General features: G+C 37.3%; 56 protein-coding genes, 1 pseudogene, 1 riboswitch and 1 other annotated feature (2 of these 59 only partly in view). Of the genes and pseudogenes, 43 read left to right on the top strand and 14 right to left on the bottom strand.

Features of this window, described 5'->3' with window-relative positions:
- From RZ79_RS05860 to RZ79_RS05780, 17 genes are all read left to right on the top strand, one after another.
- A protein-coding gene (locus RZ79_RS05860; RefSeq protein WP_054450554.1) for an acetyl-CoA carboxylase biotin carboxylase subunit crosses the window boundary here: on the top strand, positions 1-228 show its 3' end. It extends 1,146 nt beyond the left edge of the window; 228 of the gene's 1,374 nt are visible here — the last part of the coding sequence; its start codon lies beyond the left edge, outside the window; it ends in the stop codon at positions 226-228.
- Complete coding sequence (locus RZ79_RS05855) at positions 218-1,036, top strand: acetyl-CoA carboxylase carboxyltransferase subunit beta (protein WP_191978977.1); 819 nt, start codon at positions 218-220, stop codon at positions 1,034-1,036. The genes RZ79_RS05860 and RZ79_RS05855 overlap by 11 nt, the downstream gene beginning before the upstream one ends.
- Positions 1,037-1,051: 15 nt before the next feature.
- The gene (accA, locus tag RZ79_RS05850; RefSeq protein ID WP_054450552.1) at positions 1,052-1,819 is read left to right on the top strand and encodes a carboxyltransferase subunit alpha; all 768 of its coding nucleotides are present in this window, start codon (positions 1,052-1,054) and stop codon (positions 1,817-1,819) included.
- Positions 1,820-1,861: 42 nt separating this feature from the next.
- The gene (gene fabI, locus RZ79_RS05845; protein ID WP_041153065.1) at positions 1,862-2,623 is read left to right on the top strand and encodes an enoyl-ACP reductase FabI; all 762 of its coding nucleotides are present in this window, start codon (positions 1,862-1,864) and stop codon (positions 2,621-2,623) included.
- Positions 2,616-3,206 carry a 4'-phosphopantetheinyl transferase family protein gene (locus RZ79_RS05840; RefSeq protein ID WP_054450550.1) on the top strand — a complete coding sequence of 197 codons (591 nt, stop codon included), beginning with the start codon at positions 2,616-2,618 and terminating at the stop codon, positions 3,204-3,206. The genes fabI and RZ79_RS05840 overlap by 8 nt, the downstream gene beginning before the upstream one ends.
- A gap of 369 nt (positions 3,207-3,575) precedes the next feature.
- Positions 3,576-4,019: a 3-hydroxyacyl-ACP dehydratase FabZ gene (gene fabZ / locus RZ79_RS05835; protein ID WP_034532426.1), complete on the top strand. Its 444-nt coding sequence runs from the start codon at positions 3,576-3,578 to the stop codon at positions 4,017-4,019.
- Between the two features lie 13 nt (positions 4,020-4,032).
- Positions 4,033-5,271: a beta-ketoacyl-ACP synthase II gene (fabF, locus tag RZ79_RS05830; protein WP_053792048.1), complete on the top strand. Its 1,239-nt coding sequence runs from the start codon at positions 4,033-4,035 to the stop codon at positions 5,269-5,271.
- 115 nt (positions 5,272-5,386) lie between these two features.
- Complete coding sequence (galE, locus tag RZ79_RS05825) at positions 5,387-6,376, top strand: UDP-glucose 4-epimerase GalE (RefSeq protein ID WP_054450547.1); 990 nt, start codon at positions 5,387-5,389, stop codon at positions 6,374-6,376.
- 102 nt (positions 6,377-6,478) lie between these two features.
- Complete coding sequence (locus RZ79_RS05820; RefSeq protein WP_054450545.1) at positions 6,479-7,387, top strand: aldo/keto reductase; 909 nt, start codon at positions 6,479-6,481, stop codon at positions 7,385-7,387.
- 100 nt (positions 7,388-7,487) lie between these two features.
- Positions 7,488-8,399, top strand: a complete 912-nt coding sequence (locus RZ79_RS05815) for a DMT family transporter (protein WP_054450542.1) — start codon at positions 7,488-7,490, stop codon at positions 8,397-8,399.
- Positions 8,400-8,501: 102 nt separating this feature from the next.
- On the top strand, positions 8,502-9,113 hold the full coding sequence (locus RZ79_RS05810; RefSeq protein WP_054450541.1) for a TetR/AcrR family transcriptional regulator: 612 nt from the start codon (positions 8,502-8,504) through the stop codon (positions 9,111-9,113).
- A gap of 14 nt (positions 9,114-9,127) precedes the next feature.
- A complete protein-coding gene (locus RZ79_RS05805; RefSeq protein WP_054450539.1) occupies positions 9,128-11,818 on the top strand; it encodes an MMPL family transporter in 2,691 nt (896 codons plus the stop codon).
- 142 nt (positions 11,819-11,960) lie between these two features.
- Positions 11,961-12,884, top strand: coding sequence for a YczE/YyaS/YitT family protein (locus RZ79_RS05800; protein ID WP_080997478.1), 924 nt, complete (start codon positions 11,961-11,963; stop codon positions 12,882-12,884).
- 301 nt (positions 12,885-13,185) lie between these two features.
- A complete protein-coding gene (locus RZ79_RS05795) occupies positions 13,186-14,577 on the top strand; it encodes an amino acid permease (protein WP_054450537.1) in 1,392 nt (463 codons plus the stop codon).
- A gap of 40 nt (positions 14,578-14,617) precedes the next feature.
- Positions 14,618-15,556, top strand: coding sequence for a DMT family transporter (locus RZ79_RS05790; RefSeq protein WP_080997477.1), 939 nt, complete (start codon positions 14,618-14,620; stop codon positions 15,554-15,556).
- Between the two features lie 152 nt (positions 15,557-15,708).
- Entirely contained in the window at positions 15,709-16,650 is a 942-nt protein-coding gene (locus RZ79_RS05785; protein ID WP_053795802.1) for a DMT family transporter, read from the top strand.
- A 101-nt stretch (positions 16,651-16,751) separates the two neighbouring features.
- Complete coding sequence (locus RZ79_RS05780) at positions 16,752-18,491, top strand: glycosyltransferase family protein (RefSeq protein ID WP_054450535.1); 1,740 nt, start codon at positions 16,752-16,754, stop codon at positions 18,489-18,491.
- Between the two features lie 14 nt (positions 18,492-18,505).
- On the opposite strand, the gene RZ79_RS05775 is transcribed toward RZ79_RS05780, so the two are convergent.
- On the bottom strand, positions 18,506-19,201 hold the full coding sequence (locus RZ79_RS05775; protein WP_282569714.1) for a DUF6198 family protein: 696 nt from the start codon (positions 19,199-19,201) through the stop codon (positions 18,506-18,508).
- Between the two features lie 79 nt (positions 19,202-19,280).
- Here RZ79_RS05775 and RZ79_RS05770 point away from each other — a divergent pair, with 79 nt between their 5' ends.
- On the top strand, positions 19,281-19,592 hold the full coding sequence (locus RZ79_RS05770; RefSeq protein WP_054450533.1) for a DUF7671 family protein: 312 nt from the start codon (positions 19,281-19,283) through the stop codon (positions 19,590-19,592).
- Positions 19,593-19,684: 92 nt separating this feature from the next.
- Here RZ79_RS05770 and RZ79_RS05765 read toward each other — a convergent pair whose 3' ends face one another.
- Positions 19,685-19,918 (bottom strand): P8 family protein, encoded by a 234-nt coding sequence (locus RZ79_RS05765; RefSeq protein ID WP_420313691.1) that lies wholly within the window; start codon positions 19,916-19,918, stop codon positions 19,685-19,687.
- 170 nt (positions 19,919-20,088) lie between these two features.
- On the opposite strand from RZ79_RS05765, the gene RZ79_RS05760 reads away from it, so the two are divergent.
- Positions 20,089-20,613 (top strand): TetR/AcrR family transcriptional regulator, encoded by a 525-nt coding sequence (locus RZ79_RS05760; protein WP_034530570.1) that lies wholly within the window; start codon positions 20,089-20,091, stop codon positions 20,611-20,613.
- A gap of 115 nt (positions 20,614-20,728) precedes the next feature.
- Here the strand turns inward: RZ79_RS05760 and RZ79_RS05755 are convergent, their stop codons facing one another.
- On the bottom strand, positions 20,729-20,926 hold the full coding sequence (locus RZ79_RS05755; protein ID WP_034530568.1) for a cold-shock protein: 198 nt from the start codon (positions 20,924-20,926) through the stop codon (positions 20,729-20,731).
- 411 nt (positions 20,927-21,337) lie between these two features.
- Between RZ79_RS05755 and RZ79_RS05750 the strand changes: the two genes are divergently transcribed.
- Positions 21,338-22,042 (top strand): NAD(P)H-dependent oxidoreductase, encoded by a 705-nt coding sequence (locus tag RZ79_RS05750; RefSeq protein WP_054450531.1) that lies wholly within the window; start codon positions 21,338-21,340, stop codon positions 22,040-22,042.
- Positions 22,042-22,221 carry a hypothetical protein gene (locus tag RZ79_RS05745; protein ID WP_053795794.1) on the top strand — a complete coding sequence of 60 codons (180 nt, stop codon included), beginning with the start codon at positions 22,042-22,044 and terminating at the stop codon, positions 22,219-22,221. The genes RZ79_RS05750 and RZ79_RS05745 overlap by 1 nt, the downstream gene beginning before the upstream one ends.
- 33 nt (positions 22,222-22,254) lie before the next feature.
- On the opposite strand, the gene thiD is transcribed toward RZ79_RS05745, so the two are convergent.
- A complete protein-coding gene (thiD, locus tag RZ79_RS05740; protein ID WP_054450529.1) occupies positions 22,255-23,055 on the bottom strand; it encodes a bifunctional hydroxymethylpyrimidine kinase/phosphomethylpyrimidine kinase in 801 nt (266 codons plus the stop codon).
- Between the two features lie 167 nt (positions 23,056-23,222).
- On the opposite strand from thiD, the gene RZ79_RS07325 reads away from it, so the two are divergent.
- From RZ79_RS07325 to RZ79_RS05720, 5 genes and pseudogenes are all read left to right on the top strand, one after another.
- On the top strand, positions 23,223-23,345 hold the full coding sequence (locus RZ79_RS07325; protein WP_263501376.1) for a hypothetical protein: 123 nt from the start codon (positions 23,223-23,225) through the stop codon (positions 23,343-23,345).
- A gap of 53 nt (positions 23,346-23,398) precedes the next feature.
- Positions 23,399-24,064: pseudogene (locus RZ79_RS07310) on the top strand (ribonuclease H family protein); the annotation flags it as partial.
- Positions 24,065-24,819: 755 nt separating this feature from the next.
- Positions 24,820-25,371 (top strand): sugar O-acetyltransferase, encoded by a 552-nt coding sequence (locus RZ79_RS05730; protein ID WP_054450528.1) that lies wholly within the window; start codon positions 24,820-24,822, stop codon positions 25,369-25,371.
- Positions 25,372-25,604: 233 nt separating this feature from the next.
- A complete protein-coding gene (locus RZ79_RS05725; RefSeq protein ID WP_054450525.1) occupies positions 25,605-27,194 on the top strand; it encodes a BCCT family transporter in 1,590 nt (529 codons plus the stop codon).
- A gap of 96 nt (positions 27,195-27,290) precedes the next feature.
- The gene (locus tag RZ79_RS05720) at positions 27,291-28,229 is read left to right on the top strand and encodes a phosphoglycerate dehydrogenase (protein WP_054450523.1); all 939 of its coding nucleotides are present in this window, start codon (positions 27,291-27,293) and stop codon (positions 28,227-28,229) included.
- A 54-nt stretch (positions 28,230-28,283) separates the two neighbouring features.
- Here the strand turns inward: RZ79_RS05720 and map are convergent, their stop codons facing one another.
- Positions 28,284-29,078 (bottom strand): type I methionyl aminopeptidase, encoded by a 795-nt coding sequence (map, locus tag RZ79_RS05715; RefSeq protein ID WP_054450520.1) that lies wholly within the window; start codon positions 29,076-29,078, stop codon positions 28,284-28,286.
- A 151-nt stretch (positions 29,079-29,229) separates the two neighbouring features.
- Here map and RZ79_RS05710 point away from each other — a divergent pair, with 151 nt between their 5' ends.
- Complete coding sequence (locus RZ79_RS05710; protein ID WP_054450518.1) at positions 29,230-30,105, top strand: alpha/beta hydrolase; 876 nt, start codon at positions 29,230-29,232, stop codon at positions 30,103-30,105.
- A 90-nt stretch (positions 30,106-30,195) separates the two neighbouring features.
- On the top strand, positions 30,196-31,596 hold the full coding sequence (locus tag RZ79_RS05705; protein ID WP_420313690.1) for an MFS transporter: 1,401 nt from the start codon (positions 30,196-30,198) through the stop codon (positions 31,594-31,596).
- Between the two features lie 42 nt (positions 31,597-31,638).
- Here the strand turns inward: RZ79_RS05705 and RZ79_RS05700 are convergent, their stop codons facing one another.
- The 4 genes from RZ79_RS05700 to RZ79_RS05685 all read right to left on the bottom strand — a co-directional run bounded on the left by RZ79_RS05700 (position 31,639) and on the right by RZ79_RS05685 (position 36,627).
- A complete protein-coding gene (locus RZ79_RS05700; protein ID WP_054450513.1) occupies positions 31,639-33,561 on the bottom strand; it encodes a M13 family metallopeptidase in 1,923 nt (640 codons plus the stop codon).
- 90 nt (positions 33,562-33,651) lie between these two features.
- Positions 33,652-34,560 (bottom strand): glycine betaine ABC transporter substrate-binding protein, encoded by a 909-nt coding sequence (locus RZ79_RS05695; RefSeq protein WP_053795785.1) that lies wholly within the window; start codon positions 34,558-34,560, stop codon positions 33,652-33,654.
- A gap of 14 nt (positions 34,561-34,574) precedes the next feature.
- A complete protein-coding gene (locus tag RZ79_RS05690) occupies positions 34,575-35,435 on the bottom strand; it encodes an ABC transporter permease (RefSeq protein WP_053795784.1) in 861 nt (286 codons plus the stop codon).
- Positions 35,428-36,627, bottom strand: a complete 1,200-nt coding sequence (locus RZ79_RS05685; RefSeq protein ID WP_053795783.1) for a quaternary amine ABC transporter ATP-binding protein — start codon at positions 36,625-36,627, stop codon at positions 35,428-35,430. The genes RZ79_RS05690 and RZ79_RS05685 overlap by 8 nt, the downstream gene beginning before the upstream one ends.
- Positions 36,628-36,922: 295 nt before the next feature.
- Between RZ79_RS05685 and RZ79_RS05680 the strand changes: the two genes are divergently transcribed.
- The 8 genes from RZ79_RS05680 to RZ79_RS05645 all read left to right on the top strand — a co-directional run bounded on the left by RZ79_RS05680 (position 36,923) and on the right by RZ79_RS05645 (position 45,555).
- Complete coding sequence (locus RZ79_RS05680) at positions 36,923-37,951, top strand: YibE/F family protein (protein ID WP_237756544.1); 1,029 nt, start codon at positions 36,923-36,925, stop codon at positions 37,949-37,951.
- Entirely contained in the window at positions 37,951-38,715 is a 765-nt protein-coding gene (locus RZ79_RS05675) for a YibE/F family protein (protein WP_054450510.1), read from the top strand. Before RZ79_RS05680 ends, RZ79_RS05675 begins: the two co-directional genes overlap by 1 nt.
- A 76-nt stretch (positions 38,716-38,791) precedes the next feature.
- Positions 38,792-40,720 (top strand): S9 family peptidase, encoded by a 1,929-nt coding sequence (locus RZ79_RS05670; protein WP_054450508.1) that lies wholly within the window; start codon positions 38,792-38,794, stop codon positions 40,718-40,720.
- Positions 40,721-40,813: 93 nt separating this feature from the next.
- The gene (locus tag RZ79_RS05665) at positions 40,814-41,305 is read left to right on the top strand and encodes a hypothetical protein (protein WP_054450507.1); all 492 of its coding nucleotides are present in this window, start codon (positions 40,814-40,816) and stop codon (positions 41,303-41,305) included.
- Between the two features lie 130 nt (positions 41,306-41,435).
- Positions 41,436-41,670, top strand: a binding site (T-box leader).
- Positions 41,671-41,751: 81 nt separating this feature from the next.
- Positions 41,752-42,576: a MetQ/NlpA family ABC transporter substrate-binding protein gene (locus RZ79_RS05660; RefSeq protein ID WP_054450506.1), complete on the top strand. Its 825-nt coding sequence runs from the start codon at positions 41,752-41,754 to the stop codon at positions 42,574-42,576.
- A gap of 34 nt (positions 42,577-42,610) precedes the next feature.
- Positions 42,611-43,681, top strand: coding sequence for a methionine ABC transporter ATP-binding protein (locus RZ79_RS05655; RefSeq protein ID WP_080997474.1), 1,071 nt, complete (start codon positions 42,611-42,613; stop codon positions 43,679-43,681).
- A gap of 3 nt (positions 43,682-43,684) precedes the next feature.
- Positions 43,685-44,377 (top strand): methionine ABC transporter permease, encoded by a 693-nt coding sequence (locus RZ79_RS05650; RefSeq protein WP_053795777.1) that lies wholly within the window; start codon positions 43,685-43,687, stop codon positions 44,375-44,377.
- 14 nt (positions 44,378-44,391) lie between these two features.
- Positions 44,392-45,555, top strand: coding sequence for an ArgE/DapE family deacylase (locus RZ79_RS05645; RefSeq protein ID WP_054450503.1), 1,164 nt, complete (start codon positions 44,392-44,394; stop codon positions 45,553-45,555).
- Positions 45,556-45,594: 39 nt separating this feature from the next.
- Here RZ79_RS05645 and RZ79_RS05640 read toward each other — a convergent pair whose 3' ends face one another.
- Together RZ79_RS05640 and RZ79_RS05635 are read right to left on the bottom strand one after the other, a co-directional pair.
- Positions 45,595-46,287 carry a VIT1/CCC1 transporter family protein gene (locus tag RZ79_RS05640; protein ID WP_054450502.1) on the bottom strand — a complete coding sequence of 231 codons (693 nt, stop codon included), beginning with the start codon at positions 46,285-46,287 and terminating at the stop codon, positions 45,595-45,597.
- 12 nt (positions 46,288-46,299) lie between these two features.
- On the bottom strand, positions 46,300-46,983 hold the full coding sequence (locus RZ79_RS05635) for a VIT1/CCC1 transporter family protein (RefSeq protein WP_053795774.1): 684 nt from the start codon (positions 46,981-46,983) through the stop codon (positions 46,300-46,302).
- Positions 46,984-47,296: 313 nt separating this feature from the next.
- On the opposite strand from RZ79_RS05635, the gene RZ79_RS05630 reads away from it, so the two are divergent.
- Positions 47,297-48,472, top strand: coding sequence for an aminotransferase class I/II-fold pyridoxal phosphate-dependent enzyme (locus RZ79_RS05630; protein ID WP_054450501.1), 1,176 nt, complete (start codon positions 47,297-47,299; stop codon positions 48,470-48,472).
- A 13-nt stretch (positions 48,473-48,485) separates the two neighbouring features.
- Positions 48,486-49,997, top strand: coding sequence for a phosphoenolpyruvate carboxylase (ppcA, locus tag RZ79_RS05625; protein ID WP_054450499.1), 1,512 nt, complete (start codon positions 48,486-48,488; stop codon positions 49,995-49,997).
- Positions 49,998-50,060: 63 nt separating this feature from the next.
- Here the strand turns inward: ppcA and RZ79_RS05620 are convergent, their stop codons facing one another.
- Positions 50,061-51,467: an MFS transporter gene (locus RZ79_RS05620; protein WP_054450497.1), complete on the bottom strand. Its 1,407-nt coding sequence runs from the start codon at positions 51,465-51,467 to the stop codon at positions 50,061-50,063.
- Between the two features lie 102 nt (positions 51,468-51,569).
- Here RZ79_RS05620 and RZ79_RS05615 point away from each other — a divergent pair, with 102 nt between their 5' ends.
- Together RZ79_RS05615 and RZ79_RS07180 are read left to right on the top strand one after the other, a co-directional pair.
- On the top strand, positions 51,570-52,160 hold the full coding sequence (locus RZ79_RS05615) for a hypothetical protein (protein ID WP_054450495.1): 591 nt from the start codon (positions 51,570-51,572) through the stop codon (positions 52,158-52,160).
- Positions 52,161-52,187: 27 nt separating this feature from the next.
- Complete coding sequence (locus RZ79_RS07180) at positions 52,188-52,487, top strand: CHY zinc finger protein (RefSeq protein ID WP_080768538.1); 300 nt, start codon at positions 52,188-52,190, stop codon at positions 52,485-52,487.
- Positions 52,488-52,514: 27 nt separating this feature from the next.
- On the opposite strand, the gene dapF is transcribed toward RZ79_RS07180, so the two are convergent.
- Both dapF and RZ79_RS05605 read right to left on the bottom strand, forming a co-directional pair.
- On the bottom strand, positions 52,515-53,486 hold the full coding sequence (gene dapF / locus RZ79_RS05610) for a diaminopimelate epimerase (RefSeq protein WP_054450493.1): 972 nt from the start codon (positions 53,484-53,486) through the stop codon (positions 52,515-52,517).
- 4 nt (positions 53,487-53,490) lie between these two features.
- A complete protein-coding gene (locus RZ79_RS05605; RefSeq protein ID WP_054450488.1) occupies positions 53,491-54,858 on the bottom strand; it encodes an aspartate kinase in 1,368 nt (455 codons plus the stop codon).
- Positions 54,859-55,037: 179 nt separating this feature from the next.
- Positions 55,038-55,222: riboswitch (Lysine riboswitch) on the top strand.
- A gap of 145 nt (positions 55,223-55,367) precedes the next feature.
- Between RZ79_RS05605 and lysA the strand changes: the two genes are divergently transcribed.
- The 3 genes in view from lysA to RZ79_RS05590 are tightly spaced (at most 5 nt apart) and all read left to right on the top strand, a layout consistent with a single transcriptional unit that may run on beyond the window.
- The gene (gene lysA, locus RZ79_RS05600) at positions 55,368-56,684 is read left to right on the top strand and encodes a diaminopimelate decarboxylase (protein WP_054450487.1); all 1,317 of its coding nucleotides are present in this window, start codon (positions 55,368-55,370) and stop codon (positions 56,682-56,684) included.
- A 5-nt stretch (positions 56,685-56,689) separates the two neighbouring features.
- Positions 56,690-57,394 carry a 2,3,4,5-tetrahydropyridine-2,6-dicarboxylate N-acetyltransferase gene (gene dapD, locus RZ79_RS05595; protein ID WP_054450486.1) on the top strand — a complete coding sequence of 235 codons (705 nt, stop codon included), beginning with the start codon at positions 56,690-56,692 and terminating at the stop codon, positions 57,392-57,394.
- Between the two features lie 4 nt (positions 57,395-57,398).
- A protein-coding gene (locus RZ79_RS05590; RefSeq protein WP_054450484.1) for an N-acetyldiaminopimelate deacetylase crosses the window boundary here: on the top strand, positions 57,399-57,671 show its 5' end (the start). The gene runs 873 nt beyond the window's last position; only the first 273 of its 1,146 coding nucleotides appear in the window; its start codon is at positions 57,399-57,401; its stop codon lies off the right edge, out of view.

The following is a 57,671-nucleotide window of genomic DNA, read 5'->3' as shown; positions in this document are numbered from 1 at the left end:
TTCTATGATTCAATGATTGCTAAAATCATTGTACATATGCCTGACAAGCCTCAGGCTGTCGTAAAAATGAGAAGAGTAATTAATGAATTTAAGGTTGATGGAGTAAAGACTAACCGTCAATTCCTAAATGATTTGTTACAAGACAAACATTTCAATGATTCAGATTTCAATAATCTATACATTGAAAAATCATTCTTGAAAGAGTGGTTGAAAAACGTTGAAGAATAATAAATCAGAAGAAACCAAAGATTTACAAACTCTAATGGACAAAGTTCCAGATCATTTGTTTATCAAATGTCCAGTTTGTGAAGAAAACTTTTACAACAAGAAGTTAGGGGAATACAAGCTATGTCCTAACTGTGGTTATGGTTTTCGACTTGGTGCACAAGAAAGAATCAACTTGACTGTGGATGAATTCACACCAATCGATTCAGAAATCAGCGCTCCAAAGCGTTTCCTAGGCGACGAAAAGTACGCTGGAAAGCTTGAAAAGTCAAAGAAGGCCACTGACCTAAATGAAAGTGTTCAAACCGGTTTTGCCAAGATTGGTGATACTGAATTTGCCCTAGGTGTAATGGATTCTCGTTTCATCATGGGTAGTTTAGGTACTGCCACTGGTGAAAAGCTTGCTAGATTATTCGAACAAGCAACCGAAAGGAACTTACCAGTAGTTGTCTTCTCATGCTCTGGTGGTGCCAGAATGCAAGAAGGAATCCACTCATTAATGCAAATGGCCAAGGTATCACAAGCGGTATCTGATCACGCCGAAAAGGGATTACTATACATTTCTGTATTAACTGATCCTACTACCGGTGGGGTTACTGCTAGTTATGCCATGGAAGGAGATATCAACATCTCTGAACCACACACATTAATCGGTTTTGCTGGTCGTCGAGTTATCGAAAAGACAATTCAACAACGTCCACCGAAGGATTTCCAACGTGCAGAAACTTTACTTAAGAATGGTTTCTTAGATGCCATTGTTAAAAGAGATCAAATGAAATCAGTATTAGCCAAGTTATTGGCTTGGAATTAGGGGGATATTAGTATTATGGTAAAAGCATATGATCGTGTTTTAGCGGCTAGAAGTGCTGATAAGATTAGTATCCAAGACCTAGTTGCTGGAATTACTGATGACTTTATGGAACTACACGGTGACCGTGCTTACAGCGATGATCCTGCAGTATATGCTGGTATCGGAACTATTGCTGGTCAATCAGTTACCATTACAAGTATTCAAAAGGGTAATGATACTGACGAAAATATCGAAAGACATTTTGGTTCAGCTGAACCTTCTGGATACAGAAAAGCTTTACGTTTGATGAAACAAGCGGAAAAGTTTAACCGTCCAATCATTAACTTGATTAATACACCTGGTGCATATCCTGGTATGGATGCTGAATACAAGGGTCAAGGTTACATGATTGCTCAATCAATCATGCAAGGACTTAAGTTAAAAGTGCCATATATCAGTGTTATCGTAGGTGAAGGTGGAAGCGGTGGAGCCTTAGCGCTTGCTGTCGGTGACACCGTTTGGGCCTTGGAAGATAGTATTTACTCAGTACTATCACCTGAAGGCTATGCCACAATCTTGTGGAAAGATTCAAGTAAGGCAGCAGAAGCTGCTGAGCAAATGCAACTTACACCAAAGGAACTATTAGACAATGAAATCATTGATAAGATTATTCCCGAAGTCAAAGATGCAAAATCAATGCAAAACTTCAAAGAAGCTTTAATTGAAAAAATTAATGAACTTAACAAATTACCTAAAGAAGAATTATTGGCCCAACGTCACGAACGTTACCGTAAATTCAACTAATGTAATTTAATTGATTTGTATATTTTAGGAGGCCAAATCATAATGTCAAACTTATTAGATGGAAAAACAATTGTTGTTATGGGTGTTGCTAACAAGCGTAGTATTGCCTGGGGTTGTGCTAAGTCACTAATGGATAACGGTGCTAAAGTTATCATTACTTACCAAAACGAAAGATTAAAGCGTCAATTAGACAAGCTTGTTCCAGAAGGAACTGAAATGATTGAATGTGACGTTGCTGAAGATGCAAACGTTGAAAAGACTTTCCAAGACATTCAAGCTAAATTTGGTAACATTGATGGTGTTATTCATGCTATTGCTTACGCTGACAAGGAAACTCTTGAAGGTGGCGTTATTGATGTTAAGAAAGATGGTTACAACTTAGCTCAAGACGTTTCAGCATACTCACTAATCTCAGTATCACGTTACGCAAGTCGTGTTATGAACCCACAAGGTAGTATTGCTACTCTTACTTACATGGGTTCAACTCGTGCAATCCCTTCATACAACATGATGGGTGTTGCTAAGGCTGCCCTAGAAGCTAATGTTAGATATCTAGCTTCAGACTTAGGTCCTAAGAAGATCCGTGTAAATGCTATTTCAGCTGGTGCCATCAAGACTCTAGCCGTTACTGGTATCAAGAACCACGGTGACCTATTGAAGGAATCAGAAGCAAGAACTGTTGATGGCGAAGCTGTTGACATCCACCAAGTTGGTGATGTTGCTACATTCTTAATGAGTAACCTATCATCAGGTGTTACTGGTGACTTGATTTACGCTGATAAGGGTGTTCATTTACTTGCTTAATAACACAGAAATTTTTATCGATTCTATTCAAAATCCAAAGTACCAAGAAATCTTCAAAAAGGCTGATGTTGATTTTACGAAGTATAACAAACGTCAAGCGATTGTTGGTAACTTGATGCTGGCAGATTACATGGGAATTAGTATTGATGAATTACTGCATGGCGACCTATTCTATTATGGTAATCATGGGAAACCATTTCTAAAATCAAATCAATTTCAATATAATATTTCAAACTCATATGATTTAGTAATCTTAGCGGTTTCTGATGAAGAGGTTGGAGTAGACATTGAGAAGTTGCGTCCATACACTTACAAACGAATTACTCGTGCATTTACTGATAATGAACTAAATTACTTAAGTAATCTAAACGAATCAGTAGAAGGGGATGAAACCCTTAAGTTATGGACAATCAAAGAAGCAGCATTAAAATTAGTCGGTACTGGTTTATCCGGTAAGGTTAAGAGTGTCGACATCGATGTTGATACCAAAAAATCTGCTAAACGATTAGATCGTAAAATTAAATTAACCGATATTGAGGTAGCTGATGGTTACGTTGGAACCCTTGCTACATATGAGGATTAATATCTGCCGTTAAATGATTTTCCGGGGTAATGGGATGTTCAAACATTAAACGAATCAAATCATGATAATTAGATGATTTCTAATGAAAAAAACGGCAAAATAGATATACATTCAACCATGTGTCACATAAGGATATATACGTAAAACACTGCTATGACAACGTTTTATTTATTTTAAGTAATAAAAAGAGTCTTGTACGTTGTAACTTAGTATGGCAATTGTTAAACTTATTTATGTTGATTAGTTCATCTAGATATCAAAACTAGATGAAGAAGTAATCAATAATCCTATTGGATTAGGATCATAAATTAGATTAATAAAAGACGTTTAATTGTTAAAATTTTGAATTATACATGAGGAGTGCTTATTGTGAGTGTTTTAAATACAACAGAAATTATGGATTTAATTCCAAACAGATACCCAATTCTATACATCGATAAGGTTGATGAATTAATTCCCGGTGAAAAGGTAGTTGCTACCAAGAACGTTACTATCAACGAAAACTATTTCCAAGGTCACTTCCCTGGAAACCCGGTTATGCCTGGTGTTTTAATCATCGAAACTATGGCTCAAACTGCTTCAATTCTTATTTTGAAGAGTGAACAATACAAGGATAAGACTGCTTACCTTGGTGAAATCAAGGGTGCTAAGTTTAGAAAGATGGTTAAACCTGGTGACGTTGTACGTTTCGAAGTTACTATGGGTAAACAAAAGAAGAACATGGGACAAGTTGACTGTACTGCTTACGTTGGCGACAAGAAAGCTTGTTCAGCTCAACTAACATTTATCGTTCCAGACGTAAAACGTAAATAAGGAGGATAACTCTATGGAAAAGCGTGTTGTAATTACAGGTATTGGTGCCGTTAGTCCTTTGGGTAACGACGCTAACACATTCTTAGACAATATTTTTGCTTCAAAGACAGGTATTGCTCCAATTTCAAAGTTTGATGCTTCAGAAACTGGTGTTACTTTAGCTGCTGAAGTTAAAGATTTTGATCCACTAAAACGTATCGATAAGAAGATCTCAAAACGTATGGATGACTTCTCACGTTACGCTCTATACTCAGCTTATGAAGCCATGGAACAAGCTGGCCTAAAAGAAGGCGAATTTGATCCAGATGAATTAGGTGTTATCTATGGTTCTGGTATTGGTGGTTTAACAACTATCCAAGAACAAGCAATCAAGATGTCAAAGAAGGGTCCGGGTCGTGTATCTCCATTCTTCGTTCCTAACTCAATCATTAACATGGCTGCTGGTAACATTTCAATTAACCTAAATGCTAGAAACACTTCTCAAGCAATCGTTACTGCTTGTTCATCAGGTACTAACGCTATTGGTGATGCTTTTGACTACATTCGTTTTGGTAAAGCTAAGATGATGATTACTGGTGGTTCAGAAGCTTCAGTTAACGAATTAGGTATTGCAGGTTTCGCTGCACTATCTGCTCTTTCAACTTCAGAAACTGTTGAAGGTGGTTCAATTCCATTCGATAAGGATAGAAATGGATTCGTTATGGGTGAAGGTGCCGGTACCTTAGTTCTTGAAGAACTAGAACATGCTAAGGCTCGTGGTGCTAACATCTTAGCCGAAGTTGTTGGTTATGGTACCAACTCAGATGCTTACCACTTAACTGCCCCAAGACCTGACGGTTCAGGTGCTGTTGATGCTATGAAGTTAGCTCTTAAGGATGCTAACGTTGATCCTAAGGACGTTGACTACGTTAACGCTCACGGAACAAGTACTCATGCTAATGATTCAGCTGAATCACAAGCTATTAAGAAAGTATTTGCTGACAATGACCACATCAAGGTAAGTAGTACAAAGGGTATGACTGGTCATGCTCTAGGTGCTGCAGGTTCACTAGAAGCTGTTATCATGGTTGGTGCATTACAACGTCAACAAATGCCAGTTAACTACGGTGTTAAGAACATCGATCCAGAAGTTGAAGTAGAACTAGTAAACGAAGACAACAAGAAGTCGCCAGTTAACTACGAAATTTCAAACTCATTTGGTTTTGGTGGTCACAACGCAGTTCTTGTATTCAAGAAGTACGAAAACGACTAATAAAATAATTAAAAGACGCGGTATGCTACCGCGTCTTTTTTTATGGAATTTATTGAATTTTTAATGTTTCTGATTGATAATGAAGATGTAAGCAATTTAAAAGGAGCATTCTTATATGGCAATTTTAGTACCAGGTGGGGCCGGTTACATTGGTTCTCACACCGTGGATCGTTTAATTGAAAAAGGTTACGATGCTGTTGTTGCAGATAACCTGGCAACCGGACACTTAGCTAGTGTCAACAAAAACGCAAAGTTCTACGAAGGAGACATCAGAGATGCGGACTTCCTAGACAAAATCTTCGAAAACGAAAAGATTGATGGAATTATCCATTTTGCCGCTAATTCTATCGTTCCAGAATCAATGGAAAAACCATTGAAGTACTTTGATAACAACACTGGTGGAATGATTACTCTATTAGAAGCAATGCAAAGACATAACGTTAATAACATTATCTTCTCTTCTACCGCTGCGACTTACGGAGAACCTGAAAGCATTCCCGTTAAGGAGACAGATTCTCAAGTACCTACCAATCCTTATGGTGAAAGTAAGTTAATGATGGAAAAGATGATGAAGTGGGCTGACGTTGCCTATGGCATCAAGTACACCGCTTTACGTTACTTCAACGTTGGTGGGGCTAAGATGGATGGATCAATTGGTGAAGACCATGGTCCAGAAACTCATTTAATCCCAATCATTTTACAAGTTGCTCAAGGTACTCGTGATAAACTACAAATCTTTGGTACTGACTACCCTACCAAGGATGGTACTAACGTCCGTGACTATGTCCATGTTGTCGATCTAGCAGATGCTCATATCCTAGCCCTAGACAGATTGATGAAGGGTGGAGACTCAGAAGCATTTAATCTAGGTTCATCAACTGGCTTTTCAAATAGAGAAATGCTAGAAACTGCTCGTAAGGTAACTGGTAAGGAAATTCCTGCCGAAGATGCACCAAGAAGATCCGGTGACCCAAGTACCTTAGTTGCTGACTCGACTAAGGCCCGTGAAATACTAGGATGGAAACCACAACATGACAACGTTGAAGATATCATCGCTAGTGCATGGACTTGGACTCAAAAGCACCCACACGGATACGAAGATTAATATTTAATTATATTTGATTATAATCATTTCTTTTTTCTTGAAAATCACATCTATGAGCTTTACCATTAAGTAGAAATTAAGAAATAGGAGGCTGAATTTTCTATGAACAGATTAGAAGGACTTGAAGAAACAACCACTCTAAACAATGGCGTTGAAATGCCACGTCTTGGTTTAGGTGTTTGGAAGACAGATAATACAAGTGCTAAAGAATCAGTTAAGGAATCAATCATCAAGGGTTACCATTTAATTGATACAGCAAAGCAATATGGTAACGAAACTGGTGTTGGTGAAGGAATTAAAGAAGGTTTAGCTGCAACCGGACAAAACCGTAAAGATTTATTTATTACAACTAAATTATTTAATGGTGATCAAGGTTATGAAAGTACAATCAATGCCTTAAATGGTACATTAAAACGTCTTGATTTAACTTACATCGACCTATACTTGATGCACTGGCCAGTTGATGGCAAGTACATTGATACTTGGAAAGCAATGGAAGAACTATACCGTCAAGGTAAAATCAGAGCTATCGGGATTTCAAACTTCGATAACGAAAGATTACAAAACCTACTAGACCACAGTGATATCGTTCCTGCCGTTAACCAAATGGAATTTAATCCGGTGAACCAAGAAAAAGAAATTCTTGAATTCAATAACCACGCTGGAATTCAACTAGAAGCATGGTCACCACTTGGTGGTGGGGAAGCCTTATCTAACGAAGCAATTAAGAAGATTGCTGACAAGTACAACAAGTCAGTTGCTCAAGTAATTCTTCGTTGGGATTGGCAAAAAGGTGTAGTAACTATTCCTAAGTCATCACATGAAGAAAGAATTATTCAAAATTCTGATATCTTTGATTTCAAGTTATCAGAAGATGATATGAAGGCCATTGAAGGTATCGACAAGCAAAAGCGTAGTTTATGGTACCCTGATTTTGAATGGCACACTACCGGTAAAATGACAGATACTGTAGATAAGTGGGATGATTCTCCTGCTAACTACAAAGACTAGTTAGATACTAACTATTTAGAAAAAAGCGTTGTCTTTAATGACAACGCTTTTTCTTTTGTCCTATAATGGTATTAAACAACTAGAGAAATGGAGAATTGGATTGGAAAATAAGACACAAGCTCAAAAGAGATTAATCGGTGGAATTCTTGCCGTGACTGGGGCGATTCTTTGGGGGATTCAAGGTCCTGTATCACAATTTTTATTCCAAGATAATAACCTATCACCTGAATGGTTAATGGGAATTAAGATGGGTATTTCAGGAATTGTGATTCTCTTATTCACTAACTTCGTTAAAAAAGAACCAGTAATGGATCTTTGGAGGAAACCAAAGAATTTGGGGGTATTTGCTGCCTATGCCGTATTTGGTCTAGCTGCTGTGCAATACTTATACCTAGTGACAGTTAACCTAAGTAACGCCGGAACAGCAACGGTGCTACAAAGCTTGGGAACGGTACTAATTGTTATCTTTACCGCCATCTTTTATCATCAGCTGCCTAATAAGTACGAAGCAACCGCCGTGTTGGTTGCCCTAATCGGAACATGGTTGTTAGTTACAAAAGGGCATTTAACCCAGCTAGCTATTTCAACTCCTGCATTAACTGCGGGACTATTGTTAGCTTTAGCTGGTGCAATTCAAACCATGCTGCCTGTAAACCTATTGAAGCGTTTTTCAACACTAGTAGTAGTCGGATGGGCAATGCTAGTCGGTGGTATTATCTTTACTTTTGTTCATCCTTTCTGGGTCGATGTTCCTAAACTGACTCTTGGAACAGTATTAGGAGTCGGATTCATCGTCTTCTTTGGAACAATGATGTCATTTATTTGTTTCATCAACAGTTTGAAATTTGTTTCACCTACAGTGGCAGGGATGCTTGATACGTTTGAACCACTATCAGCTACCATTGGTGCTGTTGTTTTCCTTAATACATCTTTTAACGGTGCAGAAGTTATTGGTGGGATTTTAGTTTTAAGTACAGTATTTATATTGGCTTTAGGAAATAAAAGCGAATAAAAATAAAAAAGATAATGAACAACGTGTTGACTTTCTCAGCACGTTGTTTTTATAATGTAATTGAATTATTAGATAAAGTGATTTTTGAGGGGAGACGTAGGTATGGTTAAACAAGATCGTAGAACCATCCAAACCAAGTCCCAAATTACTGAAGCCTTAATTGAGTTGATTCATACTAAGGGTTTCAATAATTTAAATGTTACTGATTTAACCAGAACAGCCGGAATTGGTCGCGGTACGTTTTACATTCATTATTTAGATAAGTTTGATTTATTGTCAAAGACAGAAACGCGTTTATTGAACGAGATTCAAGATATTTTAAACGCTATTGTTCCTGAAGAATTAAAAACATTTTCTGAGAATAGTGAAAATGCTCCATCAGAATTAGTAATCAAGACACTTGATTACTTTTACCAAAATTCTAAATTATTGTCCGCCTTACTATGCCCGGACGGTGATCCATATTTAATCGGAAAAATTAAGAAGATGTTTAAGGAAGTAATCATAAAATCATTTCATGCTGCACCTTCTGAAATCGAATTCCACCCAGGAATTCCCAAAGATTATGTGATGGAAATCATTTTGGATAGGTTGATGAGTATTGTTGTTTATTGGATGAGTAAAGACCATCCAGAGTCTCCTAGTGAAATTGCTGAAATCATTAAGACGACGCAAAGAACAGCGCCTCAAGATTTAATTAATATTAAAAAATAAGGGGGAGAATTCAAATGCCAAAGTTTATTAAGAAGTATACTGGTAGCTTGATTGCATGGCTAGTTGTAGTAATCCTAAGTGTAGTCTTCTTACCAAACATGTCTAACTTAGTTGCACAAAAAGGCCAAACTAAGATTCCAGCTACTTCACAAAGCCAAGTCGCTGAAACCATTCAAAAGCATTGGGGTCATGGTATTAGTAATACCATGGATACAGTTGTAGTTTTCAACAACGGTAATAGTAAAATCACTTCAAGTGACCAAAAGAAAATCAATGCTACGATTCAAAAATTAAAGGACAACAAGTCCGAATACGGTATCAAGGGTGTAACTGCACCATTTGATAACGACGCCACTAAGAAGCAATTAATTTCAAAGGATAAGACCACTGAAATTGTGCAATTAAACGTAACCAAAAAGCGTTCAATCCAAAGTGTTAACAACCAACTTAAGGATGCTGTTAAGACCTCTGGAGTGAAGACTTACGTTACAGGTGGAGATATCCTAAACGATGACTTTAGAGTTTCAACACAAGAAGGAATTCAAAAGACTGAAGTTATCGCCGCTGTCTTTATCCTAATCGTATTGATTATTGTATTTAGATCACCAATCGTGCCATTGGTATCACTATTGACTGTGGGTGTCTCATTCATCGTTTCATTGAGCATTGTTATGAACCTTGTTCAATACTTTGGTTTCCCACTTTCAAACTTCACTCGTGTATTCATGGTGGTTGTACTATTCGGTATTGGTACTGATTACAACATCTTGTTATACAACCAATTCAAGGAAGAATTGAGCAGGGGTAAGGATCAAATTCAAGCAACTATCGATGCTAGAAAAGTTGCCGGAAAGACCATCCTATACTCAGGTACATCAGTATTGATTGGTTTTGCAACCTTAGCACTAGCTAAGTTCTCAATTTACCAATCAGCCGTTGGTGTAGCTGTCGGTGTTGCCGTATTACTACTTGTATTGGTAACATTGAATCCATTCTTTATGTCAGTTCTAGGTAAGAATATCTTCTGGCCATCAAAGAACTTTGATGGTGAAGGTGAAAACAAGCTATGGAGCTTCTTATCAAACAAGTCAACCAAGTGGGCGATTCCAGCTATCGTCTTGGTACTAGTTGTAACTGTTCCATTCATGGCTGCTTACAAGAACAACCTAAACTACGACAACAGTGTGGAACTACAAAACAATGTTCCTGCTAAACAAGGACTATTGACTGTTCAAAAGCACTTCTCAAAGGGTACTGCTGAACCTTCAACTATTTACATTAAGTCCGATCACAAGCTAAATAACGAAAAAGACTTGAATGAAATTGATCGACTAACCCAACAATTGGGTAAACAATCTGGCGTAAAGACTGTGGCATCAGTCACTCAACCAAGTGGTATGCCAATTAATCAACTTTACGTAAACGACCAACTAGAAACACTAAATTCCAAGATGAAGACAGCTAAGAAGGGGATTAGCACCATCAAACAAGGTACTAAGAACTCATCATTTAACGCTACTCCATTGGAAGATATTGGTTCATCAGCAATGACAATTGGCCAATACCTAAAGAATATTCAAGCAATGAGTAGTCAAACTGGTAGCACCAATGGTCAAGCTGTATTGACTCAACTACAACAAAAGATGGCTTCAGTGGGTCAACCATTAAGCCAAGCACAACTACAAATTGTAGGTGCATTGTTACAACAAAGCGCAACTAAGCAACAAACACTAATGAGTGGTTTACAATCACAATTACAAGGCATTGCTTCAAACACCCAAGGTATCGGTGACAATGCCAAGGCGTTAGCCGCTCAATTGAAAGAAACTCAAGCTAAGCTAAAGAAGGCTGGAGTTGGTTTAGATAAAATCGAAAAGGGAATGGGCAGTGCTAATTCTTACCTAAGTTCTCTATCAAACTCACAAGCTTCTGATTCATTCAACATTCCAGAAAGCGTTCTAAAGAGTGATACATTTAAGCGTTCAGTTAACACTTACCTATCAGCAGATAAGAAGACCGCTAAGATTACTGTTGTTCTTGACAAGGACCCTAATTCTGAAAGTGCAATGAACCAAGTTGATAACTTACAAACTAAGGTATACAACAATATCTCAGGTACTTCATTAGATCACAGTGTGGTTGCAATTGGTGGTCAAACCGCAACTACTTCAGATACTCACCATATCGCTAGTTCCGACTTCTTGAGAACTGCAGTTATCATGGTTATCGGAATTATGATTGCATTAATGGTTATTACCAGATCAATTCTTCAACCATTCTACATCTTAGGTACTCTAATCATTGCTTACATTTCATCACTAAGCATCACTAAGCTAATTAGTTCTGCTGTACTAGGTGAAAAGTTCCTAACTTGGAACACACCATTCTTCACTTTCGTAATGCTAATCGCATTGGGTGTTGATTACAGTATCTTCTTGATGATGAAATATCGTGAATTCGGTAGCGTTGACGATACACCTGAAAAACAAATTCAACATGCCTGTGCCGTTATCGGTACGGTAGTTATCTCAGCAGCTATCATTTTAGGTGGTACTTTTGCGGCTCTAATGCCATCAGGAGTATTAACTCTAATTCAAGTTGCTATTGGGGTAATTGTTGGATTAATCATCCTAGTATTTATCATTCCAATGCTAATCTCAGCATTGATCAAATTGACTTATGGCCAATCTGACGATAAAGAATAGATGAAAATAATACGGATGAGAGACGATGGATTTGCCATTGTCTCTTTTTTTAGTATAAATTATTTCAGTTAGAAGCATAAAAGGGTTATAATGAAAGCGCAATCATAATTAATAAAAACAAACATAAGAAGGTATAAAAATTATGAAAAACGTTTCATACGATAACTCAAAAAACGTCATTAACAAACCGCTAGATTTATTTTTACGTGCAGTTATGTCCTTGATAGGAGTTACATTAATTGCTCTTGGAGCTGCTTTTATGCGCTCAGGACATGTCGGAATTGATCCATTTACTGCTATGAATGCCGGGATGGCTAACAAATTGGGGACTTCATTGGGGTCATTTCAATTATTTGCTAACTTAGCATTATTCGTTATTGTTTTAATTTTTGATCGAAAACAAATCGGATTAGGAACCATTTTTAACATGGTATTAGTAGGATATGAAATTGAATATTTCAGTACTTTTTACTCGATGATTTTTCCTGGTAAAATTAGCATTCCTATGATGGTCTTCGATGCAATTGTTGGTATTTTAGTTTTTACATTAGGTACTTCAATCTATATGGCAACTAAATTAGGTGTATCTCCTTATGATGCACTGGCACCAATCATTTCTGAAAAAACACATATTGAGTACAGAAAAGTGAGAAGTGCTCAAGATATTATCTTTATGCTTGTTGCCATTATTGTTTCAGGACCATTTGGAATCATGACCATCTTTACAGCATTCTTTGCTGGTTCATTGATTAGCTTCTGGAACAACACTGTTAGTCGTGAACTAATGACTCATATTGATCACTTTAGTCAAAGACCTAGTCTACATGATGCAGCTGGTGGATTAGTTAGTTTGGGAAAACGTGGTTACGATATCGTAAGCAGTGCTTACCAAGATACTTATATTATGCAAAAACAGATGTCTGGTTACACTAATACTGAGATTGAAGAATTAATTAAGAAGACTAACGATAATATGAGAAAAAATCAACAAGTCCAATTGATCCTTAATAAACGTTTGGAATCATTAAACGCCGAATTAAAGGAAAGAAAAGCTAATAATAAATAAAAAAACTTGCATTCTTCATACATTTTCGGTAAGATTATTACAAATAAATGAACGAATGAAAATTGGAGGTTCAATCATGGCTACTTGTTGTATTCTGACAATAAAACAAGATAATAATAATTTCTTCTTTAATCTGAACTAGCTGTTTAGTATAGTACGTAGAAGAGATTATTTCGCTATGAAAACTTCGGAAGCACTAGAAAAATGGCTGGTAAGCAGTTATTCTTTCTAGTGCTTTTTTACCGCACTAGTTAGGAAACTAGTGCGGTTTTTATTTATTCATGTAAAAAGGGGGATTTTTATGAATATTCTGTCTAAGGTGAATCGTAAGACATCATTGGCTAAGTTCATCGATAGGGATCAAAATTTACAAAGAACTATCGACACTAAAGATTTAATCATGATGGGAATCGGTGCTGTTATTGGTGCTGGAATTTTCGTAATACCAGGAACAGTTGCAGCAACAACCGCGGGGCCCGGAATTATTCTCTCATTCGTAATTGCGACAATCGTATGTTCACTTTGTGCAATGTGTTATGCTGAATTTTCATCAGCGTTACCGGTTGCAGGAAGTGCATACACATTCGGTAACGTTATCTTCGGAGAAATTACTGGATGGATTATCGGATGGGGTTTGATTCTTGAATACATGCTTTCAGTAGCAACTGTTGCATCAAGCTGGTCAGCTTATTTGCAATCATTACTGGCTAACTTCGGACTCCACATGCCAAAGGCACTATCAGCTAACTATGATCCGAATCACGGCACATATGTTAATTTGATAGCGATTCTAATAGTGTTATTGATTTCATGGATCTTAACCAGGGGTGTTAAATCATCCACACGTTTAAATGACATAATGGTGATAGTCAAAATTGCAATCATTATTGTCTTTGTAGTTGCCGGGGCATTTTTTGTTAAGCCAACTAATTGGAATCCATTTATGCCATTTGGTGTTAGTGGGGTTTTCAAGGGGGCTTCCTTAGTGTTCTTTGCTTACTTAGGTTTTGATGTTATTGCAGCCTCAGCAGGTGAAGTAAAGAACCCTAAAAAGACAATGCCAATCGGTATTATTGGTACATTAATCATTTGTACAATCTTGTACATATTAGTCTCAATTATTCTTACAGGAATTGTACCTTATTCAAAATTAAACGTTTCGGATCCAGTAACATTTGCACTACAAATGATTCACTTGGACAAACTTGGAATTTTAATTTCATTGGGTGCGTTAGCAGGTATGTTTACTATGATGGTAAACATGGTATTTAGTAGTTCACGTCTGATTTATTCCATTGGTCGTGATGGACTTTTACCTAAAAAATTGAGTAAAATAGACACAAAGAAAAATGTTCCAGTCCACAGTGTTATCTTCGTAACGATTGTGATAGCAGTGATGGGTGGTATCTTTTCGCTAGATAAATTAGCTAGTTTAGTTAATATTGGGACTTTGATTGCCTTTACGTTCATGTCAATTGGAATATTATATCTAAGAAAACGTAAAGATATAAAAAATGATGGATTCAAAGTTCCATTATATCCAGTCTTACCAATTGTATCAGCGGTAGCATGTATTTATTTATTAATTCAATTGCCACTTGATACATGGATTTTAGCAATTATTTGGTTTGCTAGCGGATTATGTATTTATTTCGGTTATGGGATTAAACATAGCCAATCAAACAAATCGTAATAACAATTTCGTTATTATGAATAAACGGGGAGTTTTAAAAATGGAAAAACAACATACAACGACTGAAAACGTCATGAAAGGTATTTTCTGGTCTGCGATGGCTTCTACCCTATGGGGTTTCTCAGGAGTTATCATGCAATTCGTCGCTAAAAACGAAGCAGTTCCTACACAATGGTTCATTTCAGTTCGTACATTATTTGCAGGTATTTTATTGTTAGCTATCGGTTCAATTCACGTTGGTAAACATGTTTTTGATGTTTGGAAGTCAAAAGAATCGATCATTAGATTATTCATCTATGCAATTTTTGGTTTAGCAGTTAACATGTCAACATTTTATGTAAGTATTCAAGAAGGTAATGCTGCTACAGCCACAATTCTACAATACTTAGCACCAATCTTTATTGTGCTATATGGATTGATCTTTATGAAGAAGAAACCTCTAAAGGCTGATGTAATTTCATTCTTGTTAGCTTTAGTAGGGGTATTCTTGATTATCACTAACGGTCACATTGGTGAACTATCTGTTCCATTGACTGCCGTTATTTTTGGTTTACTTTCAGCTGTTTCAGCTGCTGTATATTACTCAGTTCCAAAGCCACTAACAAAAGAAAATTCACCATTTGTTGTTCTAGGTTGGGGTACTTTGATTGCTGGTATTGGTTTTAACGCTTATCACCCATTCTGGTCAGATGCTCCTAAGATTACACCAGGTATTGTTTTAGGTATCGGTGGAGTTATCTTAGTAGGTACTATCTTTGCTTTCTCTGCTGTTCTATACAGTTTAAAGTTTGCTCCATCAGAAGTGTCAAGTATTGTTGATGCCGTTGAACCAGTTGTTACAATCATCCTAAGTATGATTGTATTCCACTTAATTCCAACACCAATTGAAGCACTTGGTGCAATCATTATTATCGTGTCAATTTACTTCTTACAAAGATCTCATCAAAAGAGAGATAAGAAGGATCCAGATATTAGATAGAACGTCTAAAAAAGACTATTTTTACGCATTATTTCGTATAAATAGTCTTTTTCTATTTTCAAGTTTTCTCACTTGTGATATCTTTTTATTATAGGTTTCAAGTAAGAAGAGTTTACATCTGTTGGAATTATAGCTTTATATGGGGTGAAAATATGGAAAACGAAACAGGCCTTTTAGAGACTAATGTCATGAAAGGTATCTTCTGGGCTTTTTTAGCTTCAGCACTTTGGGGTGTTTCTGGTACGATTTTGCAATTTGTATCTCAAACAGAACATTTGGAAGCTAACTGGTTCCTATCAACTAGAACCATGATTTCTGGAATTGTGTTGTTAGTTATTTCTGCAATTGTTTATAAAGGACACATTTTCAATGTCTTTAAGTCATGGAAATCATTTATTTGCATTGTTGCTTACGGTATATTTGGTCTAGGTGCTAACCTATACACTTTCTACATGAGTGTACAAACCGGTAACGCAAATGCTTCAACTATTTTGCAATATCTAGCACCACTATTTATTCTATTGGGATCAATTGTATTCCAACACAGAAAGCCATTACCAATTGATATTATGGTTTTCGTAATCGCTTTGGCGGGAGTTGTACTATCTCTAACTAAGGGTGATTTCTCGTCTCTTTCAATTACGCCTGAATCATTAATTTGGGGGATTTTATCTGGTGTAACTGCTGCACTTTACGTTGTGCTACCACGTCCTATCGTTGGTCAAAGCTCACCAATGGTAATTCTAGGTTGGGGAACGCTAATTGCGGGTATTATCTTTAACCTAAAACAACCAATCTGGATAAACATGCCACATTTAACTACTGGTATCGTTTTCGGAGTTGGTGGAATTATTCTATTTGGAACGATTCTTCCATTCATGCTATTGCTACATGCTTTGAATTTTGCACCATCAGAAGTTGTTAGTTTAGTTGATGCAACTCAACCAGTAGTTACATTTATCCTAAGTATTATTTTCTTCCAAATTTCAATTAGTTTTATTGAAATTGTGGGTGCAGTATTAGTTATTTTAGCAATTTTCATTTTACAAAAGTCACATCGTAAATTAACGATTGATAAACATAGCGAAGTTTAAAAATATTTATATTATACTAAGAAGCGGACTGATTTTAAGGTTCGCTTCTTTTTTATATGTTAATATTGAATTTGTAAATTATTTTTTAAGGAAGAATATCGATGAAAAAAGCGATTAAGTTTTGGCCATACATGACAATCTTTCTGGTTGCCGTGTTAATTATGTTGCCGCAAATCGTAACCGGATCATATATTTTAGGGGTTGACTCTATTTTTCATATGAATCGGTTCTATGATGCGGCAATGCAACTAAAAACTGGCCATTTGAGTTACTTCATATCCATTTACGGATACCAACAGTCAGGGAGGATTATTAATGCATTATATGGCCCATTAGCGGCTTATTTTAATGGATTAATTTTGTTGATTACTGGCAATTGGGTTAGATACCAGATTGTCACTTCGTTGTTAACGTTATGCGTCAGTGGAATGACAATGTATAACCTTGCAATTAGGACTAATATTAAGAAAATATACGCAGTCTTTGTCGGTATTGCTTACATGTCATCTTATTTGATTATGGGATGGGTTGTAGGAATGCAATTTACCGGATGGGGAGCTGCTTTATTACCTTGGCTATTAGTGGCTGGTTTTGACATGATTGATTACAAATCTATCAACGTATTAAAACTAGCAATTCCAATGTCAATTTTGTTGCAAACACACATGTTGAGCAGTCTAACTGGTGCATTGGCTCTAGTTCCAATGTTTATATATGGTGTGATTCATAGTAAAGAAAAACTGAAAATGTGGCGTAATGCTATGTTGTCAGTTTTATTAACATTATGTTTGACCGCCAATGTCTGGTATGGAATGATGCAAATTTCATTCACCAACCATGCATTAGGGGTGGCTCCACAACTGGATATGTACGAGGATTCGGTGGCATTGTTTGGCAAGAATGTCTTTGTATTGCCACCAATTTATTCAGTTGGTTTTATTATCGTGGCAATTTACTTTGTGTTTAACTTTAAAAAGATTAGCTCATCTAGAAAGATTATCTTTACTACCGGATTATTCTTCATGTGGATTTCATCAGTGTTATTTCCATGGGGACCACTAGATAAGAAGTTTCCAAGTATTTCTTACCTAATTCAAATGCCACGACGTTTTGTTGTGATTCCGTTTATTTTGTTATTAATTTGTGCCGGAATCATGATTAATGATACCTCTAAAAAGCAATGGGTCAATGCATTTAAGAACTACGCATTGCTGATATTAACTTTCTTTATTATTTATGATGCAGGTGGGTCAGTGAGAAATGGTGTGCACCATTTCTTCTCACCTGAAGTAGTCCAAAATGATTATAATCTTCATTATCAAACGACAGACACCAACGCCATCAGAGATAGTTTGTCATCTCATGATACAGGTGCTGTCCTTAAGATGTTAACGAAAGCAACGCCTGATTACCTACCGGTGCAATATAAGATGACGGCTTATAATTATTTTGATTATCATCCATATGGTAACTATGGTGATCAAATCATCAATTATAAGGGTGAAGTGACCAAGACGATTAAACGCAATGGTCATCTATTGTTAACCTGGGATAATGAATCAGATGATAACAAATCGATGCAATTACCAATCTTTAAGTATGATGATACTAAGCTGATTTTAAACGGTAAACACATTAGTAGTGTTAAGCAAACCGAAATCGGTAGTGTCATCGTCAATTCAAAGCCGGGTCATAACAAACTAGAAGTGTACTATCATGCGACGCCAATATTGCTAGCTTTACTATGGCTTACCGTATTTAGCTGGATGGGATTAATTGGCGGAATTATGATTTATCTAATTCTAAAATGGAAAAAGCATAAAAAAAGAAACGTTTCATAATGAAACGCTTCTTTTTATTTTTTTAAATGTTTCTGAATTTGGGTATTAATGTTTTCGTTATGCTTAAGGGATGGAAAAACATACTTATCTGCGGTTTGAATCAAGATACCATTAAATGCGATTGAGAACAGTGTCCCGATGCTTACTGAGTAGATGCGATGCAAGAAAATCGCACAGATTAAAATGATTGTAATAGGTGGAGCAAAATCTAACAATTGTGATTTAATTGCACTACCATTTAAATAATCAAAACGAAGGATGTTGGTTGTATCATCATTTGGATGCATGAAGATATTTGCACGTTGATATAGTGAGATGGCTGTACAGAAGCAACAGACACCGATTAATGCCATTGGCACCCTAATGTATAGTGATAGATTATTCCAACCAAGCGATTCAAAGTAGTTGGTAAATATTTGAATGAATGAACTGAAGAAAATGATAAAAATTAATTCTTCAACAAAACGTAAAATATCAATGCGTTTAATCAAAATTTGGTTGGTTAAAGCATTGATGATTCCAAAGGTGAAAATCATAATACCAACGTCGACACCAAACAATTGATGAATGTTCACACATGCGGCGGTCCAGATACCTGAACCACATCCTGATACAATTGTAAGTGCGTTTCCAAAAGCATTTAATAACAATCCAAAGATTAATGCTATAATTCTCGTTTTTAATTTATTAACAGATCGAATAACGATCATCTCCTAAAGTAAATTCAACTATTTAATGATATCACATATATTACGTCAGTTATGGTAAAGTATAAGAAAGGTGATTGATATGAAGGGTAAATATGAAGTAAATCGATATATTGGTGTTGTAGTTGATGAAGACCAATCGGGCCAATATATAATTAAAAAGGATGACAAATGTGATTTCAAGCTGCACGATTGGCGGACAGGGAAGCATACTAAGGGTAAATTCAAGTGTGTCGGTCAATTATTTCTGACAGAAAATAATATGTTAGTGGCAGTTGTCGATTATGAACCGGTTAAGTTCAAGGATCGTCATGAATTTACACCGTTGCAAAGATTTACAAATGAATTTCTAAGTGATGAACAATTAAATGAAGCTAAAAAAAGACTTGATTAGCATCAAGTCTTTTTTGTGGCGTTGTCATAACCAGTTGAGCTTATTAATAAGTAAGTTGAGCTTTGTTAAGCGTCGAAATTAATAGCAAATGCTTACTTTTTTAGAGTTTTTTCAGCGTTTGCTGCTACTTCATCATTAGACATGTCTAGGTAAGGATGCATCTTAGCTTCAGTAGCCATGGTGTCCTTGCCATCTTCTTCCATGTAGTGATTCCATAAAGCGTCACGAACAGGGGTTGTATCTTCTGACCAATCGAATTCCTTGTTCATTGGTGTGTCTAATACTCTTTCTCTATCGTTTACTTTTTGTTCAGCAGTCATTGCCATAATAAATTTCCTCCTTATTTTTAAAGCTCAATTACATTGTAATTCTTATATTTTTATTTGTTAAAAATTATGACTCGGGTTTTTATTTGAAGTAAAGAAAATTGACTTAACTTGCATTTAAACCCAATTTCGTATATATTCATAAATATACTGAAGTGAGGCAAAAGTTTATGAGAGATAAATTTGCAACAAAGAATAAAATTGTTAATGGAATGTTCGAACTACTTAAGACCACGCCATTTGATGAAATTAATGTGAAAGATATCTGTGCACAAGCTGATGTTTCACGAATGACGTATTATCGAAATTTTCATAATAAAAAAGATATCATTATTTACAGATTTGATAGCTCATTTACCACGTTTATACAGCGTTTAGCGTCAAGTCAGTCACATAATCTAACCGATATCGCCACCATCTTTTTTGAACTTGTTAAAGAAGATCAAGATATGATGGAAATGATTATGAAAAATGATTTATCCATGATCTTATTAGAACGACTAAAATACTATATTTCCGATTTAATTGATGAAAATGTTTTGGAAACTAGGGAAGAATCTTCCAAGATGTTAGTTTCATTGATTGCTGGAGGACTAACAGAAATTATTATTACTTGGACTGAGGATGGAATGAAGGAACCTATTCAATCATTGGTAATCTTCGTATCTAAGTACATGCATTTTAAGATTAATTAGCTTCTTATCAATAAAGATAGGGAGCTTTTTTATTTTGGATAATAAAAAAACACCCGAGAAAATCTCGGGTGTTTTTGATCTCTTTTTAAACTAAAAGTTAACTAAGAGGTTATCCTTATGCAGGAGTAACGTTAGCAGCTTGTGGTCCACGGTCGCCGTCTTCAACGTCCAATGTAACCTTTTCGCCTTCTTCTAGAGTCTTGAAACCTTCTTTGTTGATAGCTGAGAAGTGAACGAATACGTCACCGTCTTCAGTAGTGATAAAACCGTAACCTTTATCAGCGTTGAACCATTTAACAGTACCTTGTTTCATAATATGAAACCTCCTTGCACATATCGTGCGTTATAAAATCTTAATGTATCAAAAGCCTGAATCAAGGGGTCATTTCATAAAACTATAAAACAAGTAACCTTAACAATCGAAACTATGTAACACATTGGTAATAATATACCCGAAATATGGGGTGATGTCAACTAATATCAGAATAATAATTTTATTTATTTTTAATAATAGAAATCATGTCCAAACCATTGATATGAAAGAGTTTTTTGGGAATATAATTTGTTCGAATCTTAAAAAATGACGAAAAAAACTTAAAAAAACAATTTCAAAATATACGAACAATTATATTTCTTTAATGATTAATGTGCGTAAATTCGTTATAGTGTAAATTTAGGTCTAAATCATTTAAAATAGTGTTATTAAAGAAACGAGGGAACGAATATGAAAACTTTGGTGTTAGTATCACATCCTGAATATGATAATTCAATGACCGAAGCATTCTTAAAACAGTGTCAGTCTGATATTGAAAATGTGGATTGGGTCGTTTTAGATAAAGTTCAAACTAATTTTATTTTTGATAAAGAACAAGAACAACAAAGATTAGCACAATACGATCGTATTTTATTTCAATTTCCAATGTATTGGTACAGTGCACCAGCATTGATGAAGAAATATGAAGATGATGTCTTTACCAAGAACTTCATTGCTCACGAACAAGAGGGTGCATTGAAGGGAAAAGAAATGGGCATCATCACCACACTAGGTGATCCAATCAAGGACTACCAAGTTGGCGGTAGGGAAGGATTTAGTATCTCTGAATTATTGAAACCATATCAAGCAATCGCTCAACGTGGTCAAATGAAATTTTTGAAACCTTTTGTGATTTCACAGTTTGCGTACATGACCGATGCGCAAAAACAAAAGCTTTTAATTGATTACCGTAGTTATTTAACCAACGATAACTTCGATAGCTTTACCAGTTTACAAAAATGGTACATCTACCAACTAACCGCTTTAAAGGAATCCTTGGACGAGGATAAGCAATCCAGGATGGATATCTTAATTGATTATCTTCAATCCAACTACGATCAATTGGACGAATTAAAGTGGGAAATTGATTTAATCAAGAAGGAGGATGATGAATAATGGCTAGTCAAAACGAATGGTTGGAACAACAAATCGAAGAACTAAAAAAAGATGAAACTAGTTTTAAATTATTATCCTTTTTAGATGGCATTAAAGATATTAACAAAGAGCAGCAAAAAAGACTCCAACAGGCCCAAGACGAATTGGACGGTAGAATGTGGAGCCCGGATAAGTGGTAATAAAAAAAGACTCGCCTATGCGAGTCTTTTTCATTATTTTGCCCAGTGGTTAATTGGACCAAATTTGTGAGCAACTGAAATTTCATTCTTGATTGCTTTGTCGACATATTCGTCAGCAATTCTGATAGCATCGGCGATGGAAGTGCCTTTAGCAATTTCAGATGTAATGGCTGCTGATAGAGAATCACCAGTACCATTCTTATGTTCTGTATGATAGTAAGGTCCTTCAATCCAGAAGTCCTCTCCGGATTCTAATAGGACATAATCCTTAACGACGTCTGTTTCACCAGCGACGTGTTTTCCTTTAATAATAACGTTTTTAGCGCCTAAGTCACGAAGCTTTTTGGCGGCAACCTTGGTGTCTTCATCTGAGTTAATTTCCATATCAGCTAACTTTTGAGCTTCGTAGAAATTAGGTGTCAAGACTGTAGCTAAAGGAATTAATTCTTCCTTTAAAGTGTCGTATGCGGCTTGTTCAAGTAACATAGCACCATGTTTAGTCATGATTACAGGATCTACGACTAATGGTCCAAAATCGTATTTTTTGTAGTTTTCAACTACGGTACGAATAAGTTCGGCATCAGCTAACATTCCTGTTTTTGATGCTAAAATCTTAAAATCATCAGCTAAGTCTTTGAATTCTTGGTTGATGAATGAAACTGGCATAGAGACACTGTCATGAATACCAAATGAGTTACCTGCAACACACGCTGTAATTACGGAAGCTCCGTAAGTATGGTGCATAAAGAAAGTATGTAAATCGGCTTGCATTCCTGCACTTCCATCACTATCTGAACCCGCAATGGTTAAAACTTGGGGAAAATCATTTGTCATAAAATTGCCACCTCTTATTATTAAATTGAAGTTATTCTAACACAAACTTGTAAATTGTAAACAATATCGATATAATAATGAGTGAATAATTCTAATTTGCGTTAGGTACCGTCTTTATATTATAATGGTACTAATTAATTTATAGTTAACAGGAAGGGGTGTCTCTAGTGAGAATTTGTCATCCAAATGGTGTTCAAGGACGTCGTCCAATCAACAACAACAAGCGTAACAAGAAACAAAGAGAAGTTGCTGACTTACAAAAATTCTTGAAGTCAAAGCCTGCTAAATAATCTTTTGGACTCAGATTTTCTGGGTCTTTTTTTGTACATAAAAGGAGAAAAAGATGGCTAGTAAATTTTATGCAGTAAGAAAAGGAAAAAAGCCAGGTATCTATAGCACTTGGGACGAATGTAAGAACCAGGTTAACGGTTTTCCCGGCGCCGAATATAAAAGTTTTAAGACCAAATCAGAAGCTAATGCCTACATGGGATTAAGTCAACCTGCCAAAAATATAGCGCCTAAGATAACCAAGAGTGGATTAATTACACTATATAGTGACGGTGGTTCTAGAAACCACGGAAACAAGCTTGGGCAACACGTTAAGGATGATGACAAGGCCGCCTGGGCATATCTAATTATCAAAGACGGTAAGAAACATTATGCTTCTGATGGTGAATTCGGTGCTACAAACAATAAAATGGAAGTCTTAGGGCTAGTTAACGCCTTGCAGTATATCATAGACCAGGGATGGCAAAACGAGTCTATTAACGCTATATTGGACTCCAAGTACGTCTTAGATTCAATTACTAAGGGATGGCTAAACTCATGGCGTCGTCGTGGATGGAAGAAAAGCGATGGAACAATTATCAAAAACAAAAATGAATTCATGCAACTATCCGCACTACTAGGACAATTTAAGCACTTAAATTTTAAATGGACTAAGGGGCATGCTGATAACTCTGGAAACAATTTTGTTGATAAACTTTTGAACGATACAATGGATGGTATGAAATTAAATCAACCAAAGAATACAATTGTTCACTCGACATTTGAAGACGAAAAAAACAAAACAGAAGAACCGCAGAAAGTAGTTAAATTATTTGCACATGGTAAGCATATTAATGTCTCTGGTTTGAATCAATACGTCGATTCAAACGGTCCATCTGTCTGGGCTTATTGCATCGACTTTGATGACGAAATAACATCCAATAGCGGTGGAATGAAGGGCATCAATAATTCCAAGATGCAATTGTTATCAGTTATCAATGGCTTAAAAAAGTTAGTGGAAATGGATTTAAACTCAAAACGAGTCGAGGTGATTACACCTTCCTTGTACATTTCACAAACCATAAACGATGGCAAGCTAGCGTACGCCAAGACTCATGATTGGCAAAGTTTTAACGGTGAAGTCATTACCAATGTTGAAGAGATCAAACAATTGGCCGAGGTCTTAGAAGAGTTTAAAACCATCAAATTTGTGAATTCTAATTTTGATAATAATGATAAAGCAATTACTACTGTTCAACAGTTGTTAGACGATGAGATTAGAAAAATTAATCCTGACTTAGCAGAACAACTAAAACCTAAGCAAAAGGTGGCAGAACCAAAGCCCAAGCCAAAACAACCCGAAAAGGCCAAGGAATACATCGACAAGGATAAATCTGTATCTGACATCGAGAAGAGCCTTCGTGATTTAGGTTTTTTTGATAAATAATTTCATATGATACAATAATCATTGAATAAGTTATGAAAGCTGGCAAAAATATGAAAACAGAACGTGAAAAAATGACGGCAGGAGAACCCTATCAACAATACGACGAAGAGTTGCAACAAAGACGTAGTGTTGTTAGAAAAGAGTTAAGCGCCATTAATTCACTATCAAATAATAAAGAACAAAACCAACGACTAGCCAAGTTACTTGGCAATAGTGGTAAGAATCTATGGATTGAAACAGGAGTTCAATTCGACTATGGATACAACATCCATGTCGGAGACGACTTTTATGCTAACTACCACTTAACATTGTTGGACACATGCCCAATCACAATTGGAGATCATTGTTACTTTGGTCCAGACGTTGGATTGTATACACCGGTACATCCACTTGATCCAGACCAAAGAAAGGCCGATGTGGAAATGGGAAAATCAATTACCATCGGTGATAATTGCTGGCTAGGAGGACATGTGACTGTATTGCCCGGTGTTACATTGGGTGAAAATGTTGTCGTTGGTGCTGGATCAGTTGTTACCAAATCATTTGGCGACAATGTGGTCATTGTAGGTAATCCAGCTCGTGTTATTAAAACGGTCAAATAGGAATTAAAATATGCTTTTCAAACGCCCGTGCGGCCACATTTTACATAAATTGTTATTTGTGTATAATATAATTGAAATGCAAAAATAATTCGAATTTAATTTGTATAACCTTAGAAAAGCTGTGCAGATGGTCATTCGTTATATACGAATCACTTATTTGTGCAGCTTTTTGTGTTTAATCTCAGAGGAGGATTATTATTTTTAAAAGTAAAAATATCGACAAGCTCGTCTTTATTCCTACTGTCGTATTATTTTTAGGGGTTTCAGTATTTTTGATAATTGGTGGTTCTTCACTGCAAGGACTTCTAAACAGCGTATTGAACTGGGTAACCAGCAATATGGGTTGGGGGTACATGTGGATTTACATCATCAATTTCTTGTTTTTTGTATATTTGATGTTATCAAAGTATGGCAATATTCGTTTGGGGGAACCTACGGATAAGCCGGTGTACAAGAACTTCCAGTGGGGTTCAATGGTCTTTGCGACCGCCATCGATGCAAGTATCTTAATGCTTAGTATGGTTGACCCATTGAGATATGTTCAACATCCAGAAGGATCTGTAAAACCATACTCAGTGACTGCTTACAACTTAGCTCACATGTATGGTCAATATGATTGGGGTCCAATGGCTTGGTTGATGTTTGCGGCACCCACGATTGCTATTGGTTATATGATGTATAACAAGAAACGCAAAATACAATCTCTAAGTGATGCGATTACCATTTTAGATGGTGAAAAACTCTGGCAAAACATTGCCAGAAAAATCGTCAACCTATTAGTAGTATTTGGAATCATGGGAGGGGTAGGAGCCTCCGTAGGTTTGGAAATCCCAATCATTTCTAAAGTCCTAAGTTCTTTAACCGGAATTCCTGACAACCTAAATATGAAACTAGGATTATTCTTGGTATTATTCATTATCTTTGCACTCACCGTCTTTAAGGGACTAAATGGTGGAATTGATAAATTAAGTAATGCCCACATCTGGACCGCCATTATTTTTCTAGCAATTGTCTTGCTAGTTGGTCCAACTGTATACATTCTAAATTCAGAAACAAACAGTGTCGGATTATTGATTCAAAAATTCATTCCAATGAGTATGAATACCGTGCCAAACGGTCGTCCTGGAATTGCTCAACAAGAAACCATTTTCTATTGGGGCTGGTGGCTTTCATACATGCCATTTATGGGACTATTCATTGCTAAGATTTCCAAGGGGCGCACAATCAGACAAATCGTCATGGGGATGCTGACCTATGGTGCATTGGGATGCATGAGTTTTTATGCTGTCTTTGGTGGTTACTCACTATGGCTACAAAAGACAGGTACATTGAATTTAACACATATTTTAAATACGCAAGGTCAGGCCGCTGTTATTTCAGCTGTTCTTGGAACTTTACCAATGAAATATGTCATGTTTGCATTTTACTTTATTTCCTGTTTCATCTTCTTAGCAACGACAATTTCGTCGTCAGCATTCGTGCTTTCTTCATTTACCAGTTTGCCACTTGGTCCTGGTAAAGAACCTAGCCGTGTTAACAGAATGACTTGGGTAGTTGTATTTATCCTATTCTCATTCAGTTTAGTTGTCGTTGGGGGATTTGAGACAGTTCAAACGTTCTGTACCCTAGCAGGTTTCCCATTGATGTTCGTTTGCATCTTAATCATTATGTCAGTCTTCAAGATGATTAAAAATGATCCTACGGTAATTAGAAACCCTAGATGGACACCACGTCGTGGGAAGAAACCAGTTACTGTTGAACGAAAAAATGCCATTAAAGGTAAATTAATCTTATGGCCAAAAAATACAATTAATAAACATTAGAATAATTGAAAGCCACTATATGGATATAAAAGTCCATGTAGTGGTTTTTTTGTGATAGTATTTATATGTTATAAAAAATTAGGAGTTGAAGAGAAAATGGATAAAAAAGTAATTATTCCTAAAGAATTCGCTCATTATTTAGGTGAACCACTTAGGGATTATGGTTTTGAAGTAGTGGAATTAGAAGATCAATATGCAGAAACACTACTTCAACATAAAGATGCAGATGGCATGGTGCTTAATGCGACTCCATTGAGCAATGAAACTATCGACCAAATGCCCAATCTAAAGGTGATTGCGCGTTTTGGTGTGGGATACGATAATGTTGATTTAAACCACTGTAAAGAACGAGGAATTTACGTTACCAATACACCAGGTGGAAATGAAGTAGCAGTTGCTGAATGTGCCGTTACAGATATCTTAATTTTATCTAAGAATCTATACACAGTTTCTCAAAAAATGCATGAAGGTGATGATTCATACGCATTCCATCATCCATCACATGATATTAAGGGTAAAACAATTGGAATTGTTGGTTATGGAAACATTGGTCAACAAGCTGCCAAGATGCTTTCAGGTTTCGGAGTTAATACACTAATCTGGAACAGAAGTCCTAAGACTTCAGAATATGGTGAATTCGTTGAATGGGATGAATTATTCAAACGTTCTGATTTCGTCTCACTACATCTACCAGCAGTGAAGGGAACTATTGGTTCTGTTAATAAGGAAACATTCAAGATGATGAAGAATTCAGCATTTATCGTTAACTTCGCTAGAGGTGCAGTGATTAATGAACAAGACATGATCGAAGCCTTGAAGTCTGGTGAAATTGCCGGAGCAGGTCTAGACGTGTTCGAAAAAGAACCACTTCCAATGGACAGTGAACTAAGAAAGTTACCAAACGTCTTCATGACACCACATAATTCAGGATTCTCAGTAGAATCATTTACTAAGATTTCTAACATGGCAAGTAGTGAAGTAAACCACGTGTTAAACGGTGAAAAGCCTGAACACTGCGTTAACTGTTTGGACTAAATCAACCAAATAAAAAGGCCCCGTAAGAATTATCTTACGAGGCTTTTTTATTTATTATAGTTTGTATTTTTCGTCTATTTCATCGCCTTGTGAGGTTAAAATCTTTGGACCATCTTTAGTAATGGCAATGGTGTGTTCGTATTGAGCCGAGTTAGTACCATCTGATGATACGTAGTAAGTCCAGTCGTCCTTAGCATCGTATCTGTCAGTGATTTCCCAGGTTCCTAAGTTAACCATTGGTTCAATGGTAATGGTCATACCTTCCTTTAGACGTAGGCCCTTACCAGGTTCACCGTATGCAGGAACGTTTGGTTGTTCGTGCATAGTAGGTTGAATTCCATGACCGATTAGTTCACGAACGTCACCCATGTGGTTTTGGTTTTCGATGAAGTCTTGGCAAGCAAAACCAATGTCACCTAAACGGTTACCAACGACGGCTTGGTCGATTCCGCGGTATAAAGCTTCCTTACATACATCCATTAGCTTTTGGTCTTCTTCTGAAATATTTCCAACTGCATAAGTCCAGCAAGAATCACTTTCAAAACCATCCTTATTAACGGTCATATCAACCTTAACAATGTCACCATCTTTAAGCTTTAGACCCTTACGTGGAATTCCGTGAGCTACTTCGTCGTTAACTGAAACACAAGTAGCAAACTTGTAGCCTTCAAATCCTTTTTCTGATGCTTTGGCACCATGTTCTTTAATGTATTTGTCTGCAAATTCTTCGATTTCCCAAGTGTCTAGACCTGGTTTGATCATGTCACGTAAGCCAAGGTGAACGCCAGCTAAGACTTCACCCGATTTGGCCATCATTTCGATTTCGCGTGGTGATTTAAGTGTAATCAAAATAAATTCTCCTTTATTCGTTCATATTTAGTCTGTACCTATAATCTACTACAAATTACTAGATTTGGCTAATTAATGCACATAATTATGGATGTAAATTTCGTGATTTTCTAGTATGATAGAGAGTAGAAGAAAAGAGAGGGGAATCATCTTGAGTAAAACAGCTAAGACCAATATTATTTTGATTATTGTGACATTGATTGTTGCGTTTTTCGCAGTCTTCTTTGCGATTAGAAGTGACAACCTATTAATGTCTCGATCATCTAGAGGTGGTCAAAATACACCAACATTGTATGTCCACGGATTGGGTGGATCTAGAAGATCTACCAATCACTTGGCAACAATTGCATCACGTGATGGAGGTAACCGTTCATTAGTCATTCTAGTGGATAAGGAAGGAAAAATTGATTACAAAGGAAAACTTCAATTAAATACCAGAAAGCCAATTATTCAAGTTATTTTCCAAAAGAAGTTCACACCAGTTGATAAACAAGTTAGCTGGCTACACGAAATCCTATTGAGACTAAGAGATCACTATGGATTTAAGTACTACAATGCCGTTGGGCACTCTGCTGGAGCCGTTACCATCTTAGATACAGCTGCTAAGTACGATAAAGATGAAGATATGCCAAAACTACAGAAGTTTATTTCAATTGCCGGACCATATGATGGTGTTATCAAACTAAGTAGTATGGGGACAGATAATTATGTTGATTCACAAGGTAAACCAATGATTTACTCAGAATCAAATAAGTGGTTCCCATCATATCAAACACTATTAAATGACTGTAAGAACTTTCCTAAGGATGTTTCCGTATTGAATATTTATGGAAATGATAATTCAAAACAAGATTCAGATGGAGTTGTTTCAGTTTCTTCAGCTAAGTCATTGAAGTATTTGATTGGAAAACGTGTTAAGAACTATGAAGAGATTCCGGTCAATGGGGTAAATGGTCAACATAGTCGTTTGCACCATAACATTTTTGTTGATCACATCATTGCTAGGTTCTTGTTCGATGAAAATTAAGTAAAGCAAAATAGTTTACTTATGAAACCTAAATCGATAAAATAGAAAAAGTATTAATTTATAATCATTCTAAATTAGGAGATGAAGGTTTTGAAGAATTACGATTTAAGTGGTAAGCCCTACAATCGTTTTTTGTTCGTCATTGTCTTACTTTTAGGTAGTTTTACAATGTCAATGAGCCAATCATCAATTTCAACTGCTTATCCTACGTTAATGAGCTCATTTGGAATTGATGCTTCGACGGTTCAATGGTTAACTACTGGATTCATGCTAATCATGTGTGTCATGATGCCAGTTAGTCCATGGTTACTTAACAATGTTAAGTTTAAACAATTATTCTTATTAATTTTAGCAATTTTTGATATTGGAACTTTAATTGTGGTAATTGCACCTAACTTTCCAGTAATGATGTTAGGTCGTGCAATGGAAGCAATCGCTGTTGGTATTTTATTCCCATCATACCAATCAGTGTTGTTATACATTACACCGGAAGAAAAAAGGGGGACTACCATGGGATTTGCTGGTCTAATCATGGGTTCAGCACTTGCTTGTGGTCCAATTCTTTCGGCAATTGTTCTACACTTCTCAGCTTGGCGTGGATTATTCATCGTCTTTGCCGTTATCATTTCAGTTCTATTTGTAATTTCACTATTCGCCATTAAGAACGTAATGCCACAAAAGGAAAGTCACCTAGACTTCCCATCAGTCATCCTATCAGTCGGGTTGATTGGTATTCTATACGTGGTTAACATGATTGGTAAGACCAATATTGATTTAACAGAAGCCGTTATCATCTTAGTTGTAAGTATCTTAATGGTTGCGATGTTTGCAATTCGTCAATTCAAGATGGATCAACCACTACTACAATTGAGAGTATTGAAGGACTTTAACTACGACCTATCAGTTGGTTTAACTGGTGCTTCATACATTGCCTTGATTGTTGTGACAATCATTTTCCCTCTTTACTACCAAGACGTATTGGGAGTAAGCAAGACCGTTTCTGGTTTAGCATTAGCTCCTGGTGCCATTGTATTGAGTTTATTAAACCCATTAACTGGTAAGTTAGCAGATAAGATTGGTTTCAAATCAACCATGTTAACAGGGATGTTCATGATTCTAGCTGGATGGTTAGTATTGAGCATCACTGGTGCCACATTGGGTCTAGTTCCAATGATGGTAATTGCTGCAATCATTGAAGGTGGAAACGCCTTTGTGATGATGCCAGCCGTTACAATGGGTGCTAACTCATTACCAAAGGATTTAATTTCAGATGGTACTGCGGTTATCTCAACATTTAGACAAATTCTTGGATCAACTGGTGTCTTGGTTGCTACCTTGATTTTATCTAACGTGATGAACAACAACATTGCTAAGGGAATGAGCCATGCAATTGCCCAAATGGGTGGTTTCCATGTTGTATTTATAACTTTCTTTGTAATCGAACTATTCGGTTTAGCAATGGCATTAATGCTTAAGAACACTAAGAAATAAAACAAAAATAAAAAGGCCTGACGTTTGTCAGGTCTTTTTTTATTACCAAATATTTACTCGTTTATCTTCATCCAAGTACATTCCATCACCGGGTTTAACGTCGAAGGTCTTGTAGAAGTCTTCTAGGTTCTTCACTTGAACTTGTGCTCTTAGTTCAGTTGGAGCGTGCACATCGATTGATAGTAGTAATTGTTTGTATTGTTCAGTTGATTTTGTACGCCAGATAGTTGCCCAGTTGATGAAGAAGTCACGTAGGTTCACGTCTGATTCGCCCTTGGCAGCTTCTAGGGCACAGCTTAACCCACCGGCATCGGCGATGTTTTCTGAAACGGTCAACTTACCGTTAACCTTTTGACCGGCGAAATCTAAGCCATCGAATTCCTTAATCATGTTTTCGGCTAAGGCATCGAAGTGCTTGTGATCATCTTCGGTCCACCAGTTGTTTAGGTTACCGTATTGGTCGAATTGACAACCGTTGTTATCAAACGCATGAGAGATTTCATGGGCGATAACGGCACCGATACCACCGAAGTTTTGACTTGATGATTGTTCTAGGCTGTAGAATGGTGCTTGTAAAATAGCAGCAGGGAAAACAATCACGTTTTCAAGAGGTGAGTAGTAGGCGTTAACAGTGTTAGCGCTCATGTCCCAGATGCTCTTGTCTACTGGTTGGTTCCACTTACTGAACTTATCCTTAGTGATAATCTTGTCGATGTTTTCAACGTTGTTGTATAAATCACCGCCATCTTCCCTACCAACTACCTTGAATTGGTGGTAAAGTGGGTTGATTGCGTCAGGGTAACCAACGTGAATAGCTAGGGCGTTTAGCTTTGTGATAGCCATCTTCTTGGTGTCTTCACTCAACCAGTCATTTTGTGATAGACGCTTTTCGTAAACGTTAATCATCTTAACGACCATGTCGTGGACATCTTGTTTGGCTTTTTCACCGAAGTACTTACGACCGTAGTAGTCACCAACGACTTGGTCGAATAAACCGGATGCTAGGTAGTAAGCAGCTTTCTTAGGTTTAGTAGCTTCCTTCTTACCTGAAAGGGTACGTGAGAAGGTACCACCGATTTGACGGAATTTTTCTGATAGTAGACCAGCAGAACCCTTAACAACCTTCACAATCATCCAGTTCTTCATCTTGGCGAAGGTATCGTCATTGACGATTTCATTGAAGGCCTTGAAGTAGTCTGGTTCAGTCACGATGACTTGATCAGGGACTTGGCCTATTAGACCAGTTACGTAGTTATCCATATCGAACTTGTCGATTTGGCTAGCTAGGTCACTGTAGCTCATTGGGTTGTACATCTTGGTGAAATCGGCATTTTCTTCTGCTGATTTGATGTGTGGTGCAATTGTTCTATCAAAGTCTTCAGCGGCATCGACGATGTTTTTTGCTTGTTGTTCGTCGTAGCCAACCATGGTTAATAGTTTTTTCATCATGTCACGGAAAATAGGCATTAGTTTGGCACCAGCCGGGTTTTGTTTGTCATAGTAAGTCTTATCCGGTAGGAAGGTTGAAGCACCACTTGCATATAATGCGTTGTACTTGGCGTTCTTCATGTCTGCTTCAATGCCGAAACCAAAAGGTAGGGGTAAACCAGATAGAGTCCAATCAGCTAGTTGCTGGTTTAAATCTTCGAATGATTTAACGTCTTCGATTCTTTGAAGGGTGGCTTTAAGTGGTTTGGCACCATCTTGTTCACGCTTATCAAAGTCCATTGCTAAATCGTATAACTTCTTGAATTCTTGCATATCGTCATTTGATGGTTGCATTGATCCATCAAGTAGGGCGTCAAAGTCATTCATTAAAGTTTTATCGATATTATCGACTAGGTCCATGAAACCACCGGTTGAAGAGTGATCTGATGGAATGGTTGCATTCTTAACCCATTCACCGTTAACGGATTTATAGAAGTCGTCTTTGATTAGTGATTCGTTAATCTTGTCATTACTCATTTTGACACCTCATTTACGTTTATTTTTTTGCTATATCCTTAGTATATAAAAAAGCTATTCTAAAGTTAATAGAATAGCTTTTCTTTATTATTATTTGTTGATTAAATCTTCGATTGAATTGATGTTCTTCATGTACTTAGGAACAGCCAAACCAACTTTAGCACCATTCAAGTTTGGACCAACATCGTCGATTTTATCCTTGTATTGTTTCAAGTATAAACCGGCAGTGTTAGGTAACCAAGCTGATAGTGAAGCATCGGCAGCGTTAGTTGCGATTGATGCCCACATTGGTTGCATTTCTAGTGCTTGGATAGTTGTCTTGTAACCCATCTTGTTTAGAACTTCAGCCATCACATTAGTTGATGCGATTTCTGAATCCCAAGCAACGTAAGTTAACTTAACTGCTTTACCATTACCTTTAGCAGCACCCTTAGTCCATTCTTGATATAATTTAGGGTTCTTCTTGATAAAGTTGTCAGCAGCGACCTTAGGGTCAACACCAGCATTAGTTTGTAGCATTACGTCTGACATTTGAGATGGAGTCCAGTGGAATTGCTTTAGAATCTTGTAAGCACCAGGATTATCCTTGGCGAGACCCTTTCTAGCAATTGTGTGGATTTGTTCTGAAGAACCATAAACATTCTTAGGATCCTTTAGGAACTTAAGAGGGAACTTCTTGAACATCCAATGTGGTTGCCATCCGGTAACTACGATTGGTTGTTTGTACTTAATTGCTTTAGCTAATGTAGAAGTCATTGCAGCAGTTGAACTAGTTTGTAGTTGCCACTTGTTTTGTGCTAAAGGATATTCCTTTAACGCATTTTGTGTAGAAGCCATAATACCAGCCCCGGCATCAATACCAGTGATGGTGTAATTGATTTGAGGACCTAACTTCTTATGAGGATTGTATGGAGAAGTTAAACTACTACAAGCAGTTAGAACTGTTGCCATAAGAAACATGGTTAATGTTGCTAAAACATATCTAGTTTTCTTTCTCATTTAAATCCTCCTAATTAGTGTTTTTTGTTCTTGTTAAAAGCTTGAGTAACACGGTCTAGGATGATTGCTAGGATTACGATTGCAAAACCAGCAGTGAAACCAGAACCAGCGTTGTTTCTACCTACGGCGAAGTAAACTTCTGAACCAAGACCAACGGCACCAATCATTGAAGCGATAACTACCATTGATAGAGCAAGCATCATACCTTGGTTAACACCAGACATTAATGTGTTCTTAGCAATTGGTAATTCAACCTTGATTAGCTTTTGCCAACCAGTTGAACCGAATGAATCGGCAGCTTCAATTAAATCAGTTGGAACTTGTTCAATTCCTAGGTTAGTCATTCTAACTACTGGAGGTAGTGAGAAGATAACAGAAGCAATAACCCCGGGAACCATTCCGATACCGAATAAAGCAACGGCAGGAATTAGGTAAACGAATGCAGGCATTGTTTGCATGAAATCTAGAATTGGTTTAACGATTACCTTAACAGTGTGACTCTTTGCCATCCAGATACCCAAAGGAATACCGATAACAACGATAATTAAACTAGAAGTAAGAACTAGTGTTAATGTTTGAGTCATATCTCTCCAGTAACCTTGGTTGTAAATTAATACAAGACCAATAAGTTCAAAGACCATTAGTCCCCAGTGCTTGCTGTCATGTAATGCCCAGTAAGTAATACCTAGAACTAAGATGATGAATAGCCAAACGGGTAGTAAATCAAATACCCATTGGAATGAGTTAACGATTGCACCGATGAAATCAGTGATACCGTTGAAGAAACCAACGAATTGAGTTAACCAGTTAACGAAACTGTTAATCCAATCCGCAAATGGAATTGGTTGCATAGTTAAAGAAAATAAATTAGCCATTATTTTGCACCTCGTTTCCAGAAATTGCGCCTAATACGGAACTTCTAATGATAATTCCTAGTAGTCGATCATTGTCATCCAATACCGCGAATGGTACTGAAGTTTTGGAAATGTCGTTTAATAGTGACTTGATAGGTGTATCAGGTGTAGTTGTTGGAACGTCGGTTCTAAGGATTGATTCTAAGTCACGCTTGTCATCTTCGATTTGCTTGATAACATCCTTAGCATCAATTAATCCCTTGAAGTGGTGTTCTGAATCAACAACGTAAACACTTGAGTTGTGGTTGTCCTTCATTAATCTTAGCGCGGTTCTTGGACCGTCTTTTTCGATGTTGATAACATCTGGTCTAATCATAACGCGGCTAGCAGTAAGAATCTTAGTTCTGTCCACACCTTCGATGAATTTTTCAACATAATCATTCTTAGGGTGTTGTAAGATGTCTTCTGGTGAACCGATTTGAACAATTTCACCATCACGCATAATCATAATACGGTCACCAATACGTAGTGATTCGTTTAAGTCATGTGAGATGAAGATGATAGTCTTCTTTAGGTGTGATTGTAAATCTAGCAATTCGTCTTGCATTTCTTTTCTGTTAAGTGGATCTAATGCTGAGAATGCTTCATCCATCAATAGAATTTCTGGGTCATTAGCTAAACCACGAGCTAATCCAACACGTTGTTGTTGTCCACCAGATAATTCGTTAGGGTATCTATCATCGTATCCGTGTAAGCCAACTAGTTCTAGACATTCATGTGCTTTTTGATGTCTAGTTTCTTTATCGACTCCTTGGATTTCCAAACCGTAAGCGGTGTTTTCGATAATGGTTCTGTTAGGGAATAGAGCAAAGTTTTGGAATACCATACTCATTTTCTTACGTCTAAAATCACGTAATTCTTTCTTATCGAATTTAGTAATGCTTTCTCCGTCTAGTAGAATTTCACCATCAGTTGGTTCATATAAACGGTTTAACATTCTAATTAAAGTAGACTTACCACTTCCGGAAAGTCCCATGATAACAAAGATTTCATTTTCGTTAACGTCGAAGTTGGCATCGTGAACACCAACAACGCTGTTAGTTTTAGCTAAAATTTCATCTTTGGATTTTCCTTCGTTGATCATTTCTTTAGCACGACCAACATGACGACCGAAAATCTTGGTTAGATGTTTAACTTCAACTTTTTTGGTCATGATCTTCCTCCTTGAAATTGTAGTTTATTTAAAGCATAGGTACTATTATTACAAAGAAAAATGTTATGTGTCAAATAAGATACATGCGCAAAATGCCGATTTGCCGGTCTTAAACGGCATAAGCTTGCATGATGGAGCCATTTAAGATTTATTTAATTAAAGTGTGTTAAAATGACTAAAAATGGAAATTTTAGGTTCAAAATTTGATAATTAAGAAGGAATTATTTTGGGTAATTTATTGAAAAAATTCCCCATCAAAATGGTGGGGATTTTTGCATTAATTGGAGTGGCTTTAATGTTTTTTGTTAGTCATGATGACTTTCTATATACTCAACCAATTATGCAGATTCAAAAAGTAGAAGAACTTAGTAAGAATAAGGAGATTGATACTTTTCAAAATGTTGATCACAGTTATGTACAAAAACTTAGTGGAGTAATCACCAATGGAAAGCATAAGGGTGAACACATTACTTTAAACAATACATATACAGACTCAAAGGCGATGGATAAGAAGTATAAAGTCGGCCAAAAAGCCTTTGTGGTCTTACACGGACAAGGTGAAAGCACGATTAGAGATGCCAAGAGAGACACACCCGTGGTCTTTTTAATCTATTTAGCAATTGCCTTGATGTTTATCTTCCTCAAAATGGCTGGAATCACGGCCATTGGAAGTATTATTATTAATACAATCTTGTTCATGGTGGCATTATACTTTGACGGATTTAATAACGGATCTAACGTTTTATGGATTTTTTCGATTCTGGCAGTACTTTTTTCCGCGATTACGCTTTGGTTAGTAATTGGTTGGAATCGTCAAATGTTTGTGACACTTGCTTCGACTGTGGCATGTACTTTTCTTTCGATTATTATTAGCTTAATCGTTTTTAAATTTACACATGAAAAAGGAATTTTTTATGAATCGATGCAATATGTTACTCAGCCTCCACGACCATTGTTTTTAGCTGAAACCATCATCGGATCATTAGGTGCAGTTATGGATGAATCGACCGATATCATTTCCTCATTATTCGCGTTGAAAATGGAACGACCTGAGGTTTCAAGAAAACAACTTTTCTTGTCAGGTCGAAACATTGGTAAATCAATCATGGGTCCATTAATTAACGTCTTATTCTTCATTTTTATGGGAGAAACTTTGTCGATGACACTTCTATTCTTAAAAAACGGAAACAGTTGGGGATACTCATTTTCAATGAACATGTCATTGGGGATGGTGCAAAGTCTAATCAGTGGGATTGGAATTGTGCTTGCAGTTCCAGTTGCCAGTGGATTAACCAGTTTTTTTGCAGAAAAGAGGCGTAAATAATGAGTGCAATTATCGTTTTAGGCCTTGTCCTATTAGTATTGATGGTATTGGTAGGGGGTAAACAAGGTTTTCAATCATTTTTAAGTTTGGTGCTTAACTTTGGCTTCTTATTCTTTGCGATTGTCTTGATGGCATTTCATTTCCCACCAATCGTCGTAACCTTGATTGCCGGAGTGATCCTATTGGCCTTGACCATCTTCTTGAGTGGGACCAATGATGAGACTAGTCGTTTAGCGTTTATCGCTTCCGTATTGGTACTTTTAGCACTTGTTTTATTGATTGTGCCAGTAGAACATTGGGCACAGGTTCAAGGATTTGGCTTAGAAGATAGTGATGATCTAGAAGGTTTATCTTTACCTATCGGAATTAGTTTCATTGATATCGCCATTTCGACAGCCATTCTAAGTACGCTGGGTGCGATTGCCGAAGCAACCATGGCGATTGCGTCTGGGTTGGATGAAATCAAGGAACAACATCCGGATATCAAACCAAACCGTTTGTTCTTCGATGGGGTCTATGTCGGAAAACAAATTATCGGAACAACATTGAATACCTTATTCTTTGGACTATTCGGTGGCTCGTTATCCTTATTTGTCTGGTTCCACGGATTATCCTACTCATTGGGTGACATTTTAAACGACAAGGTCTTTGATGCCGAATTCATCATCATCTTGTTCTCGCTAATCGGTGTCATCATCACGATTCCAATTACATCGTTTGTCATTACCGAGCAATTTAAAAATCAAAAACAAACTAAGTCCTAACATTGTTAGGGCTTTTTTATTGCATTTATGACGATAAAACTTAATACTAGACTTAAATTGAAAAGAGGCGTTGTTAATGAATAAAAAAATAGAATCAAATGACTTATTTGAATTGAAATCCATTACACAATTAACTGCTATCAATGGAAATATTTTTGCGGTTTTAAATCGTGTCGATAAGCAAGAAAATACCTATTTTGCTGACATTGTCAGCATTAACAACAAGAACGAAGTAAAGAAATGGACCAATGGTGGCAAGAACGTAAACCCTGTGCAAGTGGGCGATTACCTAGTCTATCTACATAATGGTGACCTAATGCGAATGCCACTATCAGGTGGTATTGCTGAACAACTTACCAAGGATGCCAAGATATCCAAGTTAGTTAGTGGAAAAGACGGCCAAACCGTTTTCTATCAATCATCAGACAGTAAGGTGCCAACGAAATTTGAAACCACCAAGTTCCCTGAAACTAGAAGGGTTCATCGTTTTGACAACCGTCATGACGGCATCGGTTGGGTCGATGATCAAGCTATCGACACCATCTACCGCTACAACATTAAGATGAACCAAAGAAACGCTGTATACAGTTCTAAGTACGATTTGAGTTTGCAAGATGCGAACGCCAAGCAAAACCGCTTATTGGTAATCAAGCCAACTAATCCAACTTTGGAAACAGAATCAGACGAAACTAGAGCAGTCTATGATGTTGATTTGACCAAAGATACCGAAAAACAAGTTACAGCAAGTATTGCCAAGGGTGAGTTTAGCTACGCTAGTTATTCTCCTGATGGTCAAAAGGTTGCCGTAGTCGGAAACGACGCGAAGTATCCAAACGCAACCGTTAACGAGTTATATATTTACGATGAAGAAAACGACAAGTTAACTGATGTGACAACAGACTTCGAGGGGGAAGTGTTCGGATCAATTACCGCGGACTTCATTCAAAATGAGGGTAGTCATTTAGTTTGGATGTCAGACACTAACTTTGTCTTTAGTGGTGTGACTCACGGCCACAGTGTTGTCTTTGAATACAACGGTCACGACATCACAAAACTATTTGAAGGCCACTGTCATGTTGTTGATTTAACAGCCATTGATGGTGAGGTCTACTTCAGTCTTTCAACTCCAACCACGCCAAGTCAATTAGTACAACTAGTTGACCAACAATTAGATGTGAAGTTGGATCCTAACGCCAACTTCTCAGCGCAACACGACTACGCTGACGTAACACCTTTTGAAACACCATCCAAAGACAGTAAGACTACCATTGAGGGATGGGTATTGAAATACACCGGTATTTCTAATCATCTTCCAGTGATTCTATACGTCCATGGTGGGCCACAAGCTAACTACGGTGAAAGTTTCTTCCATGAATTCCAAGTTCTAGCTAGTCGCGGTTATGCCGTCGTCTACGTTAACCCACGTGGTTCTACCAGTTACGGTCAAGAATTTGAAACTGGCGTCATTGGTAGATATGGTAAAGAAGACTTCGCAGACGTCCAATCTGGTTTAGACGCTGCCTTAAGTCAATTTGCTGATTTAGATGAACAAAATACATTCATCGCAGGTGGATCATACGGTGGCTTTATGTCCAGTTGGGCAATCGGTCACACCGACCGTTTCAACGCAGCGATTGTGCAACGTCCGGTATCTGATTGGCACTCATTATATGGAACATCCGATATTGGGGTTCGTTTCATTAGAAAAGAACTTGGCAAGGATTTATACGATGAGGGCGGATTGGAATACTACTGGGACTGCTCGCCGTTGAAGTACGCGCATAATGTTAAGACACCTACTAGAATTCAACACGGTGAATTCGATATGCGCTGTCCAGTTAACCAAAGTGAAGCATTATTCACAGCAATTAAGCAAACCGGCACTCCTGTGGATTACATTCGTTATCCACAATCATTTCACGGATTCTCAAGAAACGGTTTACCCAACCTTCGAATCAAACGATTATCAGACATCTATGAATGGTTTGATAAATATTTAAGATAGTATTAAGAAAAGCTGTTATGGAAACATTCAGCTTTTTTTATTAAATGAAAAATGACATAATAAAGTCATTACATAAGGAAAGCAGGACTGATAATGGATACTGTTATTTATTTAATTTTATTTTTTGTTGTAATCGCACTATTACTATTCGGTGCCTATGAAACTCTACCAAAGATTCACAAGTTGAATAAGACGATTAACCAAAAGACACTTGATTCATTTGGCGGAGATAAGAAACAAATCGAAGCATTTAAGTCAGGTGAAAAGAAGTTAAACGTAGTTACCGGTCAATACGTAATCTTGGCAATCGTTGCTACTGCGTTTGTTCTAAGCATTATTTTTCCAGAAATGGCTAACAACTACTTAATCATCGTGTTATTTGTACTAGAAGCAATTTACATCTTCCTAGGATTAAAACTACCTAGCCTAGAAAAGAAACATGGTGAATTCACCGGGGATGTTCTAAAGAATCGTCTACAAGCAATTCGGCTTACATTTTTCGCATTCATTGGTTTCTTCGTGGCCGTAGATGTGTTGATTTTAATTATTGAGTTACTATTTTCTCAGAATGTAAGATTGCTATAAAATGCTGAAGGAGCCTTAATTAGGCTCCTTTTTATTTATTAAGAAAATGTTAAATTAGAAAATAATGATAAAAATATGTTGCAATATTAGAAAATGGGTGTAGTATATAAAACAACTTAACCGATACGAATAAAACAAGATGATCAGGAGAGTAGTTATCCAATGATTGCGCAGAGAGTTCACGTTTGCTGAAAGTGAATGAATCAGAAGATAATGAATATGGCCTGTAATTTGGCATCGCTGATAATTAAGCGATGATGGGGTGGCAACCATTATTAATTGCACGCGTTTATATAGACGTTATTGAGGGTGGGAGTGTAAGCTTCCGCTGAATTAGAATGGTACCACGGAACTCCGTTTCTAGATTTAATCTAGGAGCGGAGTTTTTTTGTTGGCTAAGTTAAAAATTCCGTTACATACATTTATATTTTTAGGAGGTTATTCTTATGAAGAAGAATTACAAGAAATTATTATTGGCTTTTACATTTTTATTGGTATTACCACTAACTCTTTTAGCAAGTTGTGGTAAGGATTCAGGACACACAGTCAAGATTGGTATCATGGGTGGAGACACACGTGTTTGGAAAGCTGTTCAACAACGTGTTAAAAAAGAAGGCGTTGATCTACAACTAGTTCAATTCACTGATTACTCACAACCAAACAATGCTTTAACTAACAAAGAAGTAGACATTAACGCATTCCAAAACTACGCATTCCAAGAAAATTGGAACACAGCTCACCACACTAAGATTGTAGCTATTGGTAAGACAATCTTCTCACCACTAACTCTATATTCAAAGAAAGTTTCAAGTCTAAAAGATTTAAAAGATGGTGCATCAGTTGCGATTGCTAACGACGTTACTAATGAAGCTCGTGGATTAAAGTTACTTGCTAGTGCCGGTCTAATCAAGCTAAAAAACACTGCATTACCAACTCCAAGTGACATTACTGAAAACAAGAAACACTTAAAGATTGTTCCTCTAGATGCTGCCCAAACTCCAAGAGCTTTATCTGACGAAGACGCTGCAGTTGTTAACGGTAACTTTGCATTGGATTCAAACTTAAGTTCAAAAGATATCTTATTTAAAGAACCAACTAACAAATCAGCAATCCCATATATCAACATCATCTCAGCAAACAAGAGTGAAGCAAACAACAAGTACTACAAGAAGGTTGTAAAGGCTTACCAAACCCAAGCTACTAAGGATCTTCTAAAGAAACTTTACAAGGGTGAAAATATCCCCGCATGGGACATCAACTTCAACAAGTAGGTTTTAGAAACAAAATAGAGGTAGAGGTGAAATTATGGCACAAATTAGTCTAGAGCACATCGATGTCACCTTTAAGCAAAAACACCAAGTTTCAAAGGCGGTACAAGACGTAACGCTACAAATTGAAAAGGGTGATGCTTACGGTATCGTTGGTTATTCAGGGGCTGGTAAGAGTACTTTAGTACGAGTAATTAACCACCTGCAAAAACCAAGTGCCGGTAAGGTGATTATCGACAACAAAGATATTGATAAATTCAGCCATGCGCAAATTCGTCAATTAAGAAAGAACATTGGATTTATTTTCCAACACTTTAACTTAATGAACGCTAGAACAATTGAAGACAACATTCTATACCCAATGGTTGGAACTAAGACTTCAAATGAAGAAAGAAAACAACGTGTTCAACGTTTGATCAATCTAGTTGGTTTAAACGGGAAGGAAAAGTTCTATCCAGCCCAATTATCTGGTGGTCAAAAACAAAGAGTGGCCATTGCCAGAGCTTTGGCAAACAATCCACAAATTCTAATTAGCGATGAAGCAACCAGTGCGTTGGACCCAAAGACCACGCAAGCCATTTTGCAATTACTAAAGAAGATTAACAAAGAACTAGGCGTTACGATTGTCTTAATTACCCATGAAATGGACGTAGTTAAGTCACTATGTAACAAGGTAGCTGTCATGGACACTGGTAAAGTGGTCGAAAAAGGAAGTATCTTAGAGGTCTTCAGTAACCCTAAGACACAATTAACAAAAGACTTTATCGACACCACTAACAACGTGAAAGAAGCAGTAGACACACTAAGTGCTCAAGAACATTTTGTTGAATTATCACGTAATCAACAACTATTCAGATTGCATTACATTGGTGCCTCTGCAGAAACACCAATCATTGTTGATTTGTACCAAAAATTTGGTGCAATCTCTAACATCGTTTATGGAAATATTGAATTCATTTCAAACGTGCCATTAGGTAACTTGATTATCGAAATCGATGCTGAAGAATCAACTATCAAAGAAATCAAAGAATACCTTGCCTCAAAGGATGTTCATTTAACCAACATCAATTTGGATCAAGAAAAAATTAGAAATAGTAAGGAGGGATAGCAGATGAGTTCATTTTTGACACATTACTTACCAAACGTGATGACAATGATTCCGGACTTTGAACAAGCCACAATCGAAACATTGTACATGACATTCGTAACAGCACTAATTGGTGGAATAATCGGTTTGTTTATCGGTGTTTTACTAGTCTTAACTGGACCTGAAGGAATTAGTGAGAACATTTCCTTCTATACAGTTCTAGATAAGATTGTGAACTTCTTCCGTGCGATTCCCTTCATTATTCTATTAGCTGTAATTGCGCCATTTACCAGAATTATTGTTGGAACTGCCATTGGGACTACTGCTTGTATTGTTCCATTGGTAATCGCTGTAATTCCTTTCTACGCTAGACAAGTGCAAAACGCACTACTAGACGTTGATAGTGGAATTGTGGAATCAGCCCAAGCTATGGGTTCATCAACATGGGGAATTGTATTTAGAGTATATCTAAAGGAAGGATTACCTAAGATTATCCGTTCATCCGTGGTAACATTAATTAGTCTAATCAGTTTAACTGCAATGGCTGGTACCGTTGCCGGTGGTGGACTTGGTAACTTAGCTGTCATGGTTGGTTACCAAAGATATGAAAACGACGTTACCTTTGTATCATTAATTCTAATTTTGATTTTGGTATTCGTCATTCAAATTATCGGTGATATCTTAGCCAGATTAACTGATCACGAAAACGCAAAATAAGAAGGTAGATACTAATGGGAAAAGAAGAACAATTACAGGTATTAAAGGACCTAGTTGCCTTTAATACGGTAGATGCCAACGAAAGAGACATCGCAGATTATTTAAGCCAGCTACTTAAGAAGCATGGCATAGAAAATGAAATTGTGGATCAATTTGATAATAGAAGTAATCTTGTTGCTCATATTGGTAGTTCTTCGGAAAAGGTTCTGGCCTTTGCTGGTCATGAGGATACAGTCCACGAAAATAATTTGGCAGATTGGACCCATGATCCATTTATTCCATTCGTTGAAGATGGCAAGATTTATGGTCGTGGTGTGACTGACATGAAGTCTGGTTTAGCAGCCCAAGTAATTGCTTTAATTGAGCTAAAAGAAGAACACGCTGAACTATCAGGACAACTGAGATTCTTAGCAACCATCTCTGAAGAATTAACTCAAGGTGGTGCCAACTTTCTTTCAAAGCGAGGGGATGTTGATGACGTTGATGCAATCGTGATTGGTGAACCAACCGGTCAAAGACAAAATAATCAGAACCATCATTCCATTGTTTATGCTCACAAGGGAGCCCTTATTTACACCGTAAAGAGCATTGGAAAGGCAGCGCACAGTTCTACTCCAGAATTGGGAATCGATGCGATTGATAACCTAATCAATTATCGCCAGGAAGAAAAGCAATACTTTGCTAAACAAACCAGCGTGGATGATATTTTGGGTAAAACCATCTACACACCCGATATCTTCGAAGGTGGTAAACAGGTTAACTCAATTCCTGATTTTGCTTATCAAAAGGTTATGGTTAGAACCATTCCACAATTAAATAACAATCAAATCATTGCTGATTTGCAAGAATTGATTGACTCATTTAACCAAAAAGATGGATATAATCTAGAACTAGAGATAAACTTTAGTGGGTATCCGGTCAAAAGCGATGCTGATTCATCACTTGTGAAAGCAACTCAGGATGCCAGTGACGCAATTCTGGGAACCAGGTTGGATTTGAAGGCCTTATCAATGGGGACGGATGCGTCTCAGTTTAAGGCCAGAAAAGAAGATGCAGATGTTATCATTCTAGGACCTGGTAATGACACTGCGCATCAAACGGATGAATACGTTGATTTAGAATCATTTTATTCATTCATACGTCTATATAAACAAATTGCAATTAATTATTTAAAGTAAATAAAAAAGCCTAAGCAAAAGTGCTTAGGCTTTTTTGTTTTAGAATTCGTTCATCAATTTCCCCATGGCGTAGTGAATGATCATGGTTAGAATTCCAATGATAATGTTTCTGATGACTGCTACTTTGACTTTACCATCACCCAGTTTGGCACTCAAAAAACCAGTTAAACCAACCGAGGCGATAACAGCTAGAATTGTGGCTGGCCAACGGTAGATGCCACTGGTTAGACTCATTGCAAGAAGTGGGAATAATCCACCTAGTGCGGCTGAGAATAGGGATGAGAACGCTGCTGACCACGGATTCATGTAGTGGTTTAATTCGATGTTGTACTTGATGCTAACCATTGTTTCCAATGGCTTCTTAGCAATCAATTCATCGGCGATTTCTTTGGATGTTTCTTCGGTAATTCCACGACTCATGTAAAATTCTTGAACAATCTTCTTTTCACCTGCTAGGTCGTTTTTTAATAGGTAACGTTCTTTTTCCACAGATGAGCTTTCGGCGTCACGTTGTGAACTAACGGATGCGTATTCACCGGATGCCATTGAGAAGGCACAGGCTAATAGATCAGATAGTCCGGCGATAAAGATTGTGAAGATGTTTGGTGTTGCCACGGCAACTGAGAACAAGACACCAACGACGGTAAGAATCCCATCGTTAGATCCCAATACCCCAGCTCTTAGGGTGTTTAGTCGTTCATCCATTGTGGTGGTTTGTTTTTTCTTTTCCATTGTTATTCCTCCCTAGGCTAGACTTCCGACTAGTAAACCAATTAGATAGGTTACTAGCATGGTTAACATTCCGGATGCGACGTTTCTTAATGTTGATTTCAAACGATTGGCGTTACTCAACATTGCTGCAGCATATCCCGTCAGCGATAGGGCGATTAGAACCGCAATAAATGTTGCGACTACCTTGATGTTAGCAGGGAAGAGGGAGATAGCGACTAGCGGTAGAATTGATCCGGTGGGAAATGAAATCATTGACGCGATGGCAGCCGCATATGGACTGGTGAATTGGTTGACATTGAAACCGTATTTTTCACGAACGGTTGTCACCAATGCGTCTTTATTCATCATTTCGGTAGTGGCTTTGGTAGCTAGTTCGTCGGAGATACCACTATTCATGTACTTTTTTTTGACGATGTTGAATTCATTATCATAGTTATCTTTTAGTGCTACTTTTTGCTTTTCTACGGCATTTTTTTGTGAGTCACTTTCAGAGTTAACCGATACATATTCACCCATAGCCATTGAAACAGTTCCGGCAATCATACCGGCAATTCCTGAAATGAAAATTGAGAAGGTGTTGCTAGTGGCACCGGCAACACCGATAACGATGCCGGCAACCGATAAGATTCCATCGTTAGAACCCATTACACCGGCACGAATAATATTAATACGTTGTGCTAAAGTTTGTTTTTTCATATCGAAGGCCCTTTCTAGTTTATAATAGTTATTAACTAGTAATGATTATAATTCACTTCTTTTATAAAGTAAACCTTTCATTTTTAAGGTACTACCGAACATTTAATTTTTCAATTGCTAAGAAAATTTTTATTCAAAATCCTGATATATCAATATCTTATACGATCTATAAAATTAGAAAATGATTAAAAATCATATTGTAATTTTAATGAAGATATATTATAGTATTTAACAATATGATGCTCATTGAAAATTGGACTGATTGATTAAAATAATCGATTGGTCCTTTTTTGCATATTTAGGAGGAATTGTAATGCCCAACTTATCATCATCACTTGTTGGTAAACATAACCAACGATTGAATGCATTAGCTCCATCAGGAATTAGAAGTTTTGATAAAAAAATTTCTTCTATTGATGGATTGATTAAATTGACAATTGGAGAACCAGATTTGGATACTCCTGAACACGTTAAACAAGCAGGAATCGATAGCATTAAGAATAATGATTCCCACTATGCTGATCAAACAGGTAAAAAAGAATTACGAGATGCTATCTCCAATCATTTATCAAATAAATACGATTTAAAATACGATGCTGACAGTGAAGTGATTGTGACAGTTGGTGCCACAGAAGCCCTATACTCAACATTTCAAACAATTATTAACAAGGGAGATAAGGTAATTGTTCCAACACCTACATTTGCTTTATACTTCCCAATTATCGAAATTCTAGGTGGGGAAGTCATTAAGGTCGATGTATCTGAAGACGACTTCATCTTAAAACCAGAAAAACTAAAGGCCATCCTAGACGAACATGGTGACTCAGTGAAAGCCTTACTATTGAACTATCCAAGTAATCCGACCGGAGTTGAATATTCAAAAGAAGACTTAGCCGGACTGGCAGAAGTAATTAAACAACATCCGATGTATGTTTTATCAGATGAAATCTATAGCGACTTAACATATGGAGTGAAACACTACTCAATTGCCAATATGTTACCTGAACAAACAATTTATCTAAGTGGTTTATCAAAATCACATGCGATGACAGGTTATCGAGTTGGCTACATCTGTGGACCAGCCGAATTTATTAAGAAGGTAGGAATGGTTCATGCGTTCGTAGTTACATCAGTTACAAATTCTGCCCAAGTTGCGGCGGCTGAAGCATTAATCAACGGTGAAAATGATCCTGTTGAAATGGCTAAAATTTACCAAGAAAGACGAGATATTCTATACAAGGGTTTGACCAAATTAGGTTTCTCAATGCCAGAACCAAAGGGAGCATTCTACATGTTCGCCAAAATTCCAGCACAATACGGTAAAGACGATGAAAACTTTGCACTAGAATTAGCTAAGAAGGCTAAGATTGGTGTTATTCCAGGTAGCGCATTTGGACCTGGAGGAGAAGGGTACATCAGATTTTCATATGCTTCATCTAAAGAAGTTATTTTAGAAGCGATAAAACGATTACAAATTTTTATGAAATAAAGGGGTAATTAACATGGACAGAAGAATTCCAAACATCATGGGGACTCAACACCCGGACAACGCAAACGTTCCGTTTTTTAAGAACGATAACGACAAGTTCGTGTCCGCATTCAATGAAATTAACGAAGCGTATCAAAATTATTCCACATTAGATGCAGATGAATATATGTGGGATTGGGAAGGAAAACATGCTGACTCTTCCGTAATTGATCGTTTATATTCTGAACATTACGATTACTTCAGTAAACATCCACTTGGAAACGACAAGTTCTTAACTTTCCGTTTACCAAACATCTGGGAAGAAACTGGTTATAGCTTAATGCAAGCTATGACTACTATCTTATTAGCTGAAGATTTTGCTCAAGACTTAGGTTTCAAAGATCGTCCATTGTTCGAAGCAATATTGCCAATGGCTAGAACCGCAGAACAATTGGTTAACATGGAAGAAAAATTCTCAAGTCTAGCTCACTTCAAATCAAAGGAATTTGAAAATGGTCACGAAAACAACGACCGTTTAAGAATGATTCCGTTATTTGAAAGTTTTGAAGCTCAATTCAACGCTCCGGAGATTCTGAAGAAGTATGTCGAAATCTATAAAGACAAATTTGGCGAAGACTTAAGATACCTACGTGTCTTTTTGGCTGGATCAGATTCAGCTCTATCAAATGGTTTCTTAAACAGTATCATTGGTAACAAGTTAGCCTTAACTAAGTTGGGCGAATTTGAAAACGAAACAGGTATCGATGTTTACCCAATTGCCGGTACTGGTAGTGCCATATTTAGAGGAGGATTATCTCCATTAATGGTTGATAGATATTTAGAAGAATTCCCTGGTTTAAAGACTGCTACTATTCAATCAGCATTTAGATATGATTTTGATTTAGAAACTGTTGTTAAACCAGCCGTAGCAAAATTATGTGATGGACTACAACATAATGCCTTTAGAATCATTAATGATGATGACCAAAAGACATTACTATCAGTTGCTGATAAGGCTGCTAAACAATACCATGAAACGCTAGATCCGCTAATTACTGACTTACAATCTGTTTTTGATTCATTCCCTAAGCGTCGTGATAGACACCAACACGTTGGTATTATTGGATACTCTAGAGATGTGGATGGATACAAGATGCCAAGAGCCATCACATTCACAGGTTCACTATATTCAGTTGGGGTTCCACCTGAAGTATTAGGAACTGGTCGTGTGTTAAACCAATTAACTGATGATGAAATCAGAGCGTTGAAGCAATATTATCCAAATATGAAGCATGACTTTGCACATGTCTTGAAGTACTACAGTGGTGATGCCCTTGATTCATTAATTGAAAAGAATGCTGCATGGAAGGGCGTTAAAGAAGATATCCAAGCCATCGAAGACGCATTCGACATTAAGGCGGGCCCTACTAACGAAGAAGAAAAAGAACACGCTAAGTTAGCAAACGATTTAGTTCGTATTGATGACCAAGAGGTTCGTGAAATCTTAATTGAAAAGATGGGACGTCTAAGACATTTCTTAGGTTAATTCCAAATAAAAAAGCTAGTGAGAACTTACTCACTAGCTTTTTTATTATGCGTATTTATTTTATTATGCGTATTTATTTTGATTGTGTTTTAATAGCCAGATTAACATGACAGTAACGATTAACATGATTACTGCTGCAACCCAGTAGGTGAAATGCATCCCATAAACAAATAGCGAATCGTTACCAAATGGGTAGGTGGTAATTTTTTGGCCATTCTTAAAGCTCATTGCTCCGTATAGGATGGATGTTGAGATTGATAGACCAAGGGTAAAACCGATGTTTCGACTTAATGCAAGGATTGAACCAGCGATGCCTTGTTGATCCTTGGCGGCGTTTTCCATTACCATTGGATTGTTTTGGAATAAACCGTTGGCAGTAGAAAAGACCACGAATCCTAATAACATCACCATTAGTGTCCAGCTTGGTTGCATGATGGCAAAGATAACTTCGGCAGCCACGAAAATAAGTGAGGCACGTAGTGACATAATCACAGCACCGTACTTATCACATAGCACACCACCCAAGTAGGCTGTAAAGACGTTTACCACCGGTAGGACACTCATTAATAGTCCGGTGTTAGATGGTGAGAACTTCAAGGTGTCTTGGATGTAGAAAGGAAGCAAGACGTTATTGAAGTAGATAATGATGTACATGAACATCAAGGCGATAATACTGATTGAAAAACCAGGGTTCTTAAATAGGCTCAATGCTAAAATTGGGTCGTCGACGCGACGTTCAACGACGATAAATGCGACTAGTAAAACTAGACTAGCGATAAAAGCCCAAATAACGCTGGTATTAGCGAAACCAATTTGTTGACCAGTAAATATACCTATAAAGAATAAACCGATTAAGACGGCCAAAATAATGAAACCTGGCCAATCGATATGAATGGTTTGGCGTTCTCTAGTTGATTTCTTTTGATAGACAAATCCACCAAAGACATAGGCGAAGACGCCGATTGGCACGTTGAATAGAAAAATCCAGTTCCAATTAGCAATGGAAAGAATAATTCCAGCAACGGCAGGACCGGCGATGTAACCGAGTTGACCGATGGTGGTGTTGATGCCTAGCGCACGACCACGAAGGTTAAACGGTACCGATTCGGTGATGATTCCAAGGTTGGTTGCCATGGTCATGGAAGCACCTAGCCCTTGAAGACAGCGGGCAATCAATAAGACGATTAAGTTTTCAGAAAGTCCACATATTAGTGAACTGATGGTAAAGATTAAAGTTCCAAGTTGAAATATTTTCGCCTTGCTGATTTGATCCCCTAGTTTACCGAATAGAATTAGGGACATACAGATTAGAATTAAGTAGGCCGAAGATATCCATTCTGCTTGGTTCATTGGAATATGTAAGTCTTGTGATATCTGCGGTAAAGCGGTATTTACGATGCTCATGTCAACGGTTCCTAGAAAGGAAACTAATGCCACTGACAGGATGATGAAAAACTGTTTGCGATTCATTTGTACACTTCCTTTAATTGATAGTATTAATTGTATCAGATGAGCGACAAAAGAAAAATTATGGAGTATAGTATCGTAAATGATAAAAAAGAAGGTGTCGCCATGGACATAGTCACAAACAATGAATATATCGGAGATAGCCGCTTAGCTGAATGGTACTTCAAATCCAGGGATGGATATGAGTTAGACAGCTTTTCATTAGGTTATTTTTTAAAAGACTTAGGTGATTTTGTTGTTGTGAAGACCATCGATTTAAACGGTGCGTTGGACACAGTGACAGCATTTTTGAAAAGTGACATTTTAGAGATAAGGTATGAAACGGCATATACTGACATGCTGAATTCCTATATTGAACAGAATATGGAAAGTGATTTATACGATCCTTATCATTTAATGAACCAGTGGGATACATTTAACGCCAATACAATCCAGCAGGTCTTATTGAACTGCTTTGAAGCCGAGAAGGTGATTAGTGTTTGTGTGTTAGAGGGCGAATACGTCGAGCATGGCAAGATTGTCCTATTAACCGACAATGTCATGACACTCAATGAATCCGAGTACCTCGCTGATTTAAACGAACACGAAAACAGCAACACGACAATTAGGATTAATAAGACCACCGAGATTAATTTCTTGAGTAAGAACAATCATTTATACGAGCAGTATTTGTTGAAAAAAACCAGAATCAAATAATAAATAAAAAGAAATCGAGATGATTCGATGATTTACGGAATTCAATTAGATAGTGATAGTCGCTGTATTCACTACCATCAACCCCATGACATTGCAGCCATGGAGTGTGGACAGTGTCACCAATACTTTGCGTGTTATCAATGTCATAATTTAGTGGTTGATCACGACTTTGTACCAATTAGTACCAAGGACACTAAGCCGGTCATGTGTGGACGTTGTAAACACAAACTAAGTTTTCAACAATACCAGGATAAGGTATGCCCATATTGTTTCGCGCAATTCAATCCGAAGTGCGAACTTCATGAACATTTATATTTTAAAGATTAAAAAAGACTAGCATCAGCTAGTCTTTTTTTATTGCTTAATGGTATCGATAAATGCTAGGTAATCAGCTTCTTCACCGGATTCTACTAAGTTGTTTTGAATTGGTTGAGATAATAAATCGACTTCGTCTGCTTCAATGTAACCAGCGAATGTCGCATTTCCCATTAGTTGAATCCAACGATTGTCGGGTTCTGTGTAGACTCTAGTTTGGACCTTACCTCCGGGATTGAAGACGTCGATTGGTTCGTTGACGTCGACTGATTCAGGGTAGTTCATCGCAAACGCCATTGAAGTTGCAGACATTCCGGTTCCACAGGCGTTGGTGAAACCAACACCACGTTCGAAAGTTCTCACAAAGATCTTGTTCTTACCTAAAATCTTGGCGAAGTTTACGTTGACTCCGTCTGGATAGTAGTCGTTTGGTTGATTTAAATAAGTTCCTAAATTGAATAGGGGCTCTTCTAAATCGTTATCATCTTCGACAAAACTAATTAGGTGTGGATTAGGAACAGCCATTGAAGTGAACTTTAGATGGTCACTAAATTCTGGAATTTCTTCGTTAATAATTTGGTCAAAATCTAAATTGGTATAGGGTAAATCTGCGGGTGCAAATTTAACTGGGGCGATTTGAACTCCAACCCATGAAACGCCCTTTGCAATGTCGTCAAAGACGTGGACGTTTAAATCTGCTTGCATGGTTTGCACCTTGAAATCAGTTTGGTTGAACTTTTCGGCTAGGTAACGACCGACACAACGAAGTCCGTTACCGCACATTGAAGCAACGCTTCCGTCTGAATTAAAGACCTTCATTTGACCGATGCATTCGGCGTGGTCTGAGTGATCGACGACTAACAAACCATCTGAGTATGGTAACACGTCGCTTTGTGCTAGCTTTTGGGCTAGATGACTTAATTGAGTGTCATCCAATGAATCCTTTAGTTCATCGACATCCAATAAGAAGAAATGGTTCTCTGAACCGTGTACATAATGTAACTTTGACATAATATTAATCCTCCTTGAAGAATTGATTGTAGATGCTTACAACAGCCTCATCTGTGTATTCTTGGTCGATTCCAATCATAATCGCAATCTTGGAAGCACCTTGGTTAATCATGTTAATTGGAATTTTCTTTTCGGCTAATGGCCTGATGATTTGGCTGATTGAACCAACTGATACGGCCATGTTTTCACCAACGACCATGATTAATGCATAGTTGTGAATCCATTCTAGTTTGTCGGGATGGATTGCTTTGGAAATTTCCTTGCATAGGGCATGAATTGTGTCATCGGAAGCTTGTTTTCTATCAAAGATGATGGTTAAGTCATCAATACCTGATGGCATGTGTTCATATGAAATGCCGTACTTCTTGAAAATTGAAAGGATGGTTAAAGTACCACCAATTTGCTTGTTCAATAAGTATGAGTGAAGGTATAAAGCTGAGAAACGATCATCGGCAGAAATCCCGGTGATGACGTGTGAATGATTTACCTCGTCTTCTGGAACAATCAGAGTTCCTTTGTCATTTGGACGGTTAGTGTTCTTAACGTTAATGGTTACGTGACCCTTGATGGCTGGGATGATTGCTTCATCGTTAAAGACTGAAAAACCGGCGTATGCCAATTCACGCATTTCACGATAACTCATCTTAGTAATTGGGTATGGGTTATCCACTAGGTGGGGGTTAATCGCATAGATGGAACTAACGTCGGTGAAGTTTTCGTATACATCAATATGTAAACCGGTAGCGACAATTGAACCAGTGATGTCTGAACCACCACGAGCGAATGTAGCGATGTTTCCTTCCTTTGTGTATCCAAAGAAACCAGGGAAAACTAATTTTTCATCGTCAGAATATTCGAAGTTTCCTAAATTGGTATAGGTCTCATCAAGGAGGTTAGCTGCGTTTGGATTAACGTCGTCTAAAACGATTCCAGCTTCTTTAGGATCGACGAAACGAGCCTTTATTCCACGACTGTTTAATACCGCTGCCATCAACTTGGCGTTCATTCTTTCACCGTTGGCCTTGAATGAAGCCATTAGGTATTCGTCGTTTTTGTAATTGTTCTTTGCTAGTTTTGTGAATGTGTCCTTGATGCCGGAAAATTCACCTTCATCAACTTCGTAAGCGTTCGCAATTTCAGCGTAACGGCTAATGATCTCATCTAGGGTAGCTTGATAGTCATCATTGTTGATTACTTGGGTTGCGTATTGAATTAATAGATCTGTGATTTTGACATCATCATCAAAGCGTTTTCCAGGAGCTGAAACGACAACGACTTTACGTTGCTCATCTTCTGAAATGATATTTATAACCTTGGCGTATTGTTCACTATTGGCTAGTGAACTTCCACCAAATTTTACTAACTTGGACATGTAAATCAACTCGCAATCTTAAATTATTGATTTGTATTTTAACATTAAAAAACAATTAGACAAGTTATCATTTTTGAAAGATAAACGAATTTTAAGTCGCTTATATGGTAATAAAAAACTTTAAAAAAATTATTTAAAAAAACTCCTTGACGTAATCTAACTATTAGAATATAGTTAAAAGTAATCGAAGAGGTCGCAAGCGAGATTAGTAGATAAAGTCAGTCACTGCAATGACTATGAGCTTTATTGAAAGGTGAACTTGCCGAAGTTAATGGTTTTTTGCAGAAATCATTTTCTGGGACGTGTGTGAAGAATGCACGGACTGTCACAAGAAAATATGTCTTGTGGAGCGCTTTCGACAATTGAATCCTAAAATTAGAAATTGATTAATAAAAATTTTAAAGGTTCTTTTGGATAGTGTGCCCACTCATCCAAAAGAACCTTTTTTGTTTTCAATCTGTCGAGTTTAAAACGACCTAAAGATCATTCGATTAGAAAGGCTGTTTATTATGACAAATCAAATTACAGATAATGACATTAATGCAGATGGACATTTGCAGATAGATGGTTGCGATGCGGTTGAACTTGCTCATCAATTTGGAACACCATTGATGGTTTATAACGTTTCAGCTATTCGCAATCAATTTCATCAGTTCAATAAGATTTTTGAACAAAATGATATTGAATACGAAATTTCGTACGCCAGCAAGGCGTTTGCCAATACAGCGATGTACCAATTGGTGAACCAAGAGGGCGGACATATCGATGTTGTTTCCGGAGGTGAAATTGCAGTTGCTTTGCATGCCGGTTTCCCAGCCGCAAAGATGAGTTTCCACGGGAACAACAAGTCTTTAGAAGAATTAAGTTTAGCGATTCAAAATCACGTTGGCGTCATCATGGTTGATAACTTCCATGAAATTGAACTAATCAACCAAGTGGTTGAAGAATTGGATGAAACTACCAACGTCATCATGAGAATTACTCCAGGCATTACAGCTCATACTCATGAATTTATCCAAACCGGTCAGGTTGATAGCAAGTTCGGTTTTGATCTTTCATCTGGCCAAGTTGAAGAAGGGTTTGAACTACTACATAAGAACCCACGACTTCACGTATTAGGTTTTCATGCTCACATCGGTTCACAAATTTCATCACCAGATGGTTTCAATGCGTTAGCCGTTAAGATGATGCAACTAGCTAACAAGTTTAACACCGAATACGATTTCACTACCGAAGTCTTGGACTTGGGTGGCGGATTTGGAATTCAATATGTTTCAACCGACGGCTACCTAGCTCCTGAAAAGTTTGTTGAAAGTATCATCAACACCATCAAGGAACAAGCCAGTCAATACAACCTACAAATTCCAGCTATCTGGATTGAACCAGGTCGAAGCATTGTCGGGTCAGCCGGTCTAACACTTTACACCGTTGGATCACAAAAGAGAGTCGACGGCATCAAGCCATACGTTGCAGTCGACGGTGGAATGGGGGATAACATCAGACCAATGTTATATGACGCTGAATACGAAGTTGTTTCAGCAAATAATCCCCGCGCACAACCCGTTGAAGAGGTTCGCTTAGTTGGTAAGTACTGTGAATCAGGAGACGTCTTAATCAAGAACGCATCCGTTCCTAGTCTAAACGCAGGAGACGTTGTCGCCGTCTTAGATACCGGTGCTTACGGATACTCCATGGCTTCCAACTACAACTTGAACCTAAAGCCAGCAATTGTCTTTGTTGAAAAGGGCAAGTCACAATTAGTCACAAAGCGTCAATCATTTGAAAACTTATACGAACTAGATAATAACTTAGAATTAGGAGATTAATTATTATGGCAGAACTAAACGCACAAGAAATCATTAGCTACATTCAAAACGCAGAAAAGAAGACACCAGTTAAGGCATATATTAATGGAAGAATTGTACAAATTGATTTTCCACAATCAGTAAAGGTATTCGGAAATGATCAAAGCGCCACCGTCTTTGGTGATTGGAAAGACATCGAACCAATCTTGAAGTCAGACTTAGTAACTGAATATGAATTGGAAAACGATGCAAGAAACTCAGCTGTACCATTATTAGACATCAAAAACGTTAATGCTCGTATTGAACCGGGTGCCACTATCAGAGATCAAGTCAAAATTGGTGACCGTGCCGTTATCATGATGGGTGCCGTTATCAACATTGGTTGTGAAATCGGTGAAGACACCATGATTGATATGGGAGTTGTCATGGGTGGACGTGCCATCGTTGGAAAGCACAGTCACATTGGTGCCGGTGCAGTCCTAGCTGGAGTAATCGAACCAGCTTCAGCTACTCCAGTTCGCATTGACGACAACGTATTAATCGGTGCTAACGCCGTTGTAATCGAAGGAGTTCACGTTGGTGAAGGTGCCGTTGTTGCAGCCGGATCAATTGTTTTACATGATGTTGAACCGAACACATTAGTTGCCGGAAACCCAGCACGAAAAATTAAAGATATTGACGATCAAACAAAGGGAAAGACTCAATTAGAAGACGCACTAAGAAAGTTGTGATGATATGACCTTAGATTTAATTGCGGTGAGACGCCACTTGCATCAGATTCCGGAATTAGCGATGCACGAAATTCAAACCCATCAATACCTATTAGAATTAATCAACGGATTTGCTACAGATAATATGGAAGTTTTTACTCCTGAACAATTACCAACTGCGATTTTAGTAAAGATTAAAGGAAGTAACTCGACTAAAACCATTGGTTACCGTTGTGATATGGATGCTTTACCAGTTAGTGAAAAGACGGGGTTAGAGTTTTCATCAAAGCACGAATCG

This window comes from Apilactobacillus kunkeei DSM 12361 = ATCC 700308 (assembly GCF_001281265.1).
Taxonomy (GTDB): Bacteria; Bacillota; Bacilli; order Lactobacillales; family Lactobacillaceae; genus Apilactobacillus; species Apilactobacillus kunkeei.
This window is presented reverse-complemented; position numbering and strand designations above follow the sequence as displayed.

Coding starts and splice junctions, on each gene's coding strand:
- RZ79_RS05635 (WP_053795774.1), bottom strand. CDS start 46,983: ATGAAAAAACAAACTTTAGCACAACGTATTAATATTATTCGTGCCGGT.
- fabF (WP_053792048.1), top strand. CDS start 4,033: ATGGAAAAGCGTGTTGTAATTACAGGTATTGGTGCCGTTAGTCCTTTG.
- RZ79_RS05810 (WP_054450541.1), top strand. CDS start 8,502: ATGGTTAAACAAGATCGTAGAACCATCCAAACCAAGTCCCAAATTACT.
- galE (WP_054450547.1), top strand. CDS start 5,387: ATGGCAATTTTAGTACCAGGTGGGGCCGGTTACATTGGTTCTCACACC.
- RZ79_RS05775 (WP_282569714.1), bottom strand. CDS start 19,201: ATGATCGTTATTCGATCTGTTAATAAATTAAAAACGAGAATTATAGCA.
- RZ79_RS05750 (WP_054450531.1), top strand. CDS start 21,338: ATGAAAACTTTGGTGTTAGTATCACATCCTGAATATGATAATTCAATG.
- dapD (WP_054450486.1), top strand. CDS start 56,690: ATGGCAGAACTAAACGCACAAGAAATCATTAGCTACATTCAAAACGCA.
- RZ79_RS05670 (WP_054450508.1), top strand. CDS start 38,792: ATGAATAAAAAAATAGAATCAAATGACTTATTTGAATTGAAATCCATT.
- RZ79_RS05650 (WP_053795777.1), top strand. CDS start 43,685: ATGAGTTCATTTTTGACACATTACTTACCAAACGTGATGACAATGATT.
- ppcA (WP_054450499.1), top strand. CDS start 48,486: ATGGACAGAAGAATTCCAAACATCATGGGGACTCAACACCCGGACAAC.
- RZ79_RS05615 (WP_054450495.1), top strand. CDS start 51,570: ATGGACATAGTCACAAACAATGAATATATCGGAGATAGCCGCTTAGCT.
- RZ79_RS05675 (WP_054450510.1), top strand. CDS start 37,951: ATGAGTGCAATTATCGTTTTAGGCCTTGTCCTATTAGTATTGATGGTA.
- RZ79_RS05765 (WP_420313691.1), bottom strand. CDS start 19,918: ATGGCAATGACTGCTGAACAAAAAGTAAACGATAGAGAAAGAGTATTA.
- RZ79_RS05790 (WP_080997477.1), top strand. CDS start 14,618: ATGGAAAAACAACATACAACGACTGAAAACGTCATGAAAGGTATTTTC.
- RZ79_RS05730 (WP_054450528.1), top strand. CDS start 24,820: ATGAAAACAGAACGTGAAAAAATGACGGCAGGAGAACCCTATCAACAA.
- RZ79_RS05795 (WP_054450537.1), top strand. CDS start 13,186: ATGAATATTCTGTCTAAGGTGAATCGTAAGACATCATTGGCTAAGTTC.
- RZ79_RS05720 (WP_054450523.1), top strand. CDS start 27,291: ATGGATAAAAAAGTAATTATTCCTAAAGAATTCGCTCATTATTTAGGT.
- lysA (WP_054450487.1), top strand. CDS start 55,368: ATGACAAATCAAATTACAGATAATGACATTAATGCAGATGGACATTTG.
- RZ79_RS05620 (WP_054450497.1), bottom strand. CDS start 51,467: ATGAATCGCAAACAGTTTTTCATCATCCTGTCAGTGGCATTAGTTTCC.
- RZ79_RS05605 (WP_054450488.1), bottom strand. CDS start 54,858: ATGTCCAAGTTAGTAAAATTTGGTGGAAGTTCACTAGCCAATAGTGAA.
- RZ79_RS05745 (WP_053795794.1), top strand. CDS start 22,042: ATGGCTAGTCAAAACGAATGGTTGGAACAACAAATCGAAGAACTAAAA.
- RZ79_RS05700 (WP_054450513.1), bottom strand. CDS start 33,561: ATGAGTAATGACAAGATTAACGAATCACTAATCAAAGACGACTTCTAT.
- RZ79_RS05665 (WP_054450507.1), top strand. CDS start 40,814: ATGGATACTGTTATTTATTTAATTTTATTTTTTGTTGTAATCGCACTA.
- RZ79_RS05690 (WP_053795784.1), bottom strand. CDS start 35,435: ATGGCTAATTTATTTTCTTTAACTATGCAACCAATTCCATTTGCGGAT.
- RZ79_RS05685 (WP_053795783.1), bottom strand. CDS start 36,627: ATGACCAAAAAAGTTGAAGTTAAACATCTAACCAAGATTTTCGGTCGT.
- RZ79_RS05640 (WP_054450502.1), bottom strand. CDS start 46,287: ATGGAAAAGAAAAAACAAACCACCACAATGGATGAACGACTAAACACC.
- thiD (WP_054450529.1), bottom strand. CDS start 23,055: ATGACAAATGATTTTCCCCAAGTTTTAACCATTGCGGGTTCAGATAGT.
- RZ79_RS05805 (WP_054450539.1), top strand. CDS start 9,128: ATGCCAAAGTTTATTAAGAAGTATACTGGTAGCTTGATTGCATGGCTA.
- RZ79_RS05630 (WP_054450501.1), top strand. CDS start 47,297: ATGCCCAACTTATCATCATCACTTGTTGGTAAACATAACCAACGATTG.
- RZ79_RS05695 (WP_053795785.1), bottom strand. CDS start 34,560: ATGAGAAAGAAAACTAGATATGTTTTAGCAACATTAACCATGTTTCTT.
- accA (WP_054450552.1), top strand. CDS start 1,052: ATGGTAAAAGCATATGATCGTGTTTTAGCGGCTAGAAGTGCTGATAAG.
- RZ79_RS05655 (WP_080997474.1), top strand. CDS start 42,611: ATGGCACAAATTAGTCTAGAGCACATCGATGTCACCTTTAAGCAAAAA.
- RZ79_RS05770 (WP_054450533.1), top strand. CDS start 19,281: ATGAAGGGTAAATATGAAGTAAATCGATATATTGGTGTTGTAGTTGAT.
- RZ79_RS05820 (WP_054450545.1), top strand. CDS start 6,479: ATGAACAGATTAGAAGGACTTGAAGAAACAACCACTCTAAACAATGGC.
- fabI (WP_041153065.1), top strand. CDS start 1,862: ATGTCAAACTTATTAGATGGAAAAACAATTGTTGTTATGGGTGTTGCT.
- RZ79_RS05645 (WP_054450503.1), top strand. CDS start 44,392: ATGGGAAAAGAAGAACAATTACAGGTATTAAAGGACCTAGTTGCCTTT.
- RZ79_RS05785 (WP_053795802.1), top strand. CDS start 15,709: ATGGAAAACGAAACAGGCCTTTTAGAGACTAATGTCATGAAAGGTATC.
- RZ79_RS05800 (WP_080997478.1), top strand. CDS start 11,961: ATGAAAAACGTTTCATACGATAACTCAAAAAACGTCATTAACAAACCG.
- RZ79_RS05780 (WP_054450535.1), top strand. CDS start 16,752: ATGAAAAAAGCGATTAAGTTTTGGCCATACATGACAATCTTTCTGGTT.
- RZ79_RS05755 (WP_034530568.1), bottom strand. CDS start 20,926: ATGAAACAAGGTACTGTTAAATGGTTCAACGCTGATAAAGGTTACGGT.
- RZ79_RS07180 (WP_080768538.1), top strand. CDS start 52,188: ATGATTTACGGAATTCAATTAGATAGTGATAGTCGCTGTATTCACTAC.
- RZ79_RS05660 (WP_054450506.1), top strand. CDS start 41,752: ATGAAGAAGAATTACAAGAAATTATTATTGGCTTTTACATTTTTATTG.
- RZ79_RS05760 (WP_034530570.1), top strand. CDS start 20,089: ATGAGAGATAAATTTGCAACAAAGAATAAAATTGTTAATGGAATGTTC.
- dapF (WP_054450493.1), bottom strand. CDS start 53,486: ATGTCAAAGTTACATTATGTACACGGTTCAGAGAACCATTTCTTCTTA.
- RZ79_RS05680 (WP_237756544.1), top strand. CDS start 36,923: ATGTTTTTTGTTAGTCATGATGACTTTCTATATACTCAACCAATTATG.